This is a genomic window from Arthrobacter sp. NPDC057009, from assembly GCF_042673905.1.
GTDB lineage: Bacteria > Actinomycetota > Actinomycetes > Actinomycetales > Micrococcaceae > Arthrobacter.
The window spans coordinates 1-56,833 of sequence record NZ_JBHUSB010000023.1 but is presented as its reverse complement, the minus strand read 5'-3'; the positions used below and the strand labels follow the sequence as shown (position 1 = coordinate 56,833).

The following is a 56,833-nucleotide window of genomic DNA, read 5'->3' as shown; positions in this document are numbered from 1 at the left end:
CCTGGCCTGCAGTCGCTATTTGCTAGGACGCGCCGTCGCGGGGGAATCCGTCGCGTTCGTAGGTGGCATTGAGCTTGGCCATGTAGGCAGCCAGTGCCTCGAGGTCCTCCACCGGCCATTCCCCCAGCCGTTCACGGAACACCTGCCGCCGGGCGTCCTGCACCTGGTGCATCTTCGCTTCGCCCTCGTCCGTGAGCCGGATCGTCTGGGCACGGCCGTCCAGCGGGTCGGCTTCCTTTACCACCAGGCCGATGCTCTCAAGGAAGGCGATCTGCCGGCTGACGGAGGGCTTGCCGACGCCGATGCAGGAGGCAAGTTCGGTGAGCCGGATGGGCCCGTTCTTCCGGATCACGGTGAGCAGGCCGTAGGCGGCGGGCTCCATGTCCGGGTGGACTTCACGGGAAAGCTGCTGGGAGACGGACCGCGCCCGGCGCCAGAAAATGCTGATCTGATGCTCCACATTGGTCAGCGCCGTATCAAGCGTGTCCTCGACGGGGACCGCGACTCCGGGGGCTTCAGCGGGGTTGCTCATGGCAACCATTCTAGAGCGAGCGTCCGTGAGAGACTCTATTTCGTGAGGATTAGTGATTTCTGGCGGCTGATGGACGACGAATTCGGCTCCGGCTACTCGCGCGTGCTGGGCGGCTCCCTCGTCCTTGCGGGAGTCGGCGGCCGGACGGCAGCCCAGGCCCTGGCCGCAGGCGTCAACCCCCGCGACATCTGGCTGGCGGTGTGCGATGTGCAGGACGTCCCTGAGGAGCGCCGCCTTGGCCGCGACATCAAACCACGCCAGTCCGGGCCAGACATGGTCTAGAAACTCGACCCCGCCGCTGACACGCCGACCGATTGTTCGAATATCTGTTCGGGTGCGACTATGCTTTTTGGCAGCGGGTTATCCACATACGCGCGCCTGCCCGGCAACAATGTCAGCGGGTGGCGTTAGCGTCGGTGATGACAGACAAAGGGCCGCACAGGCCCCTCCAAAGCGAGAAAGCATTAGAGGTGTGAACCATGGCGGCAGCCCCGGATCGTGAAAAAGCGCTTGAAGCAGCGCTCGCACAGATTGACAAGCAGTTCGGCAAGGGATCGATCATGCGGCTGGGCGACGAAACCCGCGCTCCCATCGAGGTCATCCCCACCGGCTCCATCGCACTGGACGTCGCGCTGGGAATTGGAGGCCTTCCGCGGGGCCGTGTCATTGAAATCTATGGCCCGGAATCGTCGGGTAAAACCACGGTCGCCCTGCATGCCGTGGCCAACGCCCAGCGCAATGGCGGCATCGCTGCCTTCATCGATGCCGAGCACGCCCTTGACCCCGAGTACGCCGCCAAGCTCGGCGTGGACACGGACGCCCTGCTCGTCTCCCAGCCGGACACCGGTGAGCAGGCCCTGGAGATTATGGACATGCTGGTGGGTTCCGGCTCGCTGGACATCGTGGTCATCGACTCCGTGGCAGCCCTGGTGCCGCGCGCGGAAATCGAAGGCGACATGGGCGACAGCCACGTCGGCCTGCAGGCACGCCTCATGAGCCAGGCCCTGCGAAAGATCACCGGACGGCTGAGCCAGACCAAGACCACCGCCATCTTCATCAACCAGCTGCGCGAAAAGATCGGCGTGTTCTTCGGCTCGCCGGAAACCACCACCGGCGGTAAAGCGCTGAAGTTCTACGCCTCCGTGCGCATCGACGTCCGCCGCATCCAGACCCTGAAGGAAGGCGCCGACTCCGTCGGTAACCGCACCAAGGCCAAGATCGTCAAGAATAAGATGGCCCCGCCCTTCAAGGTCGCCGAATTCGACATCATCTACGGCCAGGGCATCTCCCGTGAGGGCGGCATCATCGACATGGGCGTGGAGCACGGCATCATCAAGAAGTCCGGCTCCTGGTTCACGTACGACGGCGACCAGCTCGGCCAGGGCATGGAGAACTCGCGCCGCTTCCTGCGCGACAACCCCGAACTCGCCGCTGAACTCGAACGGCTCATCAAAGAAAAGCTCGGCGTGGGAACCAAGCCCGCCGCCGACGCTGAGGCCTCACCGAAGCTGAAGGCCGTTGACGGCTTCTAACAAACGCCGGTCCTCTTCGGCCTTCGCCAAGGCCGGAGGGGACCGCACTCCAGGACCCGGCACTGCAGGACCCGGCCCGGAGCCTGACGAGGACGGGGAAGCTGATCCGGCGTCGGTGGCACGCGCCATCGTCCTGCGCCAGCTGACCGCGTCACCCAAGAGCCGGCTCCAGCTGGAACGCAAGCTGGCCGAACGCAACGTACCGGAGGATGTTGCCGCCGCCGTCCTGGACCGGTTCGAAGAGGTCCGGCTCGTGGACGACGCTGAATTCGCGGACATGTGGGTCCGGAGCAGGTCGCAGTCGCGCAGGCTGGCCAAGGGGGCTCTGCGCCGCGAACTCGCGGAAAAAGGCATTGACGCCGACACGGCGGCCTCCGCACTGCAGCAGCTGAGCGATGAGGACGAGGAAGCCGCCGCACGTCATCTCGTGCAACGCAAGCTGCGGCCGGGAACGGACCTCGCAGATCGGGCGGAACGCGACAAGACCACACGGCGGCTTGCCTCCATGCTCGCCCGGAAGGGGTACCAGCCCGCACAGGCCTTCCGGGTCGTGGGCGAGGTCCTGGACGCTGCCGCCGGTACTGCCGAGGACTACGAGGGGACAAGCGAGGCCACCGCTCACTGGGAGTGAGTGCACCCGTTACCCTTAATGGGTGAGTCTGACCTATCCTTCCCCCGCAACCGGCACCGAGAACCAACCCAGCGGCGACGCCGTTGAGCACCGCACCTACCAGGTGCGCACCTTCGGCTGCCAGATGAACGTCCACGACTCCGAGCGCATGGCGGGCATGCTCGAAGCAGCCGGCTACATACCGGCCGACGGCGACCAGGCCGACGTCGTGGTTTTCAACACGTGCGCGGTGCGGGAGAACGCCGACAACAAGCTCTATGGCAACCTGGGCCAGCTGGCGCCCATCAAGGCTGCAAACCCCGGCATGCAGATCGCGGTGGGCGGCTGCCTCGCGCAGAAGGACCGCGACACCATCCTGAAGAAGGCGCCCTGGGTTGACGCGGTCTTTGGCACGCACAACGTCGGCGCCCTGCCCGCCCTCCTGGACCGGGCCCGCCACAACAACGAGGCGCAACTGGAGATCCTCGAGTCCCTGGACGTCTTCCCGTCCACGCTGCCCACCAAGCGCGACTCCGTCTACTCCGGCTGGGTATCCATTTCCGTCGGCTGCAACAACACCTGCACCTTCTGCATCGTCCCGTCCCTGCGCGGCAAGGAGAAGGACCGCCGGCCCGGAGAGATTCTCGCCGAGGTCCAGGCGCTGGTGGACGACGGCGCCATCGAGGTGACCCTGCTCGGGCAGAACGTCAATTCGTACGGGGTGGAATTCGGGGACCGCCAGGCCTTCTCCAAGCTGCTGCGCGCCTGCGGCGAGATCCCGGGCCTCGAACGGGTGCGCTTCACCAGTCCGCACCCTGCCGCGTTCACCGACGACGTCATCGATGCCATGGCCGAGACACCCAACGTCATGCCGCAGCTGCACATGCCGCTCCAGTCCGGCTCGGACAAGGTGCTGCGGGACATGAAGCGCTCCTACCGGTCGGCAAAGTTCCTGGGCATCCTGGAGAAGGTCCGCGCCAAGATGCCGCATGCCGCGATCTCCACGGACATCATCGTCGGGTTCCCGGGGGAGACCGAAGAGGACTTCCAGGCAACGCTGGACGTCGTCGAAAAGTCCCGCTTCGCCACCGCCTTCACTTTCCAGTACTCCAAGCGGCCCGGCACCCCGGCCGCGGACCTGCCGGACCAGCTGCCCAAGGCCGTGGTGCAGGAACGCTTTGAGCGCCTCACCGCGCTGCAGGACCGCATCGCTGCCGAAGAGAACGCCAAGCAGCTGGGGCGCCAGGTCGAAGTCATGGTCACCGCCCAGTCCGGCCGCAAGTCCGAGGAAACCCACCGCCTCTCGGGCCGCTCCCAGGACCAGCGCCTGGTCCACTTCACGGTTCCGGACGGCGCTCCCGCCCCGAGGCCCGGCGACCTCGTGACTGTCACCATCACCGAAGCGGCCGCCTTCCACCTGATCGCGGATCCGGCCAGCGCGGCCGATTACTCCCTGCGCCGGTCCCGTGCGGGCGATGCCTGGGACAGGGCACAGGCCGACTCCTGCGGTACCCCTGCGCCGGGTACGGCGGCACCCGGTGCGGGCGGGGGCGGCAGGACGGGCGTCTCGCTCGGCATGCCGTCGATCCCGGCGCGGGGCCGCTGACCCGGTGGCGGGCCAGCCCCCCGTCATAGCGGTCGTTGGGCCCACCGGATCGGGGAAGTCCGACCTCGCCGTCGAACTTGCCCTTTCCCTGGATGGTGAGGTGATCAACGCCGATGCCATGCAGTTCTACCGCGGCATGGACATCGGCACCGCCAAAGTCACCGAGGCTGAACAGCGGGGCGTACCGCACCACCTGCTGGACATCCTGGACGTGACGCAGGAGGCCTCGGTGTCCGACTTCCAGCAGCAGGCCAGGGGCGCCGTCGCCGATATCCACCGCCGCGGAAAGCGCGCCATCCTGGCTGGCGGATCCGGCCTCTACGTACGCGCCGCCCTTGACGTGCTGGACTTTCCGGGGACCAACCCGGACATCCGCGCCCGGCTTGAGCGGGAGAACGCCGAGGCCGGGACTGCGGCGCTGCTGGACCGCCTCCGGGCGGTGGATCCCGTCTCCGCGGGGCGCCTCGGCGACGCCCGGCGCATCATCCGCGCGCTGGAGGTGTTCGAGCTGACGGGCCGCCCGTTCAGCTCCTTCATGCCAACCCGCGAGTACTATCAGCCGGCCATCCAGATCGGACTGGAGGTGGACCGCGAGCAGCTGCGGGACCGGCTGGCCGTCCGGGTCCACCGGATGGTGGAGCGGGGACTGCTGGCGGAGGTCGAACGGCTGGACGCCCAAGGCCTTCGCCGGGGCAAGACCGCGCCCCGCGCGCTGGGCTACGCCCAGTTCCTTAAAGTGCTCGACGGCGAGGCGGACGTGGCGCAGGCAGCCGAGGAAACCATCGTGGCCACCAGGCAGTTTGCCCGCCGGCAGCTGACGTGGTTCCGGGCCGACCCCCGCATCACCTGGCTGGATTGGCAGGACCCCGGGCTGGCTGCAAAGGCAGCAGCCCTCTGCCGCTGAGCCGGCACCAACACACCGGAAGAAAGACTCACATGACCCTCGCCGTCGGCACCAAACCCAAGCGCGCTTCGCGGCGGTCCCTGACGGTTGCGATCGCCTCGCTGCTGGGGGCAACGCTGTTCTGGGCCGGCAATTACGTTGTCGGGGCCGGCGCAGTGGAAAGCATCGACCCCCTTAGCCTCGTCCTCCTGCGCTGGTCGCTCGCCGTGGTTCCGCTGCTCGCCATCGCCCAGATGGTGGAACGTCCGCAATGGCGCCAGGTACTGGCCGCCTGGCCGTGGCTGGTCGCGCTCAGCGTGTTCGGGCTGCTGGGCTACAACCTGCTTCTGTACACGGCCCTCGAACACACGGATCCATTCAGCGCCTCCCTCATCAATGCCTTCAACCCGGCACTCATTACCTTGGCAGCTGCCGCGTTCCTACGGGAACGCCTGACCGGCAGGGCTGTTGGCGGCGTTCTGATCGCGCTGACCGGGGTGCTCCTGGTCCTGAGCAACGGTGACGCCGGCAAGCTGCTGCAGGTGGGATTCGGGGCCGGTGAGCTGTTCATGATCGCGGCCATTGCAGCATGGTCCGCCTACACGATCACCGGACGCCTGGCCCCGCCGCTGCCCCCGATAACTGCCACAGCCGCGCAGGCCGCGATCACCGTTGTTGTGCTCACACCGCTCAGCCTCGCCGCCGGCGGTCCTGCCCTGCCAGCCACCCAGGGCGCCATCACCTCCCTGGCATTCATCGCGGTCTTCCCGTCGGTGCTGTCCTACCTGCTCTGGAACCGGGCCCTCACAGTCATCCCGGCCGGCAGTGCCGGCGTGTTCCTAAATCTCATCACCGTCTTTACCGCCCTGTTCACGATCCTCTCCGGGCATCCCTACTCCATGGCCCAGATAGCAGGGGGTGTGATTGTCATCGCCGGCATCCTCCTGACCAGCGCCCGCAGCCAGCGCGGGAGCTCCGGGCCGTTTTCCTGGCGCCGACGGCAGCCGGGTAACCTTGAATCATGAATGAGACCCTTGCAGAAACAGTCCGGCCCGCCGCCACCACCGGGGGTTCGACACTGAGCGGACTGCGGTTCTCCAAGGGCCATGGCACTGGCAACGACTTCGTCCTGGTCGCTGACCCGGAAGGCGTGCACGCCATCTCTGCGGAGCAGGTGGCCCAGCTGTGTGACCGCCACCGCGGCATCGGCGGGGACGGCCTGATCCGCGCCGTCCCGTCCCGGCTCCTGGACGAGGGCCGTCAGCTGCTTGCCGGGAACCCCGACGCCGAATGGTTCATGGACTACCGCAACGGTGACGGTTCGCTGTCCGAAATGTGCGGCAACGGCGTGCGGGTGTTTGTCCACTTCCTCCTGGCCGAAGGCCTGGCGGAACTGCCTGCCGGCGGTTCGCTGACCATCGGCACCCGCGGCGGGGTCAAGACCATTGTCCGCACAGGTGACGGCTACGCCGTCGACATGGGCCCCTGGGAGTTCATCTTCCCGGACGAAGCAGCGGCCCGCGCCATGGACTCGCTTGTCACCGCCGACGGCCTTGAGGTGCCGCGGCCGGCGCTGTCGGTCAGCATGGGTAACCCCCACACCGTCGTCGCCCTAGCCGAGCTGTCCGAACTCCAGGACACCCAGCTCTTCACCGCCCCGTACGTCGACCCGACCCCGGCCAATGGCACCAACGTCGAGTTCGTTGTTCCGGCCGAGCCGCTGGTGCACGACGGTGTGGGCACCGTAACCATGCGCGTCCACGAACGCGGCGTCGGTGAAACGCAGTCCTGCGGCACCGGCGCATGTGCGGCGGCGGTGGCCATCCGCCATTGGGCCGGGCAAGGCGCCCCGGACGCCTGGCAGGTCAAGGTTCCGGGCGGCGTCGTGGGCGTGAAGTTCTTCACCGTTGCCGGCGGCCGCGAGCACGTTGAACTCAGCGGCCCGGCAACGATCGTTGCTACCGGGACGCTTTCCTGACCCGCAGGATCCTGAACGACTTGGATGTGCTTTCCCGGGTCACCGTGAAGGAATCATCCAGCACCTCGGCCAGCCAGCGCTGAAGTGAATCCGAGCCCAGGTTCTTCTGCACCACCAGCCATGCAGAACCGCCCGGCGCCAGCCTCGGCAGCCACAGCAGCAGCAGGGTGTGGAGTTCATCCTTGCCGATCCGGATCGGCGGGTTGGACCAGATGGTGTCGAAACGGATCTCGGGGTCCACTTCGTCCGGCGTGCTGGCCGTGACGTTGCCTAGCCCCAGCAGCTCCGCATTCCCGTTGGTAAGGGCGATGCACCGCTCGTTGACGTCGACCGCGTAGACGTGCGCGTGCGGGGCGCGCAGCGCCATGGTCAGGGCGATGGGTCCCCAGCCGCAACCGATGTCGAGCAGGTTCCCCTGGGGTGCGGGAGGGGGAACCTCGGCCAGGAGGATGGCCGTTCCCTTGTCGATGCCGTCGGGGCTGAAGATGCCCGATGAGGTCTGCAGCTTCCGCGTTTCACCGGCCAGTTCCACTGTGAGGGGCTTGCGGGTGAACGGCCCCGCAGGTGAGGCGCTGAAATAATGGGCAGACTCCATAACTGGCCAGATTAGTGGGCTGCCCGCCTGATGGGAAACCGGGCGGATGCGAAAACCGATAGCGGTGTTCTGCTATCCTAGAGGGCATGTTCCTGATTTTTGAGTAGCCGGCTTTCTTTGCCCGCGGCTTTCAGCCGCCGGTACCGGCCCGGGGCGTCCCGCTCGCGCGATGCAGGTGTACCACCTTCCGCCACGGCGCAGCCTAAAGCAGCTCAGCTGAAACGGCGCAGCTTCAAACAGCCCAGCGCAGCCCACGCAGCACTCGATCAGTCCACTTCCCGCCGTCCAGCGTCTTCCGCTGCCGGCATGTCAGGAGCACCTCCATGACCCCTCGCAGTCAGCCCAGCGCGAATACCGCAGCCAAGGGCGGCAATCAGCACTATTCTGAAGATGCAGAACCTTCAAAGGAGAACATGACGAATCAGCAAAACCCAGGATCCGACCCGGCAGCCCAGGACATGAGTCCTGAGGAAATCCAGGCTGTTATCGACCGGATCCTCGCCAAGGACATCCCGGCGAAGAATGCCGCGCCTGCCAATGGCAGCCGCACGGACAGCCAGGGCGTCCTGGGCAAGGCGCAGGCCATCTCGCAGCTCTCCGAGGAGCACAGCGCGTTCGACGGCGACCAGCAGGATCTCGAGGAACGCCGGGCACTGCGCCGCACGGCCGGGCTTTCCACCGAACTTGAAGACGTCACCGAAGTCGAATACCGGCAGCTACGCCTCGAGCGCGTAGTCCTCGCCGGACTCTGGACCGAAGGCACGCTCGCCGACGCCGAAAACTCGTTGCGTGAACTCGCCGCGCTGGCGGAAACAGCCGGCTCGGAAGTCCTCGACGGACTCGTCCAGCGGCGCGCCAAGCCTGACCCCGGAACATTCCTCGGGGCGGGCAAGGCCCTGGAGCTCAAGGACGTCGTGATGTCCACCGGCGCCGACACCGTGGTGGTGGACGCCGAACTCGCCCCGTCCCAGCGGCGTGGCCTTGAAGACATCGTCAAGGTGAAGGTCATCGACCGCACGGCGCTCATCCTCGACATCTTCGCCCAGCACGCCAAGAGCCGCGAAGGTAAGGCCCAGGTGGAGCTGGCACAGCTCGAATACCTGCTCCCGCGCCTGCGCGGCTGGGGTGAATCCATGTCCCGCCAGGCCGGTGGCCAGGTGGGCGGCGCAGGCGCCGGCATGGGCTCCCGTGGTCCCGGTGAAACCAAGATCGAACTGGACCGCCGCAGGATCCGCACCCGGATGGCCAAGCTGCGGCGTGAGATCGCCGCGATGAAGCCGGCACGGGAGACCAAACGGGCCAACCGCCGTCGTAATGAGGTGCCCTCAGTGGCCATCGCCGGATACACCAACGCCGGTAAGTCCTCGCTGCTGAACCGCCTGACCGACGCCGGTGTCCTGGTGGAGAACGCCCTGTTCGCCACCCTCGACCCCACGGTCCGCAAGGCCGAGACCGCCGACGGCGTGGGCTACACGCTGGCCGACACCGTGGGCTTCGTCCGCTCCCTTCCCACCCAGCTGGTGGAGGCCTTCCGCTCCACCCTCGAGGAAGTTGCGGATGCGGACCTGATCCTGCACGTCGTGGACGTATCCCACCCGGACCCGGAGGGCCAGATCGCGGCCGTGCGCTCGGTGTTCGCCGAGGTGGATGCCCGCAAGGTGCCCGAGATCATCGTCCTGAACAAGGCCGACGCCGCCGACCCCTTCGTGGTGGAGCGGCTCAAGCAGCGCGAACCGCGGCACGTCGTGGTCTCGGCACGTACCGGGGAGGGGATCTCCGAGCTGCTCAAGGCGATCAGCGATTCCATCCCGCGGCCGAACGTCAAGATGCAGCTCCTCGTCCCGTACCACCGCGGTGATCTGATCAGCAAGCTGCACGACTCCGACGCGGAGATCCTGAGCATGGATCACGAGGAGGGCGGCACGCGCGCTGTGGTCATGGTCCGGGAAGGCCTTGCGGCTGAACTGGAATCCTTCAGCACCGATGACTGACGGGGCGGCGGGTGCGGCAGCCCCAGCGGATGCCTCGGCCGGCGAGCAGCGCGTGGTCGAGCTGCTTGACCGTGCCGTGGCAGGCATGGGCGGCCAAAGCCGCACCGGCCAGCATGAGATGGCACGGCAGGTGGCTCGCGCAATCGAAACGGGCGACCACCTGCTGGTCCAGGCCGGCACGGGTACCGGCAAGTCGCTGGCCTACCTGATCCCGCTCATCGCCCACTCGCTTCAGAGCGACAAGCCGGCGCTCGTGTCCACCGCCACCCTGGCCCTGCAGACCCAGATCGTGGGCCGGGACCTTCCCCGTCTGCTGGAAAGCCTCAAACCGGCACTCGACCGGCCCGTAAAGGTGGCGCTGGTCAAGGGCCGCGCCAATTACGTCTGCCGGCACAAGCTGGAGGGCGGCTTTCCCAGCGAGGAACCCTCGGAGGGCCAGCTCTTCTCGCTGGGCGAGGACACCAGCGTCCCGCATTTCGCCGCGGCGGTGGGCGGCCCTTCATCACAGCTCGGCAAGGAGGTGGTCCGGCTCCGCGAATGGGCCGAACAGACCACCACCGGCGACCGTGACGAGCTGCTTCCCGGCGTCACCGACCGGGCCTGGCGGCAGGTGTCCGTCACGTCCATGGAATGCCTCGGCTCCCAGAAATGCCCGCTCGCCGAAGAGTGCTTCAGCGAACTTGCCCGCCACAACGCCGCGGAAGCCGACGTTGTGGTGACCAACCACGCCATGCTGGCTGTCAGCGCCTTCGAAGGGCTGGCTGTGCTGCCCGAATACGATGTCGTGGTGGTGGACGAGGCCCACGAACTCCAGGACCGGGTGACCGGCGCGGTATCGGGGCAGCTGTCAGTGGCAATGGTCCATGCCGCGGCGTCCGGTGCCCGCAAGCACACGGGCATTACCGTTGACGCCCTCAACACGGCGGCCGCCAACCTCGAGGTGGCGCTTGCCGGAGTGCCTGGCGGCCTCCTGCCGAACGGCCTGAACGATGAACAGCTGGACTGTGTGGACCAGCTTCGTGAGGCCTGCCGTGCGGCGCTGTCTGATTCCAAGGGGGACAGCAACACAACGGCCGACGGCGGGCGGCAGCTTGCGCGGTCCCGCCTGCTGGTGATTTTGGAGCTGTGTGAACGGCTCATCGCCGCGCGGGAAAACCGCGAGGTGGTCTGGTTCTCACGGAACAGCACGTTTGATCCCCAGCAGGGATACTCGGCGCCCGACGAGACCGCCCCGGCACTGATCAACATCGCGCCGCTGAGCGTGGCCGGCCGGCTCCGGGAAGGCCTGTTTGCCGGGCATACTGTGGTGCTCACATCGGCCACGCTCGCCATCGGCTCCGCCTTCGAACCCGCCGCAGGCGGCCTGGGCCTGTTGGGCGACGGCGCGCCCAGCTGGACCGGCGTCGACGTGGGTTCGCCCTTCGACTATCCCCGGCAGGGCATCCTGTACGTGGCAGGCCACCTGCCGAAGCCCGGCCGCGGCACGTCGCCGGAGGCGCTCGACGAGCTCGAGTCACTGATCCGCGCGTCCGGCGGGGGAGCACTCTGTCTGTTCTCCTCCCGGCGCGCCGCGGAGGAAGCGGCAGATGCCCTGCGCATGCGGCTGGATGTGAGCATTCTCTGCCAGGGCGAATCCACCATGACGGCGCTGGTGAAGCAGTTCGCCGACGAACCGGACACCTGCCTGTTCGGCACGATGTCACTGTGGCAGGGCGTCGACGTGCCGGGCGGATCGTGCCGCCTGGTGGTGATCGACAGGATTCCCTTCCCGCGGCCGGACGATCCGCTGATGACCGCGCGGTCCCGGGCCGTCGCCCAGGCCGGCGGCAACGGCTTCATGTCGGTATCGGCCACGCACGCGGCCATCAGGCTTGCCCAGGGGGCGGGACGGCTCATCCGGTCCACGAATGACAAGGGGGTGGTGGCGGTGCTGGATTCCCGGCTGTCCACCGAACGCTATGGCGGATTCCTGCGCGCCGCCCTGCCGCCGTTCTGGCCCACCACGGACCGGAAGACCGCAGTCGCCGCACTGGAACGGCTGGCCGGCGCGCAGGCATAGCGAAGCCCCGGGCTGCTGATGCTGCCCGGGGCCAATGGAGTTTCTGCTACAGCGAGCTTGTGCGGCAGCGACCGGTGCTACAGCGAGCGGAGTACTGAAACCACCTTGCCCATAACCACCGCGTGGTCGCCCAGGATGGGCTCGTACTGGGTGTTCTGCGGGAGCAGCCAGGTGTGGCCGTCGCGCTGCCTGAAGGTCTTGACCGTGGCTTCATCGTCGAGCAGCGCGGCGACGATGTCACCGTTGACGGCGTCGCTTTGCCTGCGGACCACAACCCAGTCCCCGTCGCAGATGGCGGCGTCCACCATGGAATCGCCCGCGACCCTGAGCATGAACAGTTCGCCGTGTCCCACCAGCTGGCGGGGCAGCGGCATCAGATCCTCCACCATCTGGTCCGCGAGGATGGGGCCGCCGGCGGCGATCCGGCCGACCAGCGGCACCATGGCCGTGTCCATGGCGCTGGGCAGTTCTGTCACCGTTGCGCCTGCGGCTGTGCCTGCCGGGCTCAGGGCTGAGGCCTTGTCCGCGCCGCCAGGCTTTGCTGCCCGCGCATCCAGGGTCAGCGGCATCAGGACTTCCATGGCGCGCGGCCGTTTGGGGTCACGCCGCAGGTAGCCGAGCTTCTCCAGCTGGGAGAGCTGGTGGGTGACGCTGGACAGGCTCGCAAGGCCGACGGTGTCGCCGATTTCACGCATCGACGGCGGGTAGCCGTTCTCGTTCACTGAGCGCTGGATGGTTTCCAGAATCTTTTTCTGCCGGACTGTGAGTCCCTTAGGGGTCCGCTGAGACCGCGGGCTGCGCTGGGGAGCCTTGCCGTCAGAGGCCTGTGCTGCCATGTTCGCCAACGCCTTTCCGTTCCTCCCGGCCGCGGTAGCTGCAGTGGCCGGGAACTTCCGGCCTGAAAAATGTCAGACCCTGCTGATCAACTGCAGATGTGGTTGTTCTGTGATTTCCAACGTAGGCCAGCCATACAGCTTTTTCAAACATTTGTTCTAGCGAGTCTCGACTTAATTCGTTGATAGGTGCTAAAACTAGGAAAAGCAAAGTTCGAACATGTGTTCTAGTTAGGCTCGCTTGTCGGCCCGGTGTTCGAACTGTTTGTTCGAACGCGAGGCAGTACAACCGCGAGGCAGTACAACTTGGTCCAGGAGGGCTCACGCCATGTCAGCTTCAACACACGCCGCTTCAACACACGCCGCTTCACCGCGCGCCATTTCACCAACAGCCCGGTTCGCAGATTCCCGGGACAGTGGTAAGCCCGCCGTCCCGGCGAAGTCCGGTGCCGCATCCCGCCCGGGCAAGCCGCCGCGCCTCCGGCTCACGCGCCGCGGCCGCATTGTCCTGATCGGCCTGCCGCTTGTCCTGCTCGCCGCCCTCATTCTTTCCCTGGCAGGGCTCCTGAACTCCCCGGCCAAAGCGGCGGACAATGCCAGCGGACTGACCGTCACCCCAGCGGTTTCGGTCACGGTGCAGCCCGGTGAGTCCCTCTGGGCCATCGCCGGAAAGGTGGATCCGGACCGTGATCCCCGGGATGTCATCGCGGACATCGTCCAGCTCAACGATCTCCAGGCAGGCAAGGTCATGCCCGGCCAGCAGCTGTTTGTGCCGCGGAAATAAGGCGGCCAGAAGTGGGGCAGGGGTGCCTCAGCCGTCACAGTTTCCGGCCAGCCCTCCGGGTTCCTTAAACTGTCTTGGTGACTGACCAGCTTGAGCGACTGAACCGACTGCCCCTGCGGACCAACCTGAAGGGGCTGAGCCCTTACGGCGCCCCGCAGTTGGATGTGCCGATCCTGCTCAACGTCAACGAGAACACCCATGGCGTGCCCGACGATGTGCGGGCGGCCATCACCGCGGCGGTGAGCGAGGCCGCCGCCGGGCTCAACCGCTACCCGGACCGCGAATTCACGGAACTTCGGGAAGCCCTGGCGGAGTACCTGGGCCACGGGCTCAGCCCGGACAACCTCTGGGCAGCCAACGGCTCCAACGAGGTTCTCCAGCAGATCCTCCAGGCCTTTGGCGGCCCCGGCCGCACGCTGCTGAGCTTTCCCCCGACGTACTCCATGTACCCGCTCCTCGCCAGCGGCACGGACACCGCGTACATCGCCGGCAAGCGCGCCGATGACTACGGCCTCAGCGCCGAGTCCGCCGCCAGCCAGGTGCGCGAACTCCAGCCCAATATCGTCTTCCTGTGTTCACCCAACAACCCGACCGGTACCGGCCTGGGCCTGGATGTGGTCGAAGCCGTTTACGAGGCAGGTGAGGAAAGCCAGGCTGTCGTGGTCGTGGACGAGGCCTACCACGAGTTTGCGCACGACGGCACGCCCAGCGCCCTGACGCTGCTGCCGGGCCGGGAGCGGCTCATCGTTTCCCGGACCATGAGCAAGGCGTTCGCCCTGGCCGGTGCCCGCCTCGGCTACATGGCCGCGGCGCCGGAGGTGACCGACGCCCTCCGGCTGGTGCGCCTGCCGTATCACCTCTCGGCCGTCACGCAGGCAACCGCCCTCGCGGCGCTGCAGCACCGGGAGGCGCTCATGGCGGATGTGCAGGACATCAAGCGCCAGCGCGACCGGATTGTCGCCGAGCTGACGCGGATGGGGCTGCGGCCGGCGGCATCCGATTCCAACTACGTCTTCTTCGGCGGTCTGGAAAAGCCCCATGAGGTCTGGCAGGAGCTGCTGGATGCCGGGGTGCTCGTCCGGGACGTCGGCATCGCCGGCCACCTGCGGGTCACCGCCGGCACTGAGACGGAAACCACAGCCTTCCTGGAGGCGCTGGAAAGCATCCTGGCCAGGCAGGCCGCACTTCCGGCCTAAACTTGACTATGGACCATGACTGGTCCGCCCCCCATCCTCGTCAAAGGACACCTATCACCATGAGCGACACCGGAATCAAGGCTGCCGAGGCCCGGACTGCCCGCATGGAGCGCGAGACCAGCGAATCCTCCGTGCTGGTGGAGATCAACCTCGACGGCACCGGAGTGTCGGACATCAGCACCTCGGTCCCCTTCTATGACCACATGCTGACGGCGCTGTGCAAGCACTCACTGATCGACATGACCGTCAAGGCCACCGGCGACACCCACATTGACGTGCACCACACCGTCGAGGACGTGGCCATCACCTTCGGCGAGGTCCTGCGCACCGCCCTGGGCAACAAGGCGGGCATCCGCCGCTTCGGTGAGGCCACCGTGCCCCTGGATGAAGCCCTGGCACACGCCGTGGTCGACGTCTCCGGCCGGCCCTACCTGGTGCACGGCGGCGAGCCCGCCGGGCAGGAATACCACCTGATCGGCGGCCACTTCACGGGATCGCTGACCCGGCACGTGTTCGAGGCAATCACGCTGCACGCCGGCATCTGCCTGCACATGAACGTCATCGCCGGCCGCGACCCGCACCACATCGTCGAAGCCCAGTTCAAGGCGTTCGCCCGGGCGCTCCGCGCCGCAGTCGAGCCGGATCCCCGCGTCGAGGGCATCCCGTCCACCAAGGGGGCACTGTGACCGGAAAAGTACTGCACGAGGGCGCGATCCTCGATCCTTCCGCCACCCTGAAACCGGCCTCGCCGGAGGGCAAGCCCACCGTGACCGTCCTGGACTACGGCTCCGGCAACGTCCGGTCGGCCGTGCGTGCCCTGGAACGCGCCGGCGCGGAAGTCATCCTGAGCTCCAAGCCCGAGGACGTACTGAACGCCGACGGCCTGGTCGTGCCCGGCGTCGGCGCCTTCGAAACGGTCATGCGCGAACTCAAGGCCGTGGACGGCATCCGCATGATCGGCCGCCGCGTCGCCGGCGGACGTCCGGTGCTGGGCATCTGCGTGGGGCTTCAGGTGCTCTTCGAAGCCGGCGTTGAACACGGAACCGAAGCCGAAGGCATGGGGGAGTGGCCCGGCAAGGTGGAACTCCTCCCGGCCGAGGTGGTTCCGCACATGGGGTGGAACACGGTCAAAGTCCCCGAAGGCTCGAAGCTTTTCGACGGCGTCGAAGGTGAGCGCTTCTACTTCGTGCACTCCTACGGCGTCCAGAACTGGGATTTCGACGTCATCCAGCCCCGGATGGCCCCGCCGCTGGTCACGTGGTCCGAACACGGCGCGCCCTTCATCGCCGCCGTGGAGAACGGCCCCCTCAGCGCCACACAGTTCCACCCGGAAAAGTCCGGAGACGCCGGTGCGCGTCTGCTGAAGAACTGGGTCGACGGACTTCGCGCGGCGCATTCCCGGCAGCCGGCGGACGCCTGAATGTGGTCCGTCCTCCTGATGGCACTGGCCGGCCTCCTAGTGGGCGGCGCGCTGTCCTTCAGGCAGCAGCGCAAGCCGCTCTGGATCCAGATCGGCTTCTGCGTGCTGGCAGCCATGTCGCTGCTGGCCGCCTACCTGCTGACCCTCCCCGGCAAGTAACCAACCAAACCGCCGTGGGCGCCGCATCAGACGGGCCCACGGGAACCAGCGCCTACAAGAACTGAGGACCCGATGACCAGCCAAAACGAGCTGCCGGTACTTGAACTGCTGCCCGCCGTCGACGTCGTGAACGGCCAGGCCGTCCGCCTGGTCCAGGGCGAGGCCGGCAGCGAAACCAGCTACGGAACGCCGCTGGAGGCCGCACTCAACTGGCAAAAGCAGGGCGCGGAGTGGGTCCATCTGGTGGATCTGGACGCTGCCTTCGGCCGCGGCTCGAACGCGGACCTGCTGCGCGAAGTAGTGGGCCGGCTGGACATCAAGGTTGAGCTCTCCGGCGGCCTGCGCGACGACGAGTCGCTCGAGAAGGCGCTGGACCTGGGCGTAGCCCGGGTGAACCTCGGCACCGCCGCCCTGGAGAACCCGGAATGGACCGCGCGGGCCATCGACCGCTTCGGTGACCGGATCGCCGTCGGCCTGGACGTCCGCGGGACCACCCTCGCCGGACGTGGCTGGACCAAGGAAGGCGGTGACCTGTGGGACGTGCTGGGCCGCCTCGAAGAGGCCGGCTGCGCCCGCTACGTGGTCACCGACGTCACCAAGGACGGCACGCTGCAGGGGCCGAACGTTGAGCTGCTGCGCCAGATGGTGGAGAAGACCGGCAAGCCCGTGGTGGCATCCGGCGGCATCTCGAGCCTTGATGACCTGAAGGTCCTGCGTTCCCTGGTGCCGCTCGGCGTCGAAGGTGCCATCGTCGGCAAGGCGCTGTACGCCGGCGCCTTCACCCTGCCCGAGGCCCTCGACGTCGCCGGACGCCGCTAAGGCATCGCCGTGGCCGAGCACCACAGCCACCGGACGGATGGCGGACCGGCAGCGGAGCTGCCCCCTGCCGCCCCGGGCGTACAGGCACGCCGGCTGCCCGGCCATATCGAGGCCGCCCTCGCCGGGGCGGGTGGCGCCACTGATTCCGCAGGCCAGCCCTGGGCCGGGCGCAGCCTTGCCGGCGAAGACGCCAAGATCCACAACTTCGAGGACGACGACGGAACGGCCGACGCCGGTTATCTCGCCGCAGTCTCTGCTCTCGTTGCAGGCGAGGGCGATGAGGCCGCGGTAGTGGCTTCGCTCGCCACCGCCCGCGTCTTTGTCCCCGTCGTCGCCCAGCTGGCGGAGGAAGCCGAGGGCGCGCACGGCGTGCACGCCGACAAACAGGCGGACATGGCGCTGGTGACTCTAAAGGCGCCGGACGGCCGTCTTGCGATGCCCGTGTTTACGTCGGCAGCAGCCCTGGCGGCCTGGCACCCGGAGGCGCGCCCCGTGGCTGTCTATGCCGCGAGGGCAGCCCTGTCCGCCGTTTCCGAAGGGGCGGAGCTGCTGGTCGTGGACCCTGGCTCCGAGGTGACCTTCGTGGTCCGTCGTCCGGGCGTCTGGGCCCTCGCGCAGCAGCGGGAGTGGGTGCCCGCCTACCTGGACACCGAGCTCGCCGCAGTTCTGCGGGCGGGAGCCGAAGGCACACCTGCGGTCCGCGGACTCGACGTCCTTCCCGGCGGGGGAGTCGGCACCGCCACTGCATCCGGCCGCCGTATCGACGGCGGCGGATCCGGACCGGAACTGCGGGTGGTGCTTTACCTTGAGGACGGTCTCGACGCGGCTGCGGTCCAGGAGCTTGTTGCGCGACTCCAGTCGGAGTGGAGCCGGAATGTATTGTTTGGTGAGCGCGTTGATTCGATCGAAGTCAAGCTAAGGCGCGCCGCGCAGTAGCCGCGGGGGCGGGCATCCGTTCCGGTGCTGTCCGGCGGCGGAACTGAGGACCCACCTGTGAATTTCATCCTGTACCGGGAGCTGCTGGCCGTCCGGCCCATCCGCCGGCTCCTGGCCGTCGGCATGATTGCCCGCATTCCCCATTCGGCGGCGGGTGTCCTGTTGACTCTGCACATCGTCCTGACCCTCGGTGAGGGCTACGCGGCTGCGGGAACGGCGGCGGCCGTGATGACCATCGGCATTGCGCTCGGTGCGCCGTGGCGAGGACGCCGCGTGGATACCGCAGGCCTGCGCAAGGCGCTGATACCTTCGGTCATTTCGGAAACTGTCATTTGGTCCATCGTGCCGCACGTCTCCTACCAGTGGCTGCTGCCCCTCGTGTTTGTCGGGGGCCTCCTGACGCTTCCCATCTTTAGCGTGGTGCGGCAGTCCCTGGGGGTCCTGGCGGACGGCGACCAGCGCAGGACCGCCTTCGCGCTGGATTCAGTCACCACCGAGATGGTGTTCATGTTCGGGCCGGCTGTCGGTGCTGTGGTGGCCACGAGCGGCCATTCCGCGCTGGGGCTGACCGCCGTCGGCGTCTCGACGTCGCTGGCCGGGCTTTTTCTCATGTGGTTCAACCCGCCCACCCGCAGCGCCGACCGTTCGGCGGCCTGCGAAGCGGACGAGCAGGAGGCTGCAGAGGTTGCCGTCGTGGCTGCTGCGCCCGCACATCTGCAGGAGGCTGCTTCAGACCTCGGTCCGGCGGCTGCGGGCACCGGGCGGCGGGGAGTCCTCCGGGGCAGGGTGGCCCGTAGCCTCGGTTGGTTCACCGCTGCGGTAGCCGCGGTGTTCGCCGTTGCTGCCGGCGCGGGCATGGTGCTCAGCGGCACCGACGTCGGCATCGTGGCCGCATTGGAGACCGGCGGCCGTCAGGGCGAAATCGGCTTGGTGTTCTTCTTCTGGTGCGCCGCGTCGGTGGTGGGCGGCCTCGTGTACGGTGCCATGCACCGGCCCGTCTCGCCGATCCTGCTGCTGCTGGCGATGGCGGCGCTGACTATCCCCATGGGCTTCGCCACCGATACCCTGACCCTGAGCCTGCTGTCCGTGCTGCCGGGTCTCCTCTGTGCGCCTGTCCTTTCGGCTGCCTCCGAGACGGTGACGGAACTTGTCGACGAGGACAGGCGCGGTGAGGCGATGGGCTGGTACGGGTCGGCGCTGACCGCCGGTGTTGCGCTGGGTGCTCCGGTGGCGGGACTCTTCATTGACGGCGTCGGACCGTCGGGCGGCTTCGTGTCCGTCGGTGTGGCTGGCGTGCTGCTGTGCGTTGTGGGCCTTGTCCTGCAGCAGCGCCGCCGGGCCGCCACTGCATCCTGACCGGCCGCGGGCTTCGGCATGCAAAGCGGCCGCGGGCTTCAGTGTGCAAAAACGGCGGCGGGCTTCAGTGTGCAAAAACGGCGGCGGACCGGCTCCGAAGAGCCGGCCCGCCGCCGTCGTAATTCAATCTGCAGTTCGCTGCGCCCTTAGTTCACTGCGCCGGTGAACTTCTCACCGGGGCCCTTGCCCGGAGGATCCGGGATGATGGACTCTTCGCGGAAGGCAAGCTGCAGGGACCGCAGGCCATCGCGCAACGGACCGGCGTGCTGCGAGCCGATCTCCGGGGCGGCTGCAGTCACCAGGCCGGCGAGGGCGGTGATGAGCTTGCGGGCCTCATCCAGGTCCTTCAGCTCTGCGGCGTTCTCCTCAGCGGCCAGGCCAAGCTTGACGGCCGACGCACTCATGAGGTGCACGGCGGCCGTGGTGATGACCTCGATCGCGGGAACCTCGGAGATGTCGCGGATTTGCTGCGTGACGTCGTCCCCGGCGCCGGGCGCCCGGTAGACGTGTGAATTGCTGTCTGGAGTGCTCATACTGGTAAGCTTGTCACAGACCGACTGGATGTCGTTATTTTGCCGTGTATGAGACCCACTGCCGCGAATGTGCGGTCGGCGGGTATCTTTCTGTAGAATTGATATTCAGTTTGCAAGCGGAGGTCTCTCCCACCCGCGTCAGCCGTTTTCCCTGGAAGGTTCAGGGCAGCAAGGTTGCCGGGTAACGGTCGGGCGGTTCACTGGGCAGGAGCCCGGGGAAGTGCGTGTAGTCCCTGCGGGGAGGTGCACATCCGATCTTCGAGGCCTTCGATTGCTCCGGCAATTGGGGGCCTTCTCCATTTTGCCGGTGGAACACCCATTACAAACACAGGAGCTTTAACATTAGCGAGCCAAGAATCAATGAGCGTATCCGCGTCCCTGAGGTGCGGCTGGTCGGCCCTGCCGGCGAACAGGTAGGGATCGTCCGCATCGAGGATGCCCTGCGTCTGGCTGCCGAGTCCGACCTGGATCTCGTTGAAGTTGCACCGCAGGCCAAGCCTCCGGTGTGCAAGCTGATGGACTTCGGCAAGTACAAGTACGAAGCCGCAGTCAAGGCCCGTGAGGCCCGGAAGAACCAGACGAACACGGTTCTGAAGGAAATCCGGTTCCGCCTGAAGATCGACACCCACGACTACGAGACCAAGCGCGGCCACGCCCTGCGGTTCCTCGGAGCCGGGGACAAGGTCAAGGCCATGATCCAGTTCCGCGGACGCGAGCAGCAGCGTCCCGAAATGGGCCTGCGCCTCCTGCAGCGTTTCGCTGAGGATGTCGCTGAAGTCGGTGTCGTGGAGTCAAGCCCGCGCATCGACGGCCGCAACATGGTGATGGTCATCGGTCCGCTGAAGAACAAGGCCGAGGCGAAGGCCGAGGCCCGCCGCGCATCCCAGCGTGCCGAGGCCAAGGCCCAGAACGAAGCCAAGGCCGCTGCCCGCGTGGACGTCTCCGGCAAGGACCAGGCGCCGATGACGCAGTCGCTGGGTGACCTCCTGCCGGAGGGTTTCAAGGTTTCTGCGGAAACTGCCGCCGAGGCGCCGGCTGGGCCGGCCCAGGAAGCTCCGGCTGCGGAGGCCCCGGCCGCCGAAGCCGCGGCACTCGAAGCTGCGGCGCCTGCCGAGGCGCCCGCGCCAAAGGCTGCTGCACCCGCCGCTGCTGCACCCGCCGAGGCGCCTGCGCCGAAGGCTGCAGCTCCCGCGGAGCCGGCCGCCGCTAAGGTGCCTGCGCCGAAGGCTCCCCAGGCCGAAACGCCTGCCCCGGCAGCGCCGAAGCCCGCGGCCGTGCCTGCCCCGCCCAAGCCGGTGGCCCGGCCCGCAGCGCCGAAGCCGGTGGCACGTCCTGCGGCACCGCGGCCCACGCCGAAGCCGGCAGGCAAGAAGACCAACTAGTTCGAAACTGCGGAAGGCATTCCCTTCAGGCAGCCAGCAACCAGCACGCCGTCCCCAGGGACGGCTGCGCGAAAGACTGCAGACATGGTCTGCGGAAACGTTAGGAGATCGGTTCCCATGCCGAAGATGAAAACCCACAGTGGTGCTAAGAAGCGCTTCAAGCTGACCGGTACCGGCAAGCTGCGCCGCCAGCAGGCCAACCGCCGCCACTACCTGGAGCACAAGTCCACCCGCCTGACCCGCCGCCTCGCCGGTGACAAGATCGTCTTCAAGGGCGACGCCAAGGTCATCCGGAAGATGCTCGGCATCTAGTTCCAAGCTCTCCGGCCGCCGTCATCAGGCAGCGGCCACCAATAAATAAAGCCTTCTCAGGCCAGCCGGATCACCGGCGGAAGATGCTTGGGACAAGAATTCTGAAGGAGTACGCACGTGGCACGTGTGAAGCGGGCGGTAAATGCCCACAAGAAGCGCCGGGTTGTCCTCGAACGCGCCAAAGGTTACCGTGGGCAGCGCTCACGCCTGTACCGCAAGGCAAAAGAACAGCTGCTGCACTCGTTTGTGTACAGCTACGGCGACCGCAAGAAGAAGAAGGGCGACTTCCGGCGCCTGTGGATCCAGCGCATCAACGCTGCATCCCGCGCCAACGGCCTGACCTACAACCGCCTGATCCAGGGCCTGAAGGCCGCTGAGGTTGAGGTTGACCGCCGTATGCTGGCCGAGCTCGCCGTTTCCGACGCCAACGCTTTCGCTGCGCTGGTCCAGGTTGCCAAGGACTCCCTGCCCGCAGACACCTCCGCTCCGGCCGCCAAGGCCGAGGCTGCACCGAAGGCCAAGGCTACGCGCGCACGTGCTGCGAAGCCGGCTGCTGCAGCTGCCGAGTAAGCAGGCAACTCCCAGTTCAAGGACCGGTGGCAACAGCCACTAAGGTTTCTTATATGAACGAAACCGGGCGCCCGCAAGACTTTCCACTCTCCAATCCCCGAGCAGATCGGGTGAGGGACGTGGCAAAGCTTGCAGGGCGCCCGGCCCGTTTAAGGCGCCGGCAGTTCCTGGCCGAGGGCCCGCAGGCAGTCCGTGAGGCCCTGGTGCTGCACGGCAAGCGGATCGCCGCCGGACAGCCCGGCATAGTCCGCGAGGTGTATGCCAGCGAGGCCTGCCTGGACCGTTACCCGGAGTTCGAGGAACTGGCCGTGGGGACCACTGCCCGGCTCGCCACCGATGACGTCCTGGCCGCCATGGCGGACACCGTCACCCCGCAGGGGATCGTCGCGGTATGCGATTTCGTGGACGTCGCCCTGGCGGACGTGCTCGACGCCGGTCCACGGCTGATCGCCGTGCTTTGCCAGGTCCGGGACCCGGGCAACGCCGGCACCGTGCTCCGGGCCGCCGACGCCGCCGGCGCCGATGCCGTGATCCTGACCGGATCCAGTGTGGACATCTACAACCCCAAGGCGGTCCGCTCGACGGCCGGCTCCCTGTTTCACCTCCCGGTGGTCCTCGGTGCCGACGTCGCTGAACTGGTGGCGCTGTGCAAAGCCCGGGGGATCGGGGTACTCGCAGCGGACGGTTACGGGAAACTTAATCTGGACCGGCTGCAGGACGAGAACGCGGCGCGCAGGCTTGGCGCATCCACCGCCGGCTCAGACTACGCCCTGGAGAATCCCACGGCATGGCTTTTCGGCAACGAAGCGCAGGGGCTGTCCGACGACGAGCTGGCGCTGGCAGACCATCGGGTGGCAGTGCCCGTGTACGGCGCTGCGGAGAGCCTTAACCTGGGGACGGCCGCCACGGTCTGCCTCTATGCCAGTGCGAGGTCCCAGCAGCCCACGTAGTTCCGGATACGCAGCGGATACAACAAGGAGCGGGTACCCACCATGTGGTGGGCACCCGCTCCTGTCTGTTTTGTCTGTCATGTGCCTGGGTGTGTTGAAGCCCAGTGCCTGTAATTTGGCCTGTTATGGCGCGCGGGTGGTCCGGTTGCGGCCGGTGATTGCGCCGTAGATACCCGCGACTACGAGGCCGCCGATGATGGCGAGGATCCAGGTGCCAAGGTCAAAGAACGCAAGGTCGCCCCTGCCGAAGAGAAGGCTGCCGATCCAGCCGCCAACGATGGCGCCAACAACGCCCAGAACCAGGCTGGTGACCCATCCGCCGCCGACCCGGCCGGGCATGACGGCTTTAACAATTGCGCCTACGATCAGGCCGAGAATAATCCAAGCAAGAAAACCCATTGTCTGCTCCTTCATATTCGTCGGGATCGATTCTTATCAGTCCCGATATGGCTTCAAGCTAACACAGGGCGCGTTTCTTTGTCAGCAGGCTTAGTTTTCGCCTTTTCGCGGCGTCAGAGCGGCATGGACGGGTTTCTGTCGCGGCCGGGACGGCTACGTATTTACCAGGCGGCGGCGCCATGTTGCCCTGTTCCATCCGCTGGAATACGCATGCAGAGAGGTGAGCTTCCTTGGCTGCAAGCGGCGGTACCAAGGCGGTTGTTGCGGCGCCGGCCCGCCCGTACGACGCAAGACCGCATGAGCCGCTGGCTTGGAACTGCTGTTACGGCGCCAGCGGCCTTTTGCGTTCCAGCAGGCCGCTGAGCAGGGCCACCATGAGGCCGAGGATGGCCAGCACGGCGCCCACCAGGGCGGGGGCAACGTAACCCCAGCCCCAGGCGATCACGACGCCGCCGAGGAAAGCGCCCAGGGCGTTGGCCACGTTCAGTGCCGCGTGGTTAAGCGAGGATGCCAGCGACGGCGCATCGGGAGACGCGTCCAGCAGCCGGGTCTGCAGGGCCGGGACGAGCATCGACCCGGCGCCGCCCACGACGAACACCATGATGAAGGCCGCCCACGCCCAGTGCACGGCCACGGCGTACACCACGAGGGCGACGGCGATTCCCGGCAGCACCCGGTAGATGGTCCCCATGACGGACTTGTCCGCGATCCGGCCGCCGACAATGTTGCCTGCCACCATGCCCAGGCCGTACAGGGCCACCACGAGCGGCAGCAGGGCGGTGGGAATACCGGCCACGGAGGTCATGGTGTGGGCGATGTAGGTGTAGGTGGCGAAGAAGCCGCCAAAACCAACAATGCCTATCAGGATTGCAAGCCAGACCTGTGCCCGCCGGAGGGCGCCGAGCTCCCTGCGGATGCTCGCCTCAGCATGCGCCGGCTGGAACGGGACGAATTTCCAGATGAGCGCCAGGGTTACCAAACCCAGCACTCCCACCAGGACAAAGAGCAGCCGCCAGCCAAAGGTCTGCCCAAGCCACGTGGCGAAGGGAACGCCCACCACGTTGGCCACGGTGAGGCCCGCCATCACCATGGAAATGGCCCAGCCCCGCCTGGTCGGTGCCACAAGGGACGCGGCAATCACGGCCGCCACCCCGAAGAACGCCCCATGCGGCAGTCCGGCGGCGAACCGGGAGACCAGCATGCTCGCGTAATCGGGCGCGATGAACGAGGACAGGTTGGCAACGCTGAAGAACAGCATCAGGCCCAGCGCGAGGAACTTGCGCGGCAACTTGGCCCCGACGGCGGCAAGCACGGGAGCGCCGACGACCACACCGAGGGCGTAGGCCGAGATGAGGTGGCCGGCCTCGGGAGTGCCGATCCGGAGTCCGGCTTCGACCTCCTTGAGCAGGCCCATCATGGCGAATTCGGTGACGCCGATCCCAAAACCGCCCATGGCCAGTGCCAGGATGGCGGGACCGATGCGGGTGGCGGTTTTGGGCGTGCGGGGAGCCTGGACAGTGGAAGTCATGTGCCTGCTTTTCGAAAGGGAGTTATGGAGTCGGCCTCGTTGCCACTGATAAGTACGATTTTAACAAGCCCGGCGGCGGGACACGTATTCCCGGACGGCAGCAGCCGGCATCCTCATAGACTGGACCGGTGACTGAACTCATCAACGTCGTCGGCGGGGCCGTGCTCGATTCCCTGTCCGCTCCCGCCCGGCTTCTCGTGGCACGCCGGACTGCGCCGCCGCAGTTCGCCGGTATGTGGGAATTCCCTGGCGGCAAGGTGGAAACGGGCGAATCTCCCGAAAACGCACTGCACCGGGAGCTTCGCGAGGAGCTCGGTATCGGCGTCGTCCTCGGGGCGGAGCTGGAAGCCCCGGGCCCGGCAGGCTGGCCCCTGAACGAGCGCGCGGCCATGCGGGTGTGGTTTGCGGAGGTGGCCGACGGCGACCCGCGGCCGCTCGAAGACCATGATGAACTCCGGTGGATCAGCATTCATGATCGTGACGAAGCTCTCAGCCTGCCCTGGATCCCGGCGGACCTGCCGATTGTGCGGGCGCTGCTGGACAGCGTCGCCACCGCGACCACCGCTGGGTCCGTCAACGGAAATTAACACCCTTTGCCACGCTTCTCGAGCTGTTTGCTCGGAACCGTTGCCTGGGCTCAGAACAGCGTGGGCTGCGACGTCCGGGTCACACCGAGCTGGCCATGCTGCCCCGACCGCCGCTGCGGGAGGCTTCCTTCGGGGTAGGCGGCTTCCTCACCGCGCGGGTCATCAGCCAGCGTGGCGTCGGCCAGTGGTCCTTCTGCCGGGGCAGAGCCGGTCTGCTGGTGCCCGGGTTTGGAACCGTCGATGTCCCGGTGGCTGAACCCGTGCGAGCCGGCCAGTCCGTGCCGGGCTTTGAAGAAGCGGACCCTGCCAGCCAACCAGGTGCGGTATTCCTTTGAAGCGTACGAGCCCGTGCCGTACAGCCGGCGGTAGCGGCCCACCAGTTCCGGATGCCGGGCAGCGATCCACTGCATGAACCATTCCCTGGTGCCGGGTTTGAGATACAGGGCGCCGGCCGTGACACCGGTGGCACCAGCGGCCGCCAGTGAGGCGAACAGGGAGTCCAGTGCCTCGTCGCTGTCAGAGAGCCACGGCAGGATGGGCATGGCCATCACCCCGCAGGGCAGCCCGGCTTCCCGGAGCCTGGAAACGAGCTTGAGCCTGGCCCGTGGCCCAGGTGTGCCCGGCTCGATTGCTTCGGAGAGGTGCTCGTCCGTCATGGCGAGCGAGATTCCGATGCCCACCGGAACCTGTGCCGCGGCATGCTTGAGGAGCGGGATGTCACGCGCCAGCAAAGTTCCCTTGGTCAGGATGGACAGCGGGGTGCCGGAGTCGGCAAGGGCGCCGATGATGCCAGGCATCAGCCGGTACCGGCCCTCGGCACGCTGGTACGGGTCTGTGTTGGTGCCCAGTGCTACATGCTCCCGCTGCCAGGAAGGCTTGGCCAGCTCCTTGCCCAGCACCTCGGCAGCGTTGATCTTCACCACCACCTGGCTGTCGAAATCAAGCCCGGCGTCGAAGTCCAGGTAGGTGTGGGTCTTGCGGGCGAAGCAGTAAACGCACGCGTGGCTGCAGCCCCGGTAGGGGTTAACGGTCCATTCGAACGGCATCCGGGATCCGGCGGGCACCTTGTTGAGCACCGATTTGGCGGTGACCTCGTGAAAGGTGACGCCGGCAAACTCAGGGGTGGACACCGACCGCACCAGCCCGGCCAAGGGCAGCAGCGGTGCAGTTCCGGGCATTTCCTGCTGTGCAGGGTTGAGTGCCTGCGCGTCCCATCTCATGCTCACCATTCGAAGGTATGTTCGAACTTAAGTCAAGGTACGCGGCGGCGTTTCCCGCGGACTTGCCGCTACGCTGGCTCCATGATTCTGCTCACCGGCTTTGAACCTCTTGGCAGCCAGCCGCTTAATCCGTCCTGGGCGGCAGCCCAGGCAGCCCGGGATCTGCTCCGGGAGGCGGGTTTTCCCGTGACAGCCGTGGAACTGCCGTGCGTCTTCGGCGCGGCCGGAAGTGTGCTGCGGAATGCCCTCGATGACCTGGCGCCGGAACTGGTGGTGTGCATCGGGCAAGCCGGAGGCCGGGAAAAGGTCTCCCTGGAAAGGGTGGCCATCAACTGCGATGACGCCCCCATTCCGGATAACTCCGGGAACCAGCCTGTGGACGTTCCGGTGGTGCCGGGTGGGCCTGCCGCCTATTTCACGTCCCTGCCGGTCAAGGCCGCCCTTCTCGCCGTGGACAGGGCCGATATTCCCGTGGAAATCTCACAGACAGCGGGAACGTACGTCTGCAACCACACTTTCTATACGCTCATGCACGAGCTCACGTCCCGGCCAGGCGTCCGCGGCGGATTCGTCCACGTGCCCTTCGCACCCGACCAGGTAGAGCAGGGGAGCACTGCCCTGTCGCCGCCAGCCCTGTCGCCGCCAGCCCCGTCTCTGCCTGTCGCGTCGATGGCGGAGGCGATCGCCGCCGTCGTCCGCACGTCGCTTTCCCAGCCTTCCGGCGCCATTCAGCCATCCGGCACCATCCAGCCCGGCATTGCCCGTTCATCCCGCGTCGCGCTCGCGGCAGGCAGCCTCCACTAGGCTGCGGCAGCCGCCGCATCAGCGGGTAGGGGAGCGTAGCTCCCACTCAACGGTGACGCTGGCGCTCACGCTAAGATCCCCGGCTTCCACTGCCACGGCGTCGGCGGCGAAGGCCCGCTGCATCCCGCCCACCGGAACGGGCGCTGATGGCACTGGCTGCTGCCGGACGGAGATGACCTCACCCAGCTCGGCGTCCGCGAGCCCGGCGAGCTGCGCTGCAGCGGTCCGCGCATCAGCCCATGCATTCTCGCGGGCCAGCGCGAGAATGGCCGCGGTGTCTGCGAAGCCGAGCTGCACTCCGTCCAGTCGGACGTCGTTGCCGCCTGCCTCCACGGCCGCCGCGATGACCGCCGAGCCGGCAGCCAGATCCCGGAGCCGCACGCTGAGCGTGCTGGACGCTATATAACCCGTGACCTGCTGGCCCCTGCCTTCCTGCCAAACGACGTCGGCACGGACGTTAAGCCCGGACGTCCTGATGTCCTGGCTCTGCACCCCGCGGGCCCGCAGTGCCCCTGTTACGGCAGCGGACGCCGCTCCGGCGGCGGCATAGGCATCACCCGCAGTGTTCCGCCGGCACTCGACACCGATCGAGAGCGTCAGCAGGTCCGGGGCGGCCTCCGCCGTTCCGCATCCCGTGACTGCGACAGTCCGGACCGCTGCCCGGTCCACGGTTTCATCCATGCCTGCGCCTCCGGTCCACGCTCAGCTTCCGGCCCGCCCTGTGCCTCCGGTTTATCCTGCGCCTCCGGTCCACATAGCCGCCTGCCTCCAGGCCGGCATGACGCTCGAATGGATTTCCCGACGCCGGATCGCCGTACCTGAGTGCAGACCAGCCCGCGGCTGCGAAATACAACAGCAGGAAGGGCAGCCCGAGGCACCACGCGTACTGGGTGCTGTGCCGCTCCTCATGGCCCAGGAGCACGCGGCCCGTCATGGCGGTGTCGGCGTCCGCGCGGAAGATCACCACGTTGCCCACGGTAAAGGCGCCGGCCAGAGGGAGCCGCCAGCGGTAGCCGGTGGCCACAATCAGGCCGCCGGGACCCCGGAATGTCCGGGTGCCTGCCAGCCCGGCAAGCACCAGGCCCAGCGGGGTGGAGGCGTTGAGCACATTTGCGTACTGCCTCAGGCGCTGTCCCTGCGTCAGCACCCTTGGCGGCGTAGGGCCGGGGGCGGCGGGGGCATTCGCCTTGGAACCATGCCTCATGCGGGCGTGCATCATGGGGCCATGCTATCGGCGGCCATTCCCGCAATACAGGTATGCGGTACAGGTGCGCGCAACAGCTCCGCGGCAGGACACCAGGGTGCGCTGTCACGTAAGTGGCCGCTGTCAATTAGCCCGGTGCCGTCAATTAGACTGGGAACAGTGCCTGCCGGCCACCAGCCGGTGAGCCTGCCCTGTCTTGGGATGGCGTCTTTGGATGACGTCCTTGGATGACTTCATGCAAATGACGTGCCAGCGACGGATGCGCTGCCGGGAAAACCGGCGCGGCTGTACCGGCCGCTGGCACCACCCGACTCGTAGCTAAGAACAGTAGATGACTGAAACTTTGCCGGGCGCCGCCGTCCCGAACCCTCTGGATGAAACCGCCATCAACGCCGCCGTGGACCAGGCCGTCGCCGCCATTGCCGGCGCCTCCACGCTCGATGAACTCAAGGCAGTCCGCCTGGCCCACACCGGCGAGAAGTCGCCGCTTAGCCTGGCCAACCGGGAAATCGGACGCCTGCCCAAGGACCAGAAGGCCGCTGCCGGCAAGCTGATGGGCTCATCGCGCGGACGTGTTAACAAGGCGCTCGCGGACCGCACCGCTGAGCTGGAAGCGGAGAACGACGCCCGCATCCTGGTCGAGGAGACGGTGGATGTCACGGCAGCCCCGCGCCGCCGCCGGGCCGGTGCCCGCCACCCGCTGTCCACGCTGCAGGACCGCGTTGCGGACATCTTCGTGGGCATGGGCTGGGAAATCGCCGAAGGCCCGGAGGTGGAATCGGAATGGTTCAACTTCGACGCCCTGAACTTCAAACCGGACCACCCGGCCCGCGAAATGCAGGACACCTTCTTCGTGGAGCCGCCCGAGGCCCACCTGCTGATGCGCACCCACACCTCGCCGGTGCAGGTCCGCTCCATGCTGGAGCGCGAGGTGCCCATTTACGTGCTGTGCCCCGGCAAGGTGTTCCGCACCGATGAACTCGATGCCACCCACACCCCGGTCTTCCACCAGTTCGAGGGCCTGGCCATCGACAAGAAACTCAGCATGGCTGACCTCCGCGGAACCCTGGAGCACTTCGCCCGCCAGATGTTCGGCGACGAAGCCCAGATCCGGCTGCGCCCCAACTACTTCCCGTTCACCGAGCCGTCCGCCGAGCTGGACATCTTCCACCCCGGTGCCAAGGGCGGCCCGCGCTGGATCGAGTGGGGCGGCTGCGGCATGGTCAACCCCAACGTCCTGCGTGCCGCCGGCATCGACCCGGACGTCTATTCAGGTTTTGCCTTCGGCATGGGCATCGAGCGCACGCTCATGTTCCGCAACGAGGTCGGCGACATGCGCGACATGATCGAGGGCGATGTACGTTTCAGCGAGCACTTCGGGATGGAGATCTAACAGTGCGTATCCCACTTTCCTGGCTGCGTGAGTTCGCGCAGGTACCGGCCGGAGCCACGGCCGAAGACGTCATGGCGGACCTGGTCAGGGTCGGCTTTGAAGAGGAAGCGGTCCACCGCCCCACGGACACCCTGCGCGGACCCGTCGTGGTGGGCCAGGTCCTGAGCCTGGTCAAGGAACCGCAGACCAACGGCAAGACCATCAACTGGTGCCAGGTCCGCGTCGTGCCCGAGGGGCAGGAGCAGACCCTCACCGGAAAGGGCATCGACCCCTCCGGCGTGCAGGGCATCGTCTGCGGCGCGCACAACTTCGTTGAAGGCGACAAGGTGGTGGTCACCCTGCCCGGCGCCGTCCTGCCCGGCGATTTCCACATCTCGGCCCGGAAGACCTACGGCCACATGTCCGCCGGCATGATCGCCTCGGTCCGCGAACTGGGCATCGGCGAAGACCACGACGGCATCCTGGTGCTTTCCCGGATCGGGCTGGACCCCGAGATCGGGACCGACGCCATGGAACTCCTGGGGCTCTACGACCAGGCCGCCGAAATCAACGTGACCCCTGACCGCGGCTACGCCTTCTCCATCCGCGGCGTGGCCCGGGAATACGCCCACGCCACCGGCACGGCATTCACCGATCCGGCGTCCAGGGTGAACGCTCCGGCTGCCCTCTCCGGCGGCTACGGCGTCAAGATCAACGACGACGCACCCATCTACGGCAAGCCCGGCTGCGACCGGTTCGTGGCACGCACCGTCCGCGGTGTGGACGCCACCCGGCCCACGCCGCCGTGGATGTCCGGCAGGCTTCGGTTGGCCGGAATCCGGTCCATCTCGCTGGCGGTGGACATCTCGAACTACGTGATGCTCGAACTCGGCCAGCCGCTGCACTTCTACGACCAGGACAAGCTGTCCGGCGACATCGTGGTGCGCCGCGCCGTGGCGGGGGAGAAGCTGACCACCCTTGACGGCAAGGAGCGCTCGCTTGACGCTGAGGACCTGCTGATCACCGACGCCTCCGGCCCCATCGGCGTCGCCGGTGTCATGGGCGGCGCCTCCACCGAGGTCTCCGACACCACCACAACGGTCCTGGTCGAGGCGGCCCACTTCGAGGAAGTCTCCATCGCCCGCTCACGCCGGCGCCACAAGCTCCCGTCCGAAGCGTCCAAGCGCTTCGAGCGCGGTGTGGACTGGCAGGTCGCCAACATCGCGGCCCAGCGCGCCGTCGACCTCCTCGTGGAGCTGGCCGGCGGCACCGCCGACGAAACTGGCACGGACGTCGGCACCTCGCCGGACGCCGTGACCATCGCACTGCCGGCCGAATTCCCCGCCGCCCGGATCGGCATCGACTTCACCGAAGAGCAGATCGTCACGTCCCTCGAGGATCTCGGCGCCGTTCTCGAAAAGACCGACGCCGGCTGGACCGTTACCGCGCCGAGCTGGCGGAACGACCTGGAAACCAAGGAAGACCTTTCAGAGGAAGTGGCCCGCCTGGTGGGCTACGACCAGATTCCGGCGACCCTGCCGGTGGCGCCTCCCGGCCGCGGCCTGACCCGCGTGCAGCAGCAGCGCCGCCGCCTGGTCCAGGCGCTGGCGGACGCCGGCCTCACCGAGGTCCTGGCTTACCCCTTCGTGTCGAAGGCAGCCAACGACACGTTCGGCGTCGCCGAGGAGGGTGCACGCCGCACTGCGGTCAAGCTGGCCAACCCGATCAGCGAGGAGCACGGCTACCTGCGGACGTCGGTGCTCCCGGGCCTGCTGGAGGTGGCCAAGCGCAACCACTCCCGCGGTTTCCGCGACCTCGCCGTCTTCGAGGCCGGCCTGGTGTTCCTCCCCGGCGAAACGCTGGGGACGCCCTCCATTCCTCCGTTGGGCGTCAGGCCATCCGATGAGGTGCTGGACGCGCTGTACGACGGCGTTCCGGACCAGCCGCTGCACATCGCCGCCGTCCTGACCGGCCATGATTCCCCGGCTGCCGCGGGTCACTCGCCGAGGCTGTGGGACTGGGTGGACGCTTTGGACATCGCACGCCTGGCCGGCGACGTCCTGGGTGTTGAGCTTGTGGTCACCCAGGGCCGGCACCAGGCGTTCCACCCGGGCCGCGCGGCGCAGCTTTCGCTGCGCTCCGGCGAGGTTGTGGGGTACGCCGGGGAGCTGCATCCCAAGCTCCTGGCCGCGCACGACGTCCCGGCGCGGTCCGTCGCGCTGGAACTGAACGCGGAGGCCCTGTTCGAAGCGGCGGCCGACGTTGTGGTGGCGCGCCACATCTCCACCTTCCCGGTGGCCACCCAGGACGTGGCCCTCGTGGTGCCGCAGGATGTCCCCGCCGACGACGTGCTGGCCGCGCTGCGTGAAGGCGCCGGCGAGCTGCTGGAGGACGTCGCCCTGTTCGACGTCTACGCGGGGAAGGGGATCGAGGACGGCAAGAAGTCCCTCGCCTTCGGCCTGCGGTTCCGCGCCACCGACCGGACACTGACGGCCGACGAGGCGTCGGAGGCGCGGGAGCACGCCGTCGCCGCCGCAGCCGAGCGGTTCGGTGCCGTCCAGCGGTAAGCGTGCCGGGGAACCTGTCCAGCGGTAGCTGACCATGAGGAAAGACCACGCCAGGTTCTGGGCGTGGTCTTTCTTTATGCCGGCAAACGTCCAGCCGGACGGTTCAGGGCAGCGGCGGCAGGGCCTCTTCATACAGCCACGGATGCAGCAGCGCTTCGGTGTCCAGTCCGGTGACCCGGTTGGCCGTCAGGATGAACTCGGGCGTCGACACGGAGCTGTGGGCGTGTGTCCGGGTCCATTCCTGCAGCAGCGCAAAGAAGGCGAGGTCCCCGCTGCGGCGGCGCAGGGCGTGCAGGGCGAGCGCTCCGCGCTTGTAGACCCGGTCGTCGAACATGAGTTCTGCGCCGGGATCACCCACCAGGATGTCCTGGGCTTCGGCAGTGAGCCGCTGCCAAGCCGCCAGGGCACGCTCCTGCGCGGACATCACGCCTGCTTCCTCGGACCAGAGCCATTCCGCATAGCAGGCGAACCCCTCGTGCAGCCAGATGTCGCTCCACGTGCTGACGGTCAGGGAGTTGCCGAACCACTGATGGGACAGCTCGTGGGCGATCAGCCGTTGTGACTCCCACTCGGTGTCGAGGTGGTTGCGGCCCAGTATCGAGAGCGACTGCGCCTCGAGCGGGATTTCCAGTTCATCCGCGGTGACCACCACCGTGTAGTCCGGGAACGGATACGGGCCGAAGCAGCTGACAAAGGTGCCCATCATGGCCTGCTGGCGCGCCAGCGCGGTCCGTGCCCGGGCCATCAGTTGGGCAGGGGCAGCGAGGAACTGGGGCACGCTGCCGGAACCGGGCAGGCTCTCCAGGGAATAACGGCCGATCTGGACTGTCGCCAGGTAAGTCGCCATGGGCTGGTTCTGCTCATAAACCCATGTCTCGCGGCTGGACTTCACCGTGTGCCCCACCAGGAGTCCGTTGCAGACAGCCCGGTAGCCGGCGTCGGTGGTGACGCTGATGCGGTAGCTGGCTTTGTTCCGCGGATGGTCGTTGCAGGGGAACCAGGACGGTGCTCCGTTGGGCTGGCCTGCCACCAGAACGCCGTCGGTGAGCTCCTCCCAGCCGACCTCGCCCCACAGCCCTTTCCGCGGCTGCGGATTGCCGTCATAGCGGATCTCCAGGCTGAATTCGGCCCCCGCCTCAAGGGCCTGTTCGCAGTGCACCACCAACTGCTCCGCGCGCTGGGTGTACTTCCGCACCCGGACCCCGTTCAGCTGCACTTTCAGCGCCCGGAGGCCGGTCATATCGAGCACGACGGCGGCTGTGCGGCGTGCTGCCACAGCCGCCAGGACTGCGCGGCCGGTCAGGCGGTTGCTGGCGAGCTTGTAGTCCAGCGCCAGGTCATAGTGCAGGACGCGGTAGGCATCCGTTCCGTGGCCCGGGACGTACGGGTCCGCGGTGGCCGGGGCGCCGGCTGGGAGGACGGCGGCCGGGCCGGGCATATCTCCGGAGCTCATTCTGCGTGTGACTTCCTTGGCTGTGGCTGGCTGCTACTTCACGCGGGGCGCGGGAACGGCGGGCCCGGTCCACGGGCTGACCGGATTGCCCATCCAGTACGTCCCGGCCGGAACGGTTTCACCCCGCATCACCAGGGACGCCGGACCGACGGTCCCGCCCTTGCCAATCCTCGCCTGCGGCAGAATCACGCCGTGCGGGCCCATCGTCGCCCCGTCTTCGAGACTAACAGTGTCGATGCTCATGATGCGGTCGTGGAACAGGTGCGTCTGGACAACGCAGCCGCGGTTGACTGTGGAGCTGGCGCCGAGCGTCACCAGGTCCGCCTCGGGAAGCCAATAGCTTTCACACCACGTGCCGCGGCCGATCCTGGCACCAAGGGCACGCAGCCACCAGACGAGCGCCGGGGTGCCGCTGGCGGAGCGGGCGAACCACGGGGCACTCACCATTTCGACGAATGTATCCACCACCTCGTTGCGCCAGATGAAGGAGCTCCACAGCGGGTGTTCGCCGGCTTTGATCCTGCCCACGAGCAGCCATTTCGCGGCAACGGAGCAGCCTGCCGCGACCCCGCCGGCGAGCAGCAGGACCACGCCGCCGAGGGCTGCCGCCGCGCCGTAGCCGAGGGTGGAGGCGAGCCAGTCGAAGACGAGCAGCACACCGAGGGCCAGGGCCACCGTCAGGGCCACCGGCACGAACCGGCAGAGCTCCCAGAGGCTCCGGGCCACCTTGAGCCTGGCCGGCGGCTGGAACGTGCGGGTGCTGTCGGATGCCACCGCCGTGCGCCGCAGCCTGACCGGCGGGCTGCCCAGCCAGGAGGTGCCTGACTTGGCCTTGCCCGGGGTCGCGGAGAGGACTGCCACCAGCGAGTTCTTTGGCACGCTGCGCCCGGCAGCGGTCATGCCGGAGTTGCCAAGGAAGGAGCGCTTGCCGATTTTCGCCGGCGCGATCCGCATCCATCCGCCGCCGAGCTCATAGGAGGCCACCATGGTGTCGTCAGCGAGGAAGGCGCCCTCGCCCACCGTGGTCATGCGCGGCAGCAGCAGGACGGTGGATGCCTCGACATTCTTGCCGACCTTGGCTCCCAGCAGCCGCAGCCAAACCGGTGTGAACAGGCTGGCGTAGATCGGGAACAGCATGTCCCGGGCCATGTCCAGCACCCGCTCGGTGGCCCACACCTGCCAGCCCACGCGGCTGCGGACCCGGTAATAGCCCTCCTTCAGGCCGAGTCCCAGGAGCCTGGTGGTGGCCAGGATCAGCAGCATATTGGTGAGGAACCAGGTCAGCGCAGCGAGGGGAACGGATGCCAGCACCTGGGGCAGGGCACTGAGCAGTGAGTCGTTGCCCCGGATGAACAGGAAGACCACCAGGGCCGCAGCCGCGGCTGAAGCGTAAGGGATCAGCGCGAGGATGGCGGACGCGGCAGCGAAGGCCGTGAACCAGAGGCGGCCCAGCAGGGAACTGGTGGGCTGTGCCGGGGGCCACTCCTGCTTCGCCTTGCCACGCCGTTGGGCCGGGGAGCCTGCCACCACCTGGCCGGACTTGACCTTGCCCAGCACGGCGGAGCCCGCTTCCACCTGCCCGCCGGCGCCGATGCTGGCCCCGGGCATGAGGGTGCTGCGGGCTCCCACGGTGGCGTCCGCCCCGACGTGGATGTGGCCGATGCGGACAATGTCACCGTCGATCCACCACCCGGCCAGGTCAACTTCGGGCTCGATATTGCAGCCCCGCCCCAGGGTGAGGAAGCCGGTCACCGGGGGAAGCGAGTGCAGATGGATGTTGCTGCCGATCTTGGCGCCGAGGGCCCTTGCATAGTAGGGCACCCAGGGCGCACTGGCGAGACTGACGGCGCCGGCCAGATCCTGGATCTGTTCGGCCAGCCAGAGGCGCAGGTGCACCTTCCCTGCCCTCGGATAAGTCCCCGGCTCCACGTTGCGAAGCAGGAGGCGGGCGGCGGCAACAGAGATGGCCATGCGTCCCAGCGGGCTGACGAAGACCAGCCAGGAGGCGGCCACCCACCACCAGGACACCGTGGGGGCGCCGGTGAACCCGGCAAGCGTGAACAGGACGTTGTTGGCAGCCATCAGGTAAGTCAGCCAGCGCATGCCCGCCAGGATATGCAGCGGGATGCCCATGAGGGTCTGGAAGACCTGTGACTTCAGGGCCGTGGGGCGGACGGGCCGTTCCGGGGCCGGACCGGCGGAGGCGCCGTCGGGCAGCGACTGGCGGGCCGCCTCGATCAGCGCGCCGATGCGCGGGGTGGCGTAGATGTCGGCCACGGTGATGGTGGGGTAGCGGACCCGCAGTGCGGAGACGAGCTGCGCCGCGGCGAGCGAACCGCCGCCGTGGGCGAAGAAGTCGGCGTCGAGGCCGGCGACGCTGCTGCCCAGCACTGCCTGCCACTGCTCAACGATCCACTGGGCATCCTCCGGCAGGTTCAGCGGCGCGGCGTCCGCTGCCGCCGCGCCGGCGCCCGGCAGGGGCCAGGGCAGCGAATGCCGGTCAACCTTCCCGCTGGTCTTGGTGGGCAGGGTGTCGACGACGGCCAGCATCGGGATGAGCGGGGCCGGCAGGGTGGCGGACAGGAGCTCACGGAACGCGGCAAGGTCCAAGGGAGCAACGTCCGGTGCGGGGTCCGTCCCGCCGGCGGGAGCCAGGTACCCCACCAGGACCTGGTTGCCCGCCGCCGTCGTACGGACAGCGGCGGCGGCGCCCGCAACACCCGGGAGGGACTGCAGGGCAGCGTCGATCTCACCGAGTTCGATCCGGCGGCCGCCCAGCTTGACCTGTTCGTCGGCGCGTCCCATGAAGATCAGGCCCGCACGCTCGAACCGGACCAGGTCGCCGGAACGGTAGGCGCGCCCCCACCCCAGTGACGGCAGAGGGGCATATTTCTCCGCATCCTTCTGCGGATCGAGGTAGCGGGCCAGACCCACGCCGCCGATGATGAGCTCGCCCACCCCGCCTTCGGCCACCGGGACGCCGTGAGCGTCCACCACGGCCAGGTCCCAGCCGTCCAGCGGGAGCCCGATTCTCACCGGGCCGGTGCCGCCCAGGGGAGCGGCGCAGGCCACGACTGTTGCCTCGGTGGGTCCGTAGGTGTTCCACACTTCACGGCCGTCCACGGCCAGGCGCTCGGCCAGTTCGGGCGGGCAGGCCTCGCCGCCGAAGATCAGCAGCCGGACGTTCTCCAGGGCCTCTGCCGGCCACAGCGCCGCAAGCGTGGGAACGGTGGAGACCACTGTGATGCCGTGGTTGATCAGCCACGGTCCCAGGTCCATGCCGGTGCGCACCAGGGCCCGCGGGGCCGGCACGAGGCAGGCGCCGTGGCGCCAGGCCAGCCACATCTCTTCACACGAGGCGTCGAAGGCCACGGACAGTCCCGCGAGCACGCGGTCCTGCGGCCCCACTGGCTCATCCCGCAGGAAGAGTCGGGCTTCAGCATCCACGAATGCCGCTGCGGAACGGTGCTGCACCGCCACCCCCTTGGGCGTCCCGGTGGAACCGGAAGTGAAGATGACCCAGGCGTCGTCGTCGGGGGTGGCCGGGCGCGGGGCCGGGAAAGGGCGGGGACGCTTGCTGTCCGTGACGATCTCGCCGCTGGCACGCAGGATGGCGGCCACCCGTGCCTCGCCGAAAACCAGTTTGGCCCGTTCGTCCGGGTCATCCGCGTCCACGGGGACGTACGCGGCACCGATCAGCAGCACGGCCAGGATTGCGATGTAGAGCTCGTTGGTGCCGGAAGGGATCCGTACACCGATCTTGTCACCGGCTCCCAGTCCGGCCTGGTGGAGCCGCCGGCCCTCGGCCTTAACCTCGGTCAGTAGCTGGGCGTAGCTCAGGGAGCGGCGGCCGTCGTCGAGCGCCGAAGCGTCCGGGAAACGTGCGGCGGTCTCGGTGAGGATGTCCACCAGGGTCCGCTCCGGCGGGGCGGCGGCAGCGCGGGGCAGCTGCGCTGCATACACCTGTGCCTGGTGCACCGCCTCCGCCGCCGGTGCCCCGGCGGCAGGGGGAGCGGCAGTGTCCAGAACTTTCGGCAGGGGCTCAATCACGCGGTGGATTCTCTCCCAGCAAGATGAACGGAAGGTGACATCGTTTCCCTTCCGTTCATCCGGGGCTGCATTGTTACGGGACTGCAGGCTGCTTTAAGGGAGCAGGAGGACCTTGCCGGTGGTGCGCCGGCCTTCGAGGTCCTCGTGTGCCCGGCGGGCCTCGGCCAGCGGGTAGGTGGCGCCGATGCGCACCTTCAGGCTGCCGTCGGCCGCGGCGCCGAAGATTTCTGTGGAGCGCCACAGGCGTTCCTGCGGGTTGCCGAGGAAGTGGGCGAGCGACGGGCGGGTCAGGGTCAGTGAGCCGCCGGCGTTGAGCCGCTGCGGGTCCACCGGCGGGACCGGGCCGGACGCGGCGCCGAAGAGCACCATCGAACCGCGGGTGCGCAGGCTCGACAGCGAGCCGTCGAACGTATCCTTGCCCACGCCGTCGTACACAACGTTCACGCCGGCGCCGTGGGTCAGGTCGCGGACAGCGTGGGGGAAGCCGTTGTAGCGCAGCACCTCGTCCGCGCCGGCCCCGCGGGCCAGGGATTCCTTCTCATCCGTGGAAACGGTGGTGATGACGCGTGCGCCGCGGGCCTTCAGCAGCTGGATCAGCAGCAGGCCAACCCCGCCGGCGCCGGCGTGGACCAGCACACTATGCCCGGGCTCGACGCGGAACGAGGAGTTGATCAGGTAGTGGGCCGTCATGCCCTGGAGCGGGAGGGCCGCGGCGGTCCGATCGTCGACGGCGTCCGGTACGGGCAGCGCCTTCGCGGCGTCCAGCACGATGTACCCGGCGTAGCAGGCGGTTCCCTCGGCCGTGGCTACCCGGCTGCCCACGGTGTAGTCCTCCACGCCTTCGCCGATCTCCTCCACGACACCGGCGGCTTCCGAACCCGGCGTGAACGGGTAGGCCACCTTGTAGGTGCCGCTGCGCTGGTAGGTTTCGATGAAGTTGACGCCGGTTGCCGCTACCTTCACCAGCAGCTGGCCGGGACCGGGGGCGGGGCGGTCGATCTCCGTGAAGTCCAGAACCTCCGGTCCGCCCGGCTGCCGGGCGACGATGGCGTGCGTCATGGAATTTCTCCTTTTCCGGGCCGGGACCTCCGGCACCCTTCCTCACCTCATCCTAGGGACCGGGCCGGAACAGGCGAAGTCGGGCAGAACCCGGCATAAGGAGGCACAGCAAGACTATGCATAAATATCGGGATCTATGCATAGTCTTGCTGTATAGTCGTGGTTATGACTATTTCTGTTGCCGTTTCAGGCGCCAGCGGCTACGCCGGCGGCGAAGTCCTCCGGCTCCTGGCCGGCCATCCGGACGTCACTATCGGGGCCATCACGGCACACAGCAACGCCGGTTCCAGACTAGGCGAACTGCAGCCGCATCTCCATGGCCTGGCAAGCAGGATTCTCGAGGACACCAGCGTGGAGAACCTGTCGGGGCACGACGTCGTGTTCCTCGCCCTGCCGCACGGCGCGTCCGCCGAGATCGCGGCCAAGCTTCCCGAGGGCACGGTGGTGATCGACGCCGGCGCGGACCACCGCCTGGAATCCGCCACCGCCTGGGAAAAGTTCTACGGCTCGGACCACGCCGGGACCTGGCCGTATGGCCTCCCTGAGCTGCCAGGCCAGCGCGAGAAGCTCAAGGGCGCCAGCCGGATCGCCGTCCCGGGCTGCTACCCGACGTCCTCGCTGCTCGCCCTCACGCCGGGCTTCGCAGCCGGCCTGCTCGAGGGCAATGACGTCGTCATCGTCTCCGCCTCCGGCACCTCGGGGGCCGGAAAAGCGGCGAAGGTGAACCTCATCGGCTCGGAGGTCATGGGGTCGATGAGCCCCTATGGCGTGGGCGGCGGCCACCGGCACACGCCGGAAATCGAACAGGGCCTGTCCAACGCCTCCGGTGAAGACGTGACGGTTTCCTTCACCCCCACCCTGGCGCCCATGAGCCGCGGCATCCTCACCACCGCCACCGCACGGGTCAAGCCCGGCGTCGGCGCCGAGGAACTGCGCCGTGCCTGGGCGGAAGCGTACGACGACGAACCGTTCGTCCACCTGCTGCCCGAGGGCCAGTGGCCCACCACCAAATCCGTGCTTGGCTCCAACCACGCCGCCATGCAGCTTGCCTACGACGCACACGTCGGGCGCGTCATCGTCACCTGCGCCATCGACAACCTGACCAAAGGCACCGCCGGTGGAGCGGTACAGTCCATGAACATTGCCCTTGGCCTGCCGGAAACCGCTGGCCTCAACCTGCAGGGAGTTGCCCCGTGACCGTTACCGCCCCCAAGGGATTCCGTGCCTCCGGCGTCACGGCAGGACTCAAGGCCTCAGGAAACCCGGACCTCGCCCTCGTGGTCAACGACGGACCATCCAAGGCGGCGGCCGCCGTCTTCACCTCGAACCGGGTGGCTGCGGCCCCCGTCCACTGGTCACGCCAGGTGGTTTCGGACGGCCGTGTCGACGCCGTGATCCTCAACTCCGGCGGCGCCAATGCCTGCACCGGCCCGCAGGGCTTCCAGAACACGCACACGACGGCGGAAAAAACGGCTGAGGCGCTCGGCCTGTCCGCCACCGACGTCTTTGTGTGCTCCACTGGCCTGATCGGCGAGCAGCTGCCCATGGACAAGATCGTCCCGGGCATCGATGCAGCGGCAGCCGCCCTGAGCGCCGACGGCGGAGCTGACGCCGCCACCGCGATCATGACCACCGACACGGTGTCCAAGCAGGCGGTCTTTACCGGCGCCGACGCCGACGGCAACGAATTCACCATCGGCGGCATCGCGAAGGGCGCCGGCATGCTGGCGCCCGGGCTGGCCACCATGCTGGTGGTCCTGACCACGGATGCCGACGTCCAGCCGGAATTGCTCGACCTCGCCCTCCGCGACGCCACGCGCGTCACCTTCGACCGCGCCGACTCGGACGGTTGCATGTCCACCAATGACACCGTGGTGCTGCTGGCCTCGGGCGCGTCCAAAGCAGTTCCGTCCGACGGCGTTTTCGCCAAGGGCCTCACCCAGGTATGCGCCGAGCTGGCCCGCAAGCTGATCGGCGATGCCGAGGGTGCCAGCCATGACATCGCGATCCGGACGTTCAACGCCGCCACCGAACGCGATGCCGAAACCGTCAGCCGGGCCGTGGCCCGCTCCAACCTCTTCAAGGCCGCCATCTTCGGCAAGGACCCCAACTGGGGCCGGGTGCTCTCCGCGGTGGGCACCACCGACGCCGTCTTCGAGCCGGACCAGCTCAACGTGTCCATGAACGGCATCCAGATCTGCCAGAACGGCGGCATCGGCCAGGACCGTAAGCTGGTGGACCTGGAACCGCGCGAGGTGAGGGTCGAAATCGACCTGCAGGCCGGCGAGGCGGAGGCGACCATCTGGACCAACGACCTCACGCACGACTACGTCCACGAGAACAGTGCTTATTCAAGCTAGATAGGCCTACTCGAGCTAGATGGGCCTACTCAAGCTAGATCCGCCAGCAACCCTGGAGAACCAGCCGCATGAACACCCAGACCCGCGAATCAACGTCCATGAGTGATGCCCAGGACAAGGCAGGCACGCTCATCGAAGCCCTGCCGTGGATCCAGCGCTTCGCCGGAACCACCATGGTGATCAAATACGGCGGCAACGCCATGGTCAACGATGAACTGCGCCGCGCTTTCGCCGAGGACGTCGTGTTCCTCCACCACGTGGGCATCCACCCCGTGGTGGTCCACGGCGGCGGCCCGCAGATCAACTCAATGCTGGGCAGGCTCGGCATCGAGTCGGAGTTCAAGGGCGGCCTGCGCGTGACCACGCCCGAGGCGATGGACGTGGTGCGCATGGTCCTCACCGGCCAGGTGGGCCGTGAACTGGTGGGCCTGATCAACTCGCACGGGCCGTACGCCGTCGGCATGTCCGGCGAGGACGGCGGCCTGCTGCGCGCCGTCCGCACCGGTACCGTGGTTGACGGCGAGGAGGTGGACCTCGGCCTCGTGGGCGAGGTGGTCGGCGTGGACCCCGCCGGCATCGTGGACATTCTCGACGCCGGCCGGATCCCGGTGATCTCCACCGTCGCCCCGGAGATCACCGACGCCGGCGACGGCGTGACCGGCACCGCGCGCTTCCAGCCCACCGGCCAGGTCCTGAACGTCAACGCGGACACAGCGGCGGCCGCCGTCGCCTCCGCGCTGGGCGCCTCGAAGCTGGTCATCCTGACCGACGTCGAAGGCCTTTACGCCAACTGGCCGGACAAATCCTCGCTGATTTCCTCGCTGACGGCCTCGGAGCTGCGGGACATGCTCCCCAGGCTCGAATCCGGCATGATCCCGAAGATGGCCGCCTGCCTCAAGGCCATTGACGAGGGCGTGGAGCGGGCGCACATTGTGGACGGCCGGCTGCCGCACTCAATGCTTCTGGAAACATTTACGACGGCGGGCATCGGCACCCAGGTGGTCCCGGACGAGGAGACGAACGCATGAACGAAACTGTTGACGTGAGCCAGGCCCCTGACGCTGGGGAGGCCGCCGCAACCACAATAGTCCCCAGCAGCAGCGGCTCCGAGTGGCTGGCGCGCTACTCCTCGTCGCTGATGGGCGTCTTCGGCACGCCCCAGCGGGTGCTGGTCCGCGGCGCCGGCTGCCTCGTCTGGGACGCCGACGGCAAGGAATACCTGGACCTCCTCGGCGGCATCGCCGTCAACGCGCTGGGCCACGCCCACCCGTTCGTGACCTCGGTGATCTCCAGCCAGCTGGCCACCCTCGGGCATGTCTCCAACTTCTTCACCAGTCCCACCCAGATCGCCCTGGCCGAAAAGCTCCTGGAGCTCAGCGCAGCGCCTGCCGGCTCCAAGGTGTTCTTCACCAACTCCGGCACCGAGGCCAACGAGGCCGCCTTCAAGCTGGCCCGCCGGAACTCGGGTTCCGCAGCGGGTGAGGCCAGCGGCAAGCCCCGCACCCGGATCATCGCGCTCGAAGGCGCATTCCATGGCCGGACCATGGGCGCGCTGGCGCTCACCGCCAAGGAGGCCTACCGCACCCCCTTCGAGCCCGTGCCCGGGGGAGTGGAGCACATTCCGTTCGGGGACATCGAGGCCCTGCGCAACGCCGTCGACGACACCGTCGCCGCCGTCTTCCTGGAACCGATCCAGGGTGAGGCAGGCGTCCGGCCCCTGCCGGCCGGCTACCTGAAGGCGGCGCGTGAAGCCACCTCCGAAGCCGGTGCGCTGCTGATCCTGGACGAGGTGCAGACAGGCATCGCACGCACGGGCAAGTGGCTGGCCAGCGAGGACGCCGGGATCGTGCCGGACGCCATCACGCTGGCCAAGGGCCTCGGCGGCGGATTCCCGATCGGCGCCCTCATCACGTTCGGAGAGCAGGCGTCGTCGCTCCTGTCCGCCGGGCAGCATGGCAGCACGTTCGGCGGAAACCCGGTGGCCACCGCGGCCGCACTGGCCACGCTGCACGCCATCGAAAGCCAGCACGTGCTGGAGAACGTCCGCAGCGTGGGTGACCATGTCCGGAAGGCGCTGGCCGCCGTCGACGGTGTCACGGAGGTGCGCGGCGAGGGACTGCTGATCGGCTTCGACCTGGACGCCGACGTCGCCCCCGCAACCGTGACCGCAGCCCTGGACGCCGGCTTCATCATTAACAGCCCCGGCCCGCACACCATCCGCCTGGCACCGCCGCTCATCCTCACCATGGAGCAGGCGGACCGTTTCCTGGCCGCCCTTCCGGCCATCCTGCAAACCGCAAAGGACGCACAGTGACTTCCACCGGCACCATCCGCCACTTCCTCAAGGACACGGACCTCACCCCTGCCGAGCAGGCGGAAGTCCTGGAGCTCGCCGGCCGGATGAAGGCCGCGCCGTACAGCGTCCAGCCGTTCGCCGCCGAAGGCAGCGGCCGCAAGACCGTGGCCGTCATTTTCGACAAGACCTCCACCCGGACCCGGGTCTCCTTTGCCACCGGCGTGGCCGATATGGGCGGCAACGCCCTGATCATCAACCCGGGCGAAGCGCAGATCGGGCACAAGGAGTCCGTCGAGGACACCGCCAAGGTCCTCGAGCGCATGGTCTCCACCATTGTGTGGCGGACGGGCGCGCACTCCGGCCTGGTTGCCATGGCTGAGAACTCGAAGGTTCCGGTCATCAACGCCCTGTGCGACGACTACCACCCCTGCCAGTTGCTCGCCGACCTCCTGACGGTCAAGGAGCACAAGGGCGAACTCAAGGGCCTCACCATGGCCTACCTCGGCGACGCCGCCAACAACATGGCCAACTCCTACCTGCTGGCCGGCGTCACAGCCGGCATGCACGTCCGCATCGCCGGCCCGGAGGGCTACCTGCCCGCCGCCGGGATCGTGGCCGCCGCCCAGGAACGCGCCGCCGAGACCGGCGGCTCCGTCCTCATCACCACCGACGCTGCGGAGGCACTCAAGGGAGCGGACGTCGTCGCCACTGACACCTGGGTATCCATGGGCCAGGAAGCGGAGAAGGAGGCGCGGCTGCAGCTGTTCCGTGAATACTCCGTGGACGAGGCCGCCCTGGCCCAGGCCGCCGCGGACGCCGTGGTGCTGCACTGCCTTCCGGCCTATCGCGGCTACGAAATCTCGGCCGGCGTGATCGATGGTCCGCAGTCGATCGTGTGGGACGAGGCCGAGAACCGCCTGCATGCGCAGAAGGGGCTCATGGCCTGGCTCATGCACCGGTCCGGGCTGGCTTTCGTCGACGGGCTTTCCCCCGTTGAGGGCACCGGGGAGAGCACGTTCTAGTGTCCACCAACCCGGCGGCCCCCGGCGCAAGCCCGGCCACCAAAACCGCCCGCCAGGCTCGGATCACCGCGATCCTGACCGGCGAATCGGTGCGTTCCCAAGCGGAGCTTGCGGCACTGCTGGCGGACGACGGCGTGCAGGTCACCCAGGCCACGCTGTCGCGCGACCTTGTGGAGCTCGGTGCCGTCCGCGTCCGGGGCAAAGAGGGCGTGCTGGTGTACGCCGTCCCCGGCGAAGGCGGGGAGCGGGCGGCCAAGAGCGGGGTAAGCCAGGAAATCCTCGATGCCAGGCTCGCGCGGCTCTGCGGTGAGCTGCTGGTCACGGCCGAGGCATCGGCCAACCTCGTGGTGCTCCGCACCCCGCCCGGCGCCGCGAACTTCCTCGCCCTCGCCATCGACCATTCGGTGATGCCCTCGATCCTGGGCACCATCGCCGGGGACGACACAGTGCTGCTCGTGGCCCGGGACCCGCTGGGCGGCCCGGACCTGGCCGCCCGGTTCCTGCAGCTCGCCGAGGAAGCCGGCCAATAGGCCGGACTTTTGCCGTCCCGACCGTGGCCTTCTAAGACAAACGAAAACACAAACAAACAACTAAGGAGCATGTTCCGTGACTGAGCGTATTGTTCTGGCCTACTCAGGTGGCCTGGATACTTCCGTAGCCATCGGCTGGATCGGGGAAGCCACCGGCGCCGAGGTCATCGCTGTGGCGGTCGACGTCGGACAGGGCGGCGAATCGCTGGAAACCATCCGCCAGCGCGCCCTCGGCTGCGGCGCCGTCGAGGCCTACGTGGCCGACGCGTCCGACGAGTTCGCCAACGAATACTGCGTGCCCACCCTGAAGGCCAACGCCCTCTACCAGGGCCACTACCCGCTGGTGTCCGCCATCTCCCGTCCGGTCATCGTCAAGCACCTGGTCAAGGCCGCCCGCGAATTCGGCGCCACCACCGTGGCCCACGGCTGCACCGGCAAGGGCAACGACCAGGTCCGCTTCGAAGTGGGCATCCAGACCCTCGGCCCGGACCTGAAGTGCATCGCGCCGGTCCGCGACCTCGCCCTGACCCGCGACAAGGCCATCGCCTTCGCCGAGGAAAAGGGCCTGCCGATCGAGACCACCAAGAAGAACCCGTACTCGATCGACCAGAACGTCTGGGGACGCGCCGTCGAAACCGGCTACCTCGAGGACATCTGGAACGCCCCCACCAAGGACATCTACGACTACACCGCCACCCCGGAATTCCCGCCGGCACCGGACGAGGTCACCATCTCCTTCGAAGCAGGCGTGCCTGTCGCGATTGACGGCGTGAAGGTCACCCCGCTGCAGGCCATCAAGGAACTGAACCGCCGCGCCGGCGCACAGGGCGTGGGCCGGATCGACGTCGTCGAGGACCGCCTCGTGGGCATCAAGTCCCGCGAAATCTACGAAGCACCGGGCGCCATGGCGCTCATCACCGCGCACAAGCACCTCGAGGACGTCACCATCGAGCGCGAGCAGGCCCGCTTCAAGGCCACCGTTGGCCAGCGCTGGGCGGAACTCGTGTACGACGGCCAGTGGTTCTCCCCGCTGAAGCGCTCCCTGGACGCCTTCATCGAGGACACCCAGAAGTACGTCACCGGCGACATCCGCATGGTGCTGCACGGCGGCCAGGCGATCGTCAACGGACGCCGCTCCGAGACCGCGCTCTACGACTTCAACCTCGCCACCTATGACACCGGCGACACGTTCGACCAGTCCATGGCGCGCGGCTTCATCGAACTGTGGGGCATGTCGGCCAAGGTTGCCTCCGGCCGCGACATCCGCGTCGCAGGAAAGTGAGTCAGCAGCAGGGCCCACGGGCGCAGGGGTCCCCGGCCGAGCGAAGCGAGGCTGGGGTGCGTCCGGGGACCAAATCGGAGGCTACTAATACCGGCGCGCTCTGGGGCGGCCGGTTCGACGGCGGCCCCGCCGATGCCCTCGCGGCGCTGAGCAAGTCCACGCACTTCGACTGGCGCCTGGCCCGCTACGACATCGCCGGTTCCAAGGCGCACGCGCGCGTGCTGCACAAGGCCGGGCTGCTGGACGAAGCCGAACTCGAAGGCATGCTCGCCGCCCTGGACCGGCTGGACGCGGACGTCGCTTCGGGCGCCTACGTCCCGGCGGAATCCGATGAGGACGTGCACGGTTCGCTGGAACGTGGACTGATCGAGCGCGCCGGAACCCAGCTCGGCGGAAAGCTCCGGGCGGGGCGTTCGCGCAACGACCAGGTGGCCACTCTGGGCCGCATGTTCCTGCGCGACCACGCCCGGATCATCGCCCGCGGCGTGCTGGCCACGATCGATGCGCTGGTGGATCAGGCCAAAGCCCACCCCGGTGTGGCGATGCCCGGCCGCACCCACCTGCAGCACGCCCAGCCCGTCCTGCTCAGCCACCACCTGCTGGCCCACGCCTGGGCGCTGCTGCGCGACGTGCAGCGGCTGCAGGACTGGGACAAGCGCGCCGGCGTTTCGCCGTACGGCTCGGGCGCCCTGGCCGGTTCCTCGCTTGGCCTTGACCCCGAGGCCGTGGCGGCTGACCTGGGCTTCTACTCGGCCGTGCACAACTCGATCGACGGCACCGCGTCCCGCGATGTCTTTGCCGAGTTCGCCTGGGTGGCGGCGATGATCGGCGTGGACCTGTCCAGGGTCTCGGAGGAAGTCATCTTCTGGGCCACCAAGGAGTTCTCCTTCGTCACGCTGCACGATTCCTACTCCACGGGATCGTCCATCATGCCGCAGAAGAAGAACCCGGACGTGGCAGAGCTGGCCCGCGGCAAGGCCGGCCGGCTGATCGGAAACCTCACCGGCCTGCTGGCCACGCTGAAGGGCCTGCCGCTCGCGTACAACCGTGACCTGCAGGAGGACAAGGAGCCGGTGTTCGACGCGGCCGACACGCTGGAGCTGCTGCTGCCGGCGGTCTCGGGCATGATCGCCACGCTGAAGTTCAATGCGGACCGGATGGAATCGCTGGCGCCGCAGGGCTTCGCGCTGGCCACGGACATCGCCGAGTGGCTGGTCCGCCAGGGCGTGCCCTTCCGCGAAGCGCACGAACTGTCCGGCGCGGCCGTGAAGCAGGCCGAAAGCCGCGACGTGGAACTGTGGGACCTCACGGACGAGGAGTATGCCGCCATTTCGGAGCACCTCACCCCGGAGGTCCGCAGCGTCCTCAGCACGGAAGGCTCCCTCAACAGCCGGAACTCGCAGGGCGGCACGGCACCGGCCGCCGTCGAACGCCAGCTTGCTGCGCTGGAAGGCGAGCTAAAGGGCGTCCGCGAGTACGCGGGGTAGCACTCCGCCCACGCGAGGTGGCGTTTGGCGGCAATGTTCTTCGGAACTATTGCCGCTAAGTGCCACCTCGCTGCGTTAAGCGGGATAAACCGTGCGTAGGATGGCGGCATGACGGCAATCACACCAGGCACCCTCGCACCGGATACTTTGCGCGCCGAACTCCACAAAGCTGCCGACGTCGTGACCTCCCTGGCAGCGAAACTCACCGATGCTGATGTCCGGGGGCCGTCGGCCCTGCCGGGCTGGACCCGCGGGCACGTCCTCGCGCATATCGCCGGCATCTCCAACGCGATGGCGCGGCAGCTCGAATACGCCGCGCGCGGGGAAACGGTGGAACTGTACGACGGCGGCTATGACGGGCGCACGAAAGCTATCGAAATGAGCGCCGGACATGCTCTGGAGCAGCACCGCGCGGACCTGGACTCAGCTCTGGACCGGGCACTGCGCGCCTTCGACGCGCTGGACGCTGATGCGTCTGGTGCCGGCGGCTGGCACGCGCCGATTTCCTACCGCGGGGGAGTGGTGCTGGACGGCGGCTTTGCGCTCTGGCGCGAACTCGTGATTCACGCCTCGGACCTCAACACCGGCCGCGGCCCCGAAACGTGGAGCAGGCAGTTCTGTGAGCACCTCTTCGGTTTCCTGGCCGCGCGTGTGCCGGAGGACCAAAAGCTGGTACTGCAGCCTCTGGGCATGCCTCCCACGACGATCGGCACCGGCGGCCGCTCCACTGTCATCAGCGGGATGGTCACCGACATTGCGGCGTGGCTCGCCGGACGGGAACCGTCGCTCGGCAGCCTGCGCGCCGCGGCCGCTGCCGACGGGGTGGACCTGCCGGAACTGCTGCCGTGGCCTTCCGGGGTGCCCGCCAAGTAGCTCAACCGGCAGCACTCAACCGGCAGAGAGGCCCTGCTTTTCGCGGGCCAGCAGGCTTTCCTTGATCCGCAGCCCCCAGCGAAACCCGCCCATCGTGCCGTCCGTGCGGATCACCCGGTGGCACGGCACGAACAGCGCCGCGGCATTGAAGGCACAGGCGCTGGCCGCGGCCCGGACTGCCTTCGCATTGCCGGACAGCTCCGCGTATTCGGTGTAGGTGACCGGTGCCCCCGGGCTGACGGTCCGGAGCACGTCCCAGGCATGGGCGCGGAACGGACCCGACTTCTGCAGCACGGGCACGCCCATGGCCGGCGCCGGATCGCCGGCGTAGAAGGCCTCCACCGCCGCGGAAATCAGTCCGAGGTGCTCCACCGCTTCGTATTCGTCGGGCAGCAGTTCCGGATGGATCTGGCCGGTGAGCTCCTTCGGGTCGGCGGTCCAGCCTGAGGCGAGCACTACGCCGTCGCGGGCGATGATGGTGAACGGTCCATCCGGCGTCGACATGGTGAGGAGCTGGGCTTTCATCGCACTGCTTCTTTCGTTGTTTGCGCCTTGCGGGCGGTGGAGGTTCCTGGCACGGCGGCGGCTGCCCGCCACAGATGCATGGTGGCGTACGAACGCCACGGGCTGGCTTCCCGGAAGTCCGACGACGGGGCGGTGCCACCTCGCGGACTGCCGGTTACCGGGGGCGGGGCGCCGGGATCACCGATATGGCCGGGATCACCGAAACCGGAATCATTGAATCCAGTCGGCAGCGCCCGGATTCCGTTGCGCACCGCGGCGTCGTTGGCGAGGAAAACGTCCGGTGCGCCGAGGACCCGCATGGCCACATAGCCCACCGTCCACGGCCCGATGCCGGGCAATGGCAGCAGCTTGGCGGAAAGACCCGGCAGATCGTCCCCGTAGCCAATGTCCAGCGTCCCGTCAGCCAAAGCCGTGGCGACGGCCAGCAGAGACTCTATCCTGCGCCGCGGGCCGCGAAGCAGTTCAGCTCCGGCTTCGGCGATCTGCGCGGGGGACGGGAAGAGCCGGCTCAGCCCGTCGCCCGCCGCCGCGCTGTGGCTTCCGGCAGCGGCCAGCTGCGTGAGGGCGGTGCGGGCGGCGGCGACCGTGATCTGCTGCCCCACCATGGCCCGGACCAGCAGTTCCTGCGGATCCAGGGCTCCCGGCAGGCGGATCCCCGGTGATGCCGCCACGGACGCCGCAAGCCGGGGATCGGCTCCCAGTGCCCCGTCGATGGCGACGGGATCGGCGTCGAGGTCGAAAAGCCGGCGTACCCTGCTCAGCAGGGCAGGCAGGTCTCTAAGGTCCACCGCACCGATGGTGAGCACCAGTGGCCGCCGCTGCGGTCCGCCGTCGTACTCCACAGTCCCGCCGGTTACGGTGCCACCTGCTACGGTGCCGTCCTGTACGGGACTGTTCCCTGGACCGGTGTACTCCACGCTGAAGCGTGCATCCCCGTGCGGCAGTCTCAGCGTCCGCCCATAGGACGTTGCGGTTCCGGCCTCAATGCCGGCAATGGCACGCGCGGCGAGGAAGCTGAACACGCCCGGGTCGAACGGCTCGCGGTAGGGGAGGGCCAGGGTGAGCGATGTGCTCGCCGGGGCCGGCGGATGGTGCCGGGCGGTGCCGCGCAGGGCGGTCGGCGTCATGTCGAACACCTCGGCCACGGTCTCGTTGAACTGGCGGACGCTGCTGAAACCCGCGGCGAAGGCGACGTCGGCATGCTTCATCGATGTGGACACGAGCAGCGTGCGGGCGGTCTGCGCCCTGCTGGCCCGGGCCAGGGACAGGGGCCCGGCGCCGAGCTCGTGGCTGAGGATCCGGTTGAGCTGGCGGGACGAATAGCCCAGCCGCGCTGCCAGCCCCTCAACGCCGTCGCGGTTGATCACGCCGTCGTTGATCAGTCGCATGGCCCGGCCGGCAATGTCCGAGCGCAGGTTCCACGCCGGTGTGCCCGGCACGGCCTCGGGCAGGCAGCGCTTGCACGCGCGGTATCCGGCTTCATGCGCGGCGGCGGACGTCTCATAGAAGGTGACGTTCTCCGCCTTCGGGGTCCGCGCCGGGCATGAAGGCCGGCAGTAGATGCCCGTGGTCCGCACCGCTGTGTAGAACTGCCCGTCGAAGCGGGTGTCCCGCGCGTCGATGGCGCGGTAGCGCTGCCAGAAGTCCATGACTCCATCCTGCCAGCAGCCCAAGGGCCGTGCTAGCGGAAATCGGACATGGCCGTGGGGTGTCTTCCGGGGGGCCGGTTTGGGCGGCAACCGCTTCGGTAGAGTCGGGGCATGACCACCAGTGGCCCTGTGCGGCAGTTCCTGTCCGGCGACGCGCGGGAGATTGCCCCGCTGCTCCTTGGCGCGGTACTGACGCATGCCGGCGAGGAAGGTACCGTCGCGGTCCGGATCACGGAACTCGAGGCGTACATGGGCCCCGTGGATTCGCTCCATCCGGATCCCGGCTCGCACACGTACCGCGGGCCCACCCGCAGGAACGCGCCCATGTTCGGCCCGGCCGGCCACCTCTACGTCTACTTCACGTATGGCATGCACAACTGCGCCAACATCGTCTGCGGTCCGGCGGGCCATGCCTCGGCCGTGCTGTTGCGCGCTGGGGAAATCGTCGAGGGCCGCGACCTGGCGCTGGCGCGGCGTCCGACGTCGAAAGCGCCGAAGGACCTGGCCAGCGGACCCGCCCGGCTGGCCACGGCACTCGGGCTGACCACCGAGGACAGCGGGCGGGACGCCCTGAGTTCCCCTTTCAGTCTTGCACTGCCGCATGCACCCGCCGCGCATGTCAGTTCCGGGCCCAGGGTGGGCGTCGCCGGGCACGGCGGCACCCACGACTACCCTTGGCGGTTCTGGATCACCGGGGACCCCACCGTGTCCCGCTATAAGGCTGCGAAGGCACGTCCGCCGCGGGCGTAGGCTTGACGGGTGAACTCCAGCGAACGTCATCCTGCGCCCAGGCCCCGTCCCGTCGACGAACTCATCACCAGCCTCTGCGCGACGGTTCCGGACTATCCCAAGCCCGGCATCACCTTCAAGGACCTGACCCCCGTCTTCGCCGACGGCCCCGCTTTCCGGGCAGTTGTTGATGCGCTGGTTGAGCCCTTCAAGGGGCAGTTCGATGCCGTGGCCGGCGTCGAGGCGCGGGGGTTCCTGCTCGCCGCGGCCGCGGCCTACGCCACCGGCACCGGTGTTGTTACGGTGCGCAAGGCCGGCAAGCTGCCGCGCGAGGTGTACTCGGAGGACTACGCCCTGGAATACGGCACCTCCACCCTGGAGCTGCACAAGACGGACCTGGCCCGCGGCAGCCGGGTGCTGATCCTGGACGACGTCCTCGCCACCGGCGGCACGCTCGGAGCAGCCGCCCGCCTGTTTGAACGCTGCGGCGTCCATGTGTCCGGCGTCGGCGTGGTGATGGAGCTCGGTGAGCTGCGCGGCCGCTCCGCCCTGGCCGGGCACCGCGTGCGGTCGCTGCTGCGCCTCTGAGATAACCTGCTTTAAGCAGCTCAACAGCCGCCACGCCAGCCGAAAAGGTTATAGAATGGACGGTCTGTCTTTTGCGATAGGGGAACGATGCACGACGCCGATTTGGCCCACGAACGGGACTACGTAGCCGGTCTGTACGCACGGCTTGATGAACTGCGCGAGGAAAAGCGCACCCAGCTGGCCCAGGTGCGCCGTGCGGGAGCAGTCGGCACCATGCAGAATGTCTCCGAACGCGACGCCTTCGCTGCCCTGTACGAGGACCGCCTCGCCCAGCTCGACGCCGTCGACGACCGGCTGGTGTTTGGCCGGCTGGACCTGGACTCCGGCGAGGCGCAGTACATCGGCCGCATCGGGCTCACCACCGAGGACCTCGTCCGGCTCATGGTCGACTGGCGCGCGCCCGAGGCAGGCCACTTCTACCAGGCCACCGCGTTCGACCGCCAGGGTGTCCGCCGGCGCCGGCACCTGATCCTGCAGGGCCGCGAGGTCAAAGCCATTGAGGACGACGTCCTGGACGCCGACATGCTCTCGGACGCCGATTCCCTACAGGGCGAGGGTGCCCTGCTGGCCGCCCTGAACTCCAAGCGCACCGGCCGCATGTCGGACATCGTCGGCACCATCCAGTCCGAGCAGGACCGCATCATCCGGTCCTCCATCTCCGGCGCGCTCGTGGTCCAGGGCGGACCCGGCACCGGCAAGACGGCCGTGGCCCTGCACCGTGCCGCTTACCTGCTGTATACCCACCGTGACCGGCTCAAGTCCGCCGGCGTGCTGCTGGTGGGCCCGTCGTCGTCGTTCATGAAGTACATCGAACGCGTCCTGCCGTCGCTGGGTGAGACCGGCGTGGTGATGGCCAGCCTCGGCAGGCTCATGCCGGGCATCAACGCGGTACCGGAGCAGGAAGCCGACGTGGCCGCGATCAAGGGCAGGCTGGACATGGCAGAGGTCATCGCCAATGCCGTGGCCAACCGGCAGCGCATTCCGGCCGAAAACCGGATCCTTGAAGTCGACGGCCGCAAGCTGACCCTCACGCCCCGTCAGGTCCGGCGCGCCCGTGAACGCGCACGCTCCACCGGCAAGCCGCACAACGAGGCCCGCGTTACGTTCGTCAAGATCCTGCTCCGCGAGCTGACCGAGCAGATGACCGAGCTCGTCGAGGCCGGCAACATCGGCAACAACGCCGACCGCTCCTACCTGGCCGAGGACGTCCGGACAGCCCGTGACGTGCGCATCGCGCTGAACCTGTGCTGGATGCCGATGACGCCCGAGAAGCTCGTCAGCGAACTCCTCAGCAAACCGGCCCTTCTCGAAGCCTGCACGCCCGGGCTGACCGCCCGGGAACGCGAGCTCCTGCTGCGCGCTCCGGACGCCCCGTGGACAGAGGCCGATGTGCCCCTGCTTGACGAAGCAGCGGAACTCCTCGGTGAGCTTGATCCCGCTGCCGGCCGCGGTCTCGCCCAGCAGGAGCAGGACCGTGCCCGCGCCCTGGCCAATGCCCGGCAGACGCTGGTCAACATGGAGTCGGCCGGCGTCGATGTCCTGATGTCGGCCGAGGAGCTCGTTGAGCAAAACGAGGAGCGCGAGGCCCGCCTGACGGCCGCCGAGCGCGCCACCAGCGACCGCACCTGGGCTTTCGGCCACATCGTCGTCGACGAGGCCCAGGAACTGTCGCCCATGCAGTGGAGGCTCCTGGTCCGCCGCTGCCCGCTCAAGTCGTTCACCATCGTGGGGGACATCGCCCAGACCAGTTCGGTGGCCGGTGCTAAGTCCTGGCAGGGAGCCCTCGCCCCGATGTTCGGCGACCGCTGGCAGCTTGAAGAGCTCACGGTGAACTACCGCACGCCGTCGCAAATCGCCGAGGCAGCGGCCCGCATGGCCAACGCCGCTGGCCTGGTGGTCTCTGCCCCGAAGGCAGTCCGGGAAGGCCGCTGGTCACCGGTCATCGACCGTGTTGACCACGGCGGCCTGGTAAAACGGCTGGTGGAGGTCCTCCCCGAGGAGCTGGAAGCGCTCGACGGCGGCCTGCTCGCCGTGATTGCCGACGGCGACCTGCTGCGGGAGGCCACGGCCGCGCTGCGTGCCGAGTACGGTTCCCGGCTGGGCACCGGTGCCGGCAGCTATGAACAGGACATGGTGGTTATCAGCCCGCGGGAGGCCAAGGGACTTGAGTTCGACGGCGTCGTGGTCCTGGAACCGCGCGCCATGCTGAACCACGAACACGGCAGGGTCGGCGACCTGTACGTCGCCATGACCCGCCCCACACAACGGCTGCGGCTGATCGCGGCCGATGAGGTTCCGGCAGGCATCGAGCGTTAACCAGCTTTGTCCCTTGCGGGTTCGTCCCTTGCGGGTTGTCCCTTCGGGGCAGGTCCGGCCGTCCGAGGCCGGGCCTGCCTCCGGCACGCATCCGCGTGGCGCTGATCCTGCTAACTTAGAAGGCGTGTCACAACTAAACGACCTCGAATCCCAGCAGAACGACCCCAGCTTCGCCAACATCTGGCAGGAGCTCAAATGGCGCGGCCTCGTCCACGTATCCACCGACGAGGTGGAACTGGAAAAGCTCCTCGCCGGCGAGCCGGTCACGTATTACTGCGGATTCGATCCCACGGCGCCGAGCCTCCACCTGGGAAACCTGGTCCAGCTTCTCCTCATGAGGCGCATTCAGTTGGCCGGCCACAAGCCCCTCGGCCTCGTGGGCGGCTCCACCGGTCTGATCGGCGATCCCCGTCCGACGGCGGAACGCACACTGAACACGAAGGACACCGTGTCGGAATGGGTCGGCTACCTGCAGGCCCAGGTCCGCCGCTTCCTCAGCTTTGACGGCGCCAACGCCGCCCGCATGGTCAACAACCTCGACTGGACGGCACCGCTGAGCGCGATCGACTTCCTCCGCGAGGTCGGCAAGCACTTCCGCGTGGGCACGATGCTGCGCAAGGATGCCGTGGCCTCACGCCTGAACTCTGAGGAAGGCATCAGCTACACGGAGTTCAGCTACCAGATCCTGCAGGGCATGGACTACCTGCAGCTTTACCGGGACTACGGCTGCGTGCTGCAGACCGGCGGCTCAGACCAGTGGGGCAACCTCACCAGCGGTACGGAACTCATCCGCAAGGTGGAGGGCAAGACGGTCCATGCACTCGGTACTCCGCTCATCACCAATGCCGACGGCACCAAGTTCGGTAAGAGCGAGGGCAACGCCATCTGGCTGGACGCTGCCATGGTCAGCCCGTACACCTTCTACCAGTTCTGGCTGAACACCGCGGATGCCGACGTCGTTGACCGGCTGAAGGTGTTCACCTTCCTGACCCGCGCCGAGATCGATGAACTGGCTGTTTCCGTGGCCGAGCGCCCCTTCGCCCGGGAAGGGCAGCGGAAGCTCGCGTACGAAGTCACCTCGCTGGTCCACGGTGTCGAAGCGACGGAAAAGGTTATTGCCGCCTCCGCTGCGGTCTTCGGCAATGGCGACCTGTCGGTACTGGACGAACAGACGCTTGCCGCGGCGACGGCGGAACTCCCGTCCGCTTCTGTGGATGGAACTGGCCTTGGCATCATTGACCTGCTGGTTGCCTCGGGCCTGTCGGACAGCAAGTCTGCAGCCCGGCGGGTTGTCGGCGAGGGCGGTGCCTACGTCAACAACACCAAGGTCTCCGATCCGGACGCGGTGATTCCCTCGTCACAGCTGCTGCACGGCAAGTACCTGCTGCTGCGCCGGGGCAAGAAGAACCTGGCCACGGTGCAGGTGACCGGCGTCTAGCACTTGCACGCTTCGCGCCGGAACCGTTGATACCGGAGCCCTAGCACCGGAACCGACCAAATGCACGCTTCTCCGCGGCCGATTTGCACGGCCGTGGGGGAGCGTGTATTGTCTTTTGAGTCGCCGCCGCTGAGCGGGGACAAACCCCCTTCACTGAGAAGCAATTCTTCACCTTCAAAGCTTGAAAGAAGAAAAGCTTCCCTTTAGTGCTGGGCGGATTCATTCATCGAAGTGAATATCGGGTGAATAACCCGGATTTGCAAAGTGAAAATGAATGAAATAAGCTGGAAACATCGCAGCGAGGAAACGCGGAAAAGAAATTGCCGGTTATTGAACCGGAAATTATATTCGCAGAGTATCCGAATGTGTCTGTTGTTTGAGAACTCAATAGTGTGCCAAGTTTATTGATACCGATTTTTTATTGATTGGTTGAATTGCCGGGCCGCCCACCCCCGTGGT

52 protein-coding genes are annotated in these 56,833 nt (G+C 67.7%); 38 read left to right on the top strand and 14 right to left on the bottom strand.

Features of this window, described 5'->3' with window-relative positions; translation table 11 throughout:
* Positions 1-22 precede the first annotated feature (22 nt).
* A complete protein-coding gene (locus ACFTR6_RS19160) occupies positions 23-532 on the bottom strand; it encodes a MarR family winged helix-turn-helix transcriptional regulator (protein ID WP_076803467.1) in 510 nt (169 codons plus the stop codon).
* A gap of 42 nt (positions 533-574) precedes the next feature.
* Here ACFTR6_RS19160 and ACFTR6_RS19155 point away from each other — a divergent pair, with 42 nt between their 5' ends.
* The 7 genes from ACFTR6_RS19155 to dapF all read left to right on the top strand — a co-directional run bounded on the left by ACFTR6_RS19155 (position 575) and on the right by dapF (position 7,141).
* Positions 575-814 (top strand): DUF3046 domain-containing protein, encoded by a 240-nt coding sequence (locus ACFTR6_RS19155; RefSeq protein WP_377959074.1) that lies wholly within the window; start codon positions 575-577, stop codon positions 812-814.
* 197 nt (positions 815-1,011) lie between these two features.
* The gene (gene recA / locus ACFTR6_RS19150) at positions 1,012-2,064 is read left to right on the top strand and encodes a recombinase RecA (RefSeq protein WP_076798124.1); all 1,053 of its coding nucleotides are present in this window, start codon (positions 1,012-1,014) and stop codon (positions 2,062-2,064) included.
* A gap of 115 nt (positions 2,065-2,179) precedes the next feature.
* Positions 2,180-2,695 carry a regulatory protein RecX gene (locus tag ACFTR6_RS19145; RefSeq protein ID WP_377959081.1) on the top strand — a complete coding sequence of 172 codons (516 nt, stop codon included), beginning with the start codon at positions 2,180-2,182 and terminating at the stop codon, positions 2,693-2,695.
* 22 nt (positions 2,696-2,717) lie between these two features.
* Positions 2,718-4,280: a tRNA (N6-isopentenyl adenosine(37)-C2)-methylthiotransferase MiaB gene (miaB, locus tag ACFTR6_RS19140; protein WP_377959073.1), complete on the top strand. Its 1,563-nt coding sequence runs from the start codon at positions 2,718-2,720 to the stop codon at positions 4,278-4,280.
* Between the two features lie 4 nt (positions 4,281-4,284).
* Positions 4,285-5,184 (top strand): tRNA (adenosine(37)-N6)-dimethylallyltransferase MiaA, encoded by a 900-nt coding sequence (gene miaA / locus ACFTR6_RS19135; protein WP_377959072.1) that lies wholly within the window; start codon positions 4,285-4,287, stop codon positions 5,182-5,184.
* Between the two features lie 32 nt (positions 5,185-5,216).
* The gene (locus ACFTR6_RS19130) at positions 5,217-6,188 is read left to right on the top strand and encodes a DMT family transporter (protein ID WP_377959071.1); all 972 of its coding nucleotides are present in this window, start codon (positions 5,217-5,219) and stop codon (positions 6,186-6,188) included.
* Entirely contained in the window at positions 6,185-7,141 is a 957-nt protein-coding gene (gene dapF, locus ACFTR6_RS19125; protein WP_377959070.1) for a diaminopimelate epimerase, read from the top strand. The genes ACFTR6_RS19130 and dapF overlap by 4 nt, the downstream gene beginning before the upstream one ends.
* On the opposite strand, the gene ACFTR6_RS19120 is transcribed toward dapF, so the two are convergent.
* A complete protein-coding gene (locus ACFTR6_RS19120) occupies positions 7,122-7,736 on the bottom strand; it encodes a class I SAM-dependent methyltransferase (RefSeq protein WP_076798118.1) in 615 nt (204 codons plus the stop codon). The two genes, dapF and ACFTR6_RS19120, sit on opposite strands and share 20 nt — an antisense overlap.
* A 413-nt stretch (positions 7,737-8,149) precedes the next feature.
* On the opposite strand from ACFTR6_RS19120, the gene hflX reads away from it, so the two are divergent.
* Together hflX and ACFTR6_RS19110 are read left to right on the top strand one after the other, a co-directional pair.
* Positions 8,150-9,727, top strand: a complete 1,578-nt coding sequence (gene hflX / locus ACFTR6_RS19115) for a GTPase HflX (RefSeq protein WP_076798117.1) — start codon at positions 8,150-8,152, stop codon at positions 9,725-9,727.
* Positions 9,720-11,786: an ATP-dependent DNA helicase gene (locus tag ACFTR6_RS19110; RefSeq protein WP_377959069.1), complete on the top strand. Its 2,067-nt coding sequence runs from the start codon at positions 9,720-9,722 to the stop codon at positions 11,784-11,786. The genes hflX and ACFTR6_RS19110 overlap by 8 nt, the downstream gene beginning before the upstream one ends.
* Positions 11,787-11,863: 77 nt before the next feature.
* On the opposite strand, the gene lexA is transcribed toward ACFTR6_RS19110, so the two are convergent.
* Positions 11,864-12,622: a transcriptional repressor LexA gene (gene lexA, locus ACFTR6_RS19105; RefSeq protein ID WP_377959068.1), complete on the bottom strand. Its 759-nt coding sequence runs from the start codon at positions 12,620-12,622 to the stop codon at positions 11,864-11,866.
* Between the two features lie 325 nt (positions 12,623-12,947).
* Here lexA and ACFTR6_RS19100 point away from each other — a divergent pair, with 325 nt between their 5' ends.
* The 8 genes from ACFTR6_RS19100 (at position 12,948) to ACFTR6_RS19065 (ending at position 19,289) form a co-directional block, all read left to right on the top strand.
* Positions 12,948-13,403 carry a LysM peptidoglycan-binding domain-containing protein gene (locus ACFTR6_RS19100; RefSeq protein ID WP_377959067.1) on the top strand — a complete coding sequence of 152 codons (456 nt, stop codon included), beginning with the start codon at positions 12,948-12,950 and terminating at the stop codon, positions 13,401-13,403.
* A gap of 77 nt (positions 13,404-13,480) precedes the next feature.
* Positions 13,481-14,599, top strand: a complete 1,119-nt coding sequence (locus ACFTR6_RS19095) for a histidinol-phosphate transaminase (RefSeq protein WP_377959066.1) — start codon at positions 13,481-13,483, stop codon at positions 14,597-14,599.
* 59 nt (positions 14,600-14,658) lie between these two features.
* Entirely contained in the window at positions 14,659-15,285 is a 627-nt protein-coding gene (hisB, locus tag ACFTR6_RS19090; RefSeq protein ID WP_087873511.1) for an imidazoleglycerol-phosphate dehydratase HisB, read from the top strand.
* Entirely contained in the window at positions 15,282-16,019 is a 738-nt protein-coding gene (gene hisH / locus ACFTR6_RS19085) for an imidazole glycerol phosphate synthase subunit HisH (protein WP_076798114.1), read from the top strand. The genes hisB and hisH overlap by 4 nt, the downstream gene beginning before the upstream one ends.
* Positions 16,020-16,178: a hypothetical protein gene (locus tag ACFTR6_RS19080; RefSeq protein WP_172411746.1), complete on the top strand. Its 159-nt coding sequence runs from the start codon at positions 16,020-16,022 to the stop codon at positions 16,176-16,178.
* Positions 16,179-16,250: 72 nt separating this feature from the next.
* A complete protein-coding gene (gene priA / locus ACFTR6_RS19075) occupies positions 16,251-16,997 on the top strand; it encodes a bifunctional 1-(5-phosphoribosyl)-5-((5-phosphoribosylamino)methylideneamino)imidazole-4-carboxamide isomerase/phosphoribosylanthranilate isomerase PriA (RefSeq protein WP_377959065.1) in 747 nt (248 codons plus the stop codon).
* A 57-nt stretch (positions 16,998-17,054) separates the two neighbouring features.
* Positions 17,055-17,933: an SseB family protein gene (locus ACFTR6_RS19070; protein ID WP_377959080.1), complete on the top strand. Its 879-nt coding sequence runs from the start codon at positions 17,055-17,057 to the stop codon at positions 17,931-17,933.
* 57 nt (positions 17,934-17,990) lie between these two features.
* The gene (locus tag ACFTR6_RS19065) at positions 17,991-19,289 is read left to right on the top strand and encodes an MFS transporter (protein ID WP_377959064.1); all 1,299 of its coding nucleotides are present in this window, start codon (positions 17,991-17,993) and stop codon (positions 19,287-19,289) included.
* 146 nt (positions 19,290-19,435) lie between these two features.
* On the opposite strand, the gene ACFTR6_RS19060 is transcribed toward ACFTR6_RS19065, so the two are convergent.
* Positions 19,436-19,822 carry a DUF1844 domain-containing protein gene (locus ACFTR6_RS19060; RefSeq protein WP_076798111.1) on the bottom strand — a complete coding sequence of 129 codons (387 nt, stop codon included), beginning with the start codon at positions 19,820-19,822 and terminating at the stop codon, positions 19,436-19,438.
* 383 nt (positions 19,823-20,205) lie between these two features.
* Between ACFTR6_RS19060 and infC the strand changes: the two genes are divergently transcribed.
* The 4 genes from infC (at position 20,206) to ACFTR6_RS19040 (ending at position 23,036) form a co-directional block, all read left to right on the top strand.
* A complete protein-coding gene (gene infC, locus ACFTR6_RS19055; protein WP_377959063.1) occupies positions 20,206-21,204 on the top strand; it encodes a translation initiation factor IF-3 in 999 nt (332 codons plus the stop codon).
* 117 nt (positions 21,205-21,321) lie between these two features.
* Positions 21,322-21,516, top strand: coding sequence for a 50S ribosomal protein L35 (gene rpmI / locus ACFTR6_RS19050; protein ID WP_076798109.1), 195 nt, complete (start codon positions 21,322-21,324; stop codon positions 21,514-21,516).
* Between the two features lie 117 nt (positions 21,517-21,633).
* Positions 21,634-22,086 carry a 50S ribosomal protein L20 gene (gene rplT / locus ACFTR6_RS19045; RefSeq protein ID WP_076798108.1) on the top strand — a complete coding sequence of 151 codons (453 nt, stop codon included), beginning with the start codon at positions 21,634-21,636 and terminating at the stop codon, positions 22,084-22,086.
* 53 nt (positions 22,087-22,139) lie between these two features.
* Entirely contained in the window at positions 22,140-23,036 is an 897-nt protein-coding gene (locus ACFTR6_RS19040; RefSeq protein WP_377959062.1) for a TrmH family RNA methyltransferase, read from the top strand.
* Between the two features lie 123 nt (positions 23,037-23,159).
* Here the strand turns inward: ACFTR6_RS19040 and ACFTR6_RS19035 are convergent, their stop codons facing one another.
* Entirely contained in the window at positions 23,160-23,435 is a 276-nt protein-coding gene (locus ACFTR6_RS19035; protein ID WP_087873505.1) for a GlsB/YeaQ/YmgE family stress response membrane protein, read from the bottom strand.
* Positions 23,436-23,757: 322 nt separating this feature from the next.
* Entirely contained in the window at positions 23,758-24,963 is a 1,206-nt protein-coding gene (locus ACFTR6_RS19030) for an MFS transporter (RefSeq protein ID WP_377959061.1), read from the bottom strand.
* 128 nt (positions 24,964-25,091) lie between these two features.
* On the opposite strand from ACFTR6_RS19030, the gene ACFTR6_RS19025 reads away from it, so the two are divergent.
* Complete coding sequence (locus ACFTR6_RS19025; protein ID WP_377959060.1) at positions 25,092-25,550, top strand: (deoxy)nucleoside triphosphate pyrophosphohydrolase; 459 nt, start codon at positions 25,092-25,094, stop codon at positions 25,548-25,550.
* 50 nt (positions 25,551-25,600) lie between these two features.
* Here ACFTR6_RS19025 and ACFTR6_RS19020 read toward each other — a convergent pair whose 3' ends face one another.
* A complete protein-coding gene (locus ACFTR6_RS19020) occupies positions 25,601-26,770 on the bottom strand; it encodes an Rv2578c family radical SAM protein (RefSeq protein ID WP_377959059.1) in 1,170 nt (389 codons plus the stop codon).
* An 81-nt stretch (positions 26,771-26,851) separates the two neighbouring features.
* Here ACFTR6_RS19020 and pcp point away from each other — a divergent pair, with 81 nt between their 5' ends.
* Positions 26,852-27,574: a pyroglutamyl-peptidase I gene (pcp, locus tag ACFTR6_RS19015; protein WP_377959058.1), complete on the top strand. Its 723-nt coding sequence runs from the start codon at positions 26,852-26,854 to the stop codon at positions 27,572-27,574.
* A gap of 18 nt (positions 27,575-27,592) precedes the next feature.
* Here pcp and ACFTR6_RS19010 read toward each other — a convergent pair whose 3' ends face one another.
* Both ACFTR6_RS19010 and ACFTR6_RS19005 read right to left on the bottom strand, forming a co-directional pair.
* A complete protein-coding gene (locus tag ACFTR6_RS19010) occupies positions 27,593-28,255 on the bottom strand; it encodes an SIMPL domain-containing protein (RefSeq protein WP_377959057.1) in 663 nt (220 codons plus the stop codon).
* Entirely contained in the window at positions 28,248-28,793 is a 546-nt protein-coding gene (locus ACFTR6_RS19005; protein WP_377959056.1) for a hypothetical protein, read from the bottom strand. The genes ACFTR6_RS19010 and ACFTR6_RS19005 overlap by 8 nt, the downstream gene beginning before the upstream one ends.
* A 316-nt stretch (positions 28,794-29,109) precedes the next feature.
* On the opposite strand from ACFTR6_RS19005, the gene pheS reads away from it, so the two are divergent.
* Together pheS and pheT are read left to right on the top strand one after the other, a co-directional pair.
* On the top strand, positions 29,110-30,171 hold the full coding sequence (gene pheS, locus ACFTR6_RS19000; protein WP_076798101.1) for a phenylalanine--tRNA ligase subunit alpha: 1,062 nt from the start codon (positions 29,110-29,112) through the stop codon (positions 30,169-30,171).
* A gap of 2 nt (positions 30,172-30,173) precedes the next feature.
* A complete protein-coding gene (gene pheT / locus ACFTR6_RS18995; protein WP_377959055.1) occupies positions 30,174-32,717 on the top strand; it encodes a phenylalanine--tRNA ligase subunit beta in 2,544 nt (847 codons plus the stop codon).
* 103 nt (positions 32,718-32,820) lie between these two features.
* Here the strand turns inward: pheT and ACFTR6_RS18990 are convergent, their stop codons facing one another.
* The 3 genes from ACFTR6_RS18990 to ACFTR6_RS18980 form a co-directional block, all read right to left on the bottom strand.
* On the bottom strand, positions 32,821-34,170 hold the full coding sequence (locus ACFTR6_RS18990; RefSeq protein WP_377959054.1) for a M1 family metallopeptidase: 1,350 nt from the start codon (positions 34,168-34,170) through the stop codon (positions 32,821-32,823).
* Between the two features lie 33 nt (positions 34,171-34,203).
* Positions 34,204-38,148: a Pls/PosA family non-ribosomal peptide synthetase gene (locus ACFTR6_RS18985; RefSeq protein WP_377959078.1), complete on the bottom strand. Its 3,945-nt coding sequence runs from the start codon at positions 38,146-38,148 to the stop codon at positions 34,204-34,206.
* A 165-nt stretch (positions 38,149-38,313) separates the two neighbouring features.
* The gene (locus ACFTR6_RS18980; RefSeq protein ID WP_377959053.1) at positions 38,314-39,279 is read right to left on the bottom strand and encodes a quinone oxidoreductase family protein; all 966 of its coding nucleotides are present in this window, start codon (positions 39,277-39,279) and stop codon (positions 38,314-38,316) included.
* Positions 39,280-39,444: 165 nt separating this feature from the next.
* Here ACFTR6_RS18980 and argC point away from each other — a divergent pair, with 165 nt between their 5' ends.
* The 9 genes from argC (at position 39,445) to ACFTR6_RS18935 (ending at position 49,129) form a co-directional block, all read left to right on the top strand.
* On the top strand, positions 39,445-40,476 hold the full coding sequence (gene argC / locus ACFTR6_RS18975) for an N-acetyl-gamma-glutamyl-phosphate reductase (protein WP_377959052.1): 1,032 nt from the start codon (positions 39,445-39,447) through the stop codon (positions 40,474-40,476).
* A complete protein-coding gene (gene argJ, locus ACFTR6_RS18970) occupies positions 40,473-41,639 on the top strand; it encodes a bifunctional glutamate N-acetyltransferase/amino-acid acetyltransferase ArgJ (RefSeq protein ID WP_076798096.1) in 1,167 nt (388 codons plus the stop codon). Before argC ends, argJ begins: the two co-directional genes overlap by 4 nt.
* Positions 41,640-41,707: 68 nt before the next feature.
* Positions 41,708-42,667: an acetylglutamate kinase gene (gene argB, locus ACFTR6_RS18965; RefSeq protein WP_076798095.1), complete on the top strand. Its 960-nt coding sequence runs from the start codon at positions 41,708-41,710 to the stop codon at positions 42,665-42,667.
* The gene (locus tag ACFTR6_RS18960) at positions 42,664-43,953 is read left to right on the top strand and encodes an acetylornithine transaminase (protein WP_377959051.1); all 1,290 of its coding nucleotides are present in this window, start codon (positions 42,664-42,666) and stop codon (positions 43,951-43,953) included. The genes argB and ACFTR6_RS18960 overlap by 4 nt, the downstream gene beginning before the upstream one ends.
* A complete protein-coding gene (gene argF / locus ACFTR6_RS18955; protein ID WP_377959050.1) occupies positions 43,950-44,957 on the top strand; it encodes an ornithine carbamoyltransferase in 1,008 nt (335 codons plus the stop codon). Before ACFTR6_RS18960 ends, argF begins: the two co-directional genes overlap by 4 nt.
* The gene (locus ACFTR6_RS18950; RefSeq protein WP_076798093.1) at positions 44,957-45,487 is read left to right on the top strand and encodes an arginine repressor; all 531 of its coding nucleotides are present in this window, start codon (positions 44,957-44,959) and stop codon (positions 45,485-45,487) included. Before argF ends, ACFTR6_RS18950 begins: the two co-directional genes overlap by 1 nt.
* 76 nt (positions 45,488-45,563) lie before the next feature.
* Complete coding sequence (locus ACFTR6_RS18945; RefSeq protein ID WP_076798092.1) at positions 45,564-46,769, top strand: argininosuccinate synthase; 1,206 nt, start codon at positions 45,564-45,566, stop codon at positions 46,767-46,769.
* Positions 46,766-48,256, top strand: coding sequence for an argininosuccinate lyase (gene argH / locus ACFTR6_RS18940; protein ID WP_377959049.1), 1,491 nt, complete (start codon positions 46,766-46,768; stop codon positions 48,254-48,256). The genes ACFTR6_RS18945 and argH overlap by 4 nt, the downstream gene beginning before the upstream one ends.
* A 108-nt stretch (positions 48,257-48,364) precedes the next feature.
* Positions 48,365-49,129, top strand: a complete 765-nt coding sequence (locus tag ACFTR6_RS18935; RefSeq protein ID WP_377959048.1) for a maleylpyruvate isomerase family mycothiol-dependent enzyme — start codon at positions 48,365-48,367, stop codon at positions 49,127-49,129.
* A 15-nt stretch (positions 49,130-49,144) separates the two neighbouring features.
* On the opposite strand, the gene ACFTR6_RS18930 is transcribed toward ACFTR6_RS18935, so the two are convergent.
* Both ACFTR6_RS18930 and ACFTR6_RS18925 read right to left on the bottom strand, forming a co-directional pair.
* Complete coding sequence (locus ACFTR6_RS18930) at positions 49,145-49,654, bottom strand: methylated-DNA--[protein]-cysteine S-methyltransferase (RefSeq protein ID WP_087873491.1); 510 nt, start codon at positions 49,652-49,654, stop codon at positions 49,145-49,147.
* Positions 49,651-51,303, bottom strand: coding sequence for a DNA-3-methyladenine glycosylase 2 family protein (locus ACFTR6_RS18925; RefSeq protein WP_377959047.1), 1,653 nt, complete (start codon positions 51,301-51,303; stop codon positions 49,651-49,653). The genes ACFTR6_RS18930 and ACFTR6_RS18925 overlap by 4 nt, the downstream gene beginning before the upstream one ends.
* A 111-nt stretch (positions 51,304-51,414) precedes the next feature.
* On the opposite strand from ACFTR6_RS18925, the gene ACFTR6_RS18920 reads away from it, so the two are divergent.
* From ACFTR6_RS18920 to tyrS, 4 genes are all read left to right on the top strand, one after another.
* Positions 51,415-52,053: a DNA-3-methyladenine glycosylase gene (locus ACFTR6_RS18920; protein WP_377959046.1), complete on the top strand. Its 639-nt coding sequence runs from the start codon at positions 51,415-51,417 to the stop codon at positions 52,051-52,053.
* Between the two features lie 9 nt (positions 52,054-52,062).
* Positions 52,063-52,620, top strand: a complete 558-nt coding sequence (locus tag ACFTR6_RS18915; RefSeq protein WP_377959045.1) for an adenine phosphoribosyltransferase — start codon at positions 52,063-52,065, stop codon at positions 52,618-52,620.
* Between the two features lie 87 nt (positions 52,621-52,707).
* Positions 52,708-54,936 (top strand): AAA family ATPase, encoded by a 2,229-nt coding sequence (locus ACFTR6_RS18910; protein ID WP_076798085.1) that lies wholly within the window; start codon positions 52,708-52,710, stop codon positions 54,934-54,936.
* Between the two features lie 124 nt (positions 54,937-55,060).
* Positions 55,061-56,374, top strand: a complete 1,314-nt coding sequence (tyrS, locus tag ACFTR6_RS18905) for a tyrosine--tRNA ligase (RefSeq protein WP_076798084.1) — start codon at positions 55,061-55,063, stop codon at positions 56,372-56,374.
* Positions 56,375-56,833 lie beyond the last annotated feature (459 nt).

Excerpts from the sequence above, each read along its gene's own strand:
- ACFTR6_RS19160 (WP_076803467.1), bottom strand. The coding sequence starts at position 532 with ATGAGCAACCCCGCTGAAGCCCCCGGAGTCGCGGTCCCCGTCGAGGAC.
- recA (WP_076798124.1), top strand. The coding sequence starts at position 1,012 with ATGGCGGCAGCCCCGGATCGTGAAAAAGCGCTTGAAGCAGCGCTCGCA.
- ACFTR6_RS19130 (WP_377959071.1), top strand. The coding sequence starts at position 5,217 with ATGACCCTCGCCGTCGGCACCAAACCCAAGCGCGCTTCGCGGCGGTCC.
- dapF (WP_377959070.1), top strand. The coding sequence starts at position 6,185 with ATGAATGAGACCCTTGCAGAAACAGTCCGGCCCGCCGCCACCACCGGG.
- ACFTR6_RS19120 (WP_076798118.1), bottom strand. The coding sequence starts at position 7,736 with ATGGAGTCTGCCCATTATTTCAGCGCCTCACCTGCGGGGCCGTTCACC.
- hflX (WP_076798117.1), top strand. The coding sequence starts at position 8,150 with ATGACGAATCAGCAAAACCCAGGATCCGACCCGGCAGCCCAGGACATG.
- ACFTR6_RS19110 (WP_377959069.1), top strand. The coding sequence starts at position 9,720 with ATGACTGACGGGGCGGCGGGTGCGGCAGCCCCAGCGGATGCCTCGGCC.
- lexA (WP_377959068.1), bottom strand. The coding sequence starts at position 12,622 with ATGGCAGCACAGGCCTCTGACGGCAAGGCTCCCCAGCGCAGCCCGCGG.
- ACFTR6_RS19100 (WP_377959067.1), top strand. The coding sequence starts at position 12,948 with ATGTCAGCTTCAACACACGCCGCTTCAACACACGCCGCTTCACCGCGC.
- hisB (WP_087873511.1), top strand. The coding sequence starts at position 14,659 with ATGAGCGACACCGGAATCAAGGCTGCCGAGGCCCGGACTGCCCGCATG.
- ACFTR6_RS19080 (WP_172411746.1), top strand. The coding sequence starts at position 16,020 with ATGTGGTCCGTCCTCCTGATGGCACTGGCCGGCCTCCTAGTGGGCGGC.
- priA (WP_377959065.1), top strand. The coding sequence starts at position 16,251 with ATGACCAGCCAAAACGAGCTGCCGGTACTTGAACTGCTGCCCGCCGTC.
- ACFTR6_RS19060 (WP_076798111.1), bottom strand. The coding sequence starts at position 19,822 with ATGAGCACTCCAGACAGCAATTCACACGTCTACCGGGCGCCCGGCGCC.
- rpmI (WP_076798109.1), top strand. The coding sequence starts at position 21,322 with ATGCCGAAGATGAAAACCCACAGTGGTGCTAAGAAGCGCTTCAAGCTG.
- ACFTR6_RS19040 (WP_377959062.1), top strand. The coding sequence starts at position 22,140 with ATGAACGAAACCGGGCGCCCGCAAGACTTTCCACTCTCCAATCCCCGA.
- ACFTR6_RS19035 (WP_087873505.1), bottom strand. The coding sequence starts at position 23,435 with ATGGGTTTTCTTGCTTGGATTATTCTCGGCCTGATCGTAGGCGCAATT.
- ACFTR6_RS19030 (WP_377959061.1), bottom strand. The coding sequence starts at position 24,963 with ATGACTTCCACTGTCCAGGCTCCCCGCACGCCCAAAACCGCCACCCGC.
- ACFTR6_RS19020 (WP_377959059.1), bottom strand. The coding sequence starts at position 26,770 with ATGAGATGGGACGCGCAGGCACTCAACCCTGCACAGCAGGAAATGCCC.
- pcp (WP_377959058.1), top strand. The coding sequence starts at position 26,852 with ATGATTCTGCTCACCGGCTTTGAACCTCTTGGCAGCCAGCCGCTTAAT.
- ACFTR6_RS19010 (WP_377959057.1), bottom strand. The coding sequence starts at position 28,255 with ATGGATGAAACCGTGGACCGGGCAGCGGTCCGGACTGTCGCAGTCACG.
- ACFTR6_RS19005 (WP_377959056.1), bottom strand. The coding sequence starts at position 28,793 with ATGATGCACGCCCGCATGAGGCATGGTTCCAAGGCGAATGCCCCCGCC.
- pheS (WP_076798101.1), top strand. The coding sequence starts at position 29,110 with ATGACTGAAACTTTGCCGGGCGCCGCCGTCCCGAACCCTCTGGATGAA.
- ACFTR6_RS18990 (WP_377959054.1), bottom strand. The coding sequence starts at position 34,170 with ATGAGCTCCGGAGATATGCCCGGCCCGGCCGCCGTCCTCCCAGCCGGC.
- ACFTR6_RS18980 (WP_377959053.1), bottom strand. The coding sequence starts at position 39,279 with ATGACGCACGCCATCGTCGCCCGGCAGCCGGGCGGACCGGAGGTTCTG.
- argC (WP_377959052.1), top strand. The coding sequence starts at position 39,445 with ATGACTATTTCTGTTGCCGTTTCAGGCGCCAGCGGCTACGCCGGCGGC.
- argB (WP_076798095.1), top strand. The coding sequence starts at position 41,708 with ATGAACACCCAGACCCGCGAATCAACGTCCATGAGTGATGCCCAGGAC.
- ACFTR6_RS18960 (WP_377959051.1), top strand. The coding sequence starts at position 42,664 with ATGAACGAAACTGTTGACGTGAGCCAGGCCCCTGACGCTGGGGAGGCC.
- ACFTR6_RS18935 (WP_377959048.1), top strand. The coding sequence starts at position 48,365 with ATGACGGCAATCACACCAGGCACCCTCGCACCGGATACTTTGCGCGCC.
- ACFTR6_RS18930 (WP_087873491.1), bottom strand. The coding sequence starts at position 49,654 with ATGAAAGCCCAGCTCCTCACCATGTCGACGCCGGATGGACCGTTCACC.
- ACFTR6_RS18925 (WP_377959047.1), bottom strand. The coding sequence starts at position 51,303 with ATGGACTTCTGGCAGCGCTACCGCGCCATCGACGCGCGGGACACCCGC.
- ACFTR6_RS18920 (WP_377959046.1), top strand. The coding sequence starts at position 51,415 with ATGACCACCAGTGGCCCTGTGCGGCAGTTCCTGTCCGGCGACGCGCGG.
- ACFTR6_RS18910 (WP_076798085.1), top strand. The coding sequence starts at position 52,708 with ATGCACGACGCCGATTTGGCCCACGAACGGGACTACGTAGCCGGTCTG.